Raw genomic sequence first — 57450 nt, 5'->3', positions numbered from 1 at the left:
GGGTGAAACGCCCTACACCGCGCTGGCGCAGTTGCAAGCCCGCCACGTCGAGTTGTCCGCTCAGCTGGCGCAGGCACAAGCGCACGAGAGGCAGTTCAAAGAGTACCTCGCCCACGAACCGCTGTTGTACAGCCTGTTCGGCTGGCTGCCGCCGGTGGCCAACAAACGCCTGCGCCTGGCCAAACTGCAGCTCGACCAGAATGCCCCGGCAGTGCAAAACGCCGGCAGCGTCAGCGACATCGAACAGCTGCTCAACCTCGCCGTCGCTCAGGCCGCCCAGGCGGTGCAAGACCTCGATGCTCAAGTGCAACGCGCGCAGTTATTGGTCAAGACCGAGCAGCAACGCACCGCCGAATGGGACAGGAGCCTCGCGCCATTGCCGCGGCCAGCCAACACGCCCGCCGAGGCAGTGCGGCTGAGCGACTGCGACGCCTGGGCCGACACCTCGCTGCGCTTCGAGGTGTTTTTGCTGACCACCCATTACTGGGAAGGCCGCTGGCTGCTGGAGGTGGGCGACACGCTCAAGGAGATCCTCGACAGCCGCAAAAAGAATGGCCGCAAAGCGCTCGCCAAAAACTGGCACCGCTGGATGAAACTGACCCCCTGCGTGGTCGCGACCTTCTTCATGTTGCCCAAGGAAATGGCCTGCACTGGCAAGGACTACGCCAAAGGCTACGCCCTCAACTTCATTGATCTGTTGATCGTCGACGAAGCCGGCCAGGTCCTCCCCGAAGTCGCCGCACCAGCTTTCGCCCTCGCCAAGCAAGCCCTGGTGATCGGCGATACCTTGCAGATCGAACCCATCTGGTCGATCCCCGAGGCCGTGGACATCGGCAACCTGATCGGCGCCGACGTGCTGACACGCGACCACGACATCGACGATGCCTACGAAGCCTTCCGCGCCAGTGGCCGCAGCGCCGCCAACGGCAGCGTCATGGCCATCGCCCAGAGCGCCAGCCGCTACCACTACGACCCGGACATGGCCCGCGGCATGTTTCTCTATGAACACCGGCGCTGCTACAACACGATCATCGAGTACTGCAACGCCCTCTGCTACAAGGGCAAACTCATCCCCAGCCGCCCCGACCAGCCCAAGCCAGGCTTGCCGCCGCTGGGCTACCTGCACGTCGATGGCCGCTGCGAACCGGGCAATGGCGGCAGCCGCCACAACCTGCTCGAAGCCGCCACCATCGCCGCCTGGATTCAAGCCAACGCCGCCGACCTGCTGGCGCGCTACGACGGCAAGCTGAAACTGTGGGAAATCCTCGGCATCATCACCCCCTTCGGCGCGCAAACCCAAGCCATCAGCCAAGCCTGCGACGCCCTGGGCCTGAAGACCGGCAAGGGCGAAGGCGAAATCACCGTCGGCACCGTGCACTCGTTCCAGGGCGCCGAGCGACCCGTGGTGATCTTTTCGGCGGTGTACTCCAAACACGCCGACGGCGGCTTTATCGACCGCCGCGACAGCATGCTCAACGTCGCCGTTTCCCGCGCCAAGGACAGCTTTCTGGTGTTTGGCGACATGGACCTCTTCGGCCAAGTGCCGGCCAACAAACCCCGCGGGTTGCTCGCGGAGTTTTTGCTGCGCGATCCGGCGAGCGAGTTGACCTTCGACTATCAACCCCGCCAGGACCTGCACACCGCACGGACCGGCCTTGAGCACCTGCACCAAGCCCACGAGCACGACCGCTTCCTGGCCGCGACCCTGCAAACCGCTCGCCAGCAAGTGCAGATCGTCACGCCTTGGGTGAAATTGCACTGGATGGAAAAGAGCGGCGCCATGGCCGAAATGGCCGCCAGCGTGGCGCGGGGGGTGCAGGTGGTGGTGTATACGGATTTTGGTTTCAACACCGATGTATCCCGCGACAAACCGCAGGGCGATCCGGCCAAGGTTGCCGAGTTCAGAGTGGCGATCGAGGCGTTGCGGGCGCTGAATGTGCAGGCGTTGGTGGTGAATAAAGTGCACAGCAAGATCGTCATGGCGGATGACGAATTGCTGTGTATCGGGTCGTTCAATTGGCTGAGCGCTTCGCGGTCGCACAAGTGGATGAACCACGAGACATCGATGGTCTATCGCGGGCCGGATGTGACAGGGGAGTTGGTGACGCATCGGGCGAGTTTGGCGGCGCGGGTGATGACGCGTCGGTGACTCCACGCTGGAGCGCCACTTTTTAAACACCAGAGATAGCCTCTGTGGGTGCGGGCGCTGCCCGCGAAGGCGATCTAAACACAGTGACCAGCCATTTAGCGAGGGGGCATGCCCCCGATTGGCCAGCCCAGCCACGCGAGCCGCATCAGATCGCCGCGCCAACTGTGCAAGCATCTCCACCATCAAGGCGTCGGCAACGCCGCCTCATATCGCTTGAACGCCTCGGGCCGCATCACTTCAATCGTTGCATCCCCCAGCTTGAGGATTTTCATTTGCTTGGGTTGATACAGTGCCACCCGATTATCAGACGTCACAATCATGAAGCCGACACCCAGAATTTTGTCCTTGTCGATGACTGCCTTGCAGTACACATGATCTGCGTTTTCGACCCCGCATCCACCTTCATAAAGTTTGTGCTCTCGCTCGAATGAAATCTCGGCGCCGAAGTTTCCGACCTTTGCCGGCAGAGCGATAAGGGGATAAAGGGCCAAGGGAAAACTGGCTACCATACCTGTTATAGCAGCGCTCAACACAGTGACGCCGAAGAGCAGTTGCGCCCATTTTGATTTAAGTCTGCGATTGACGGCATCGTCTATTTTGGATGATCGACCCATCCATATCAGGCCAATTATTTCTGCAGAAAATAGAAAAACGCAGAAAAATACCAGCGGCATGATGTACGAATGGGTGATGAACGTTTTCCAGTTCGCGGCGACTTCCAATACCGCCTGGTAGGCATAAATAAACAGCTGCCGTGGTTCGCTTTCAAACAACCCCGGTGGTACGTCATACAGACTCAACAGGTGCTGGTGATAAGCCAGGCCAACGACGTACGGCGCGTAGTAGCCGAGAAAGCTCATCACCGGAACCAGGATCAAGGCGATTCGAGCGAGTGAAAACAGGGACGTTTGTTTAGTGGGCGAGGGTGTTTCTGGCGCAGCTTCCATGCGAGTGTGGTCCTGAAGGGGGAGCGGGCGATTTTCGGTGAGACGTAGCGCCAGCACAACCCTATCCGATGGGTATGATAGGTAAAGCTTTCATGCAGAGCGAGATACCAGGATCACATTCATGAACGCTCAGGCAACGTATTGCTGATATCCAGCGGTGGTTCGTTTTTGAGCAGCTTCGCACGCCAGGCAGTTATGTCGCTGTCATCCACGTCGAGACGTTTGAGCCATTGGTCTGCTGACCACCCCACCAGTCTCAATTCGCCTGTATGGGTATTGCCATGCAGCGACCCGACTGTGTCGTATCGAATCGATTTGAGCGCGTGATTGGTCAATACATACGCAGCGGGTTTCGGGTCTTCAGCGTCCCCGGCGACATAGGGGTAGGCACCAGATTGAATGATCAGGCCTTCGCCGTAGGCGTAAAATGCAAAATGGCTTGGGGGTAGTTGAGCGCGTATTGCATCCGGCCCTCCGACCAGCTCCAGGCGTTCATTGTCCAGGAGTGTGAGCCAGCTGATTGTTTTGATCTTAGGGTATCGGAAGGTCGCCCGGTTTGCTAACAGGTACGCGACTCCAGCATCTAACCCAGGCATCTGTGCCGCCATGAACGCTTCAGTAGGCTGGTTGTTATCTTCTTCTGTAGCGGACAGGTTGAAAGCATGGCCGGCGTATCCCTGCTCTGGATTCAGCTGGCGAGCGAATCCATAGAATAGCTTCAAAAAACTCAAAGGGTTTTTTTCGTGAAACAGGATAGGTACCGAGAATTCCAAGACACTCAAGTTCCGACCCATTTTTGCCTGCCATCCGCGTTTACCCATAATATTAAACAGCCACGGGCTGGCATCTTTGGATTGTTTCCCGCTAGTGAAATAGAAGCTCAATAAATCGTTTTCCTTCATGGGCAGCATCAACTCGCGCAAGCTGGGTGCCTCAGCATACGAAACTATGGGCTTACCTTCCGGCGGTTCTTCCCGTAATAGCCAAGTCAGATCAGGTTCGGCTAGTGCCCTGAAATCATCAAAGCATTTGCACAAAGCCTCACGTACCAGCACCAGCCTTCAGTCGCGCCCAGTAGCCACGAGGTGGGGTGGGGATCTGTAGCCGCTTGCAGAGTTTCTTTAGGCCAGCGTCAGACAGCTGGTAGCGCGGTGCAACAATCGTCACCGCTTCGATCCAAACGTCGTTTAGCAGTTTGGCTCGATCGTACTTTTCTAACATGACGACTGTCCTCTCAGCACGTCGAATCTTAGTTCGAATGATATCCTAGGTGCGCGACTATAAACTCGTACTCATGGTCAACCCTCAACTAGGCAGGTGTTGGTTCTGTGCTTTCACGCAGCTGGACTACAGCAGCGACAGCGTGGTGGAAGAGTTTATCAGTCGGTAGCCCATTGCCTTGTAACCCGCCTTGCGTTTCTCCCACATCCTCAGCAGGGCGACGTTACCCTCATCCACGAAGTCTATAATCTGCACGTCGGACTTGGCGGTGTGCACGCGGTGCAAACGTCCGGCGTACTGCTGGAGGATACCGCGCCATTAAATGGGCATGGCCAGCACCAGGGTATCCAATGCCGGATGGTCAAAACCTTCGCCTATGAGTGTCCCGGTGGCCAGGAGGACCCGAGGTGCATCTTCGGCCAAAGACTCCAATTTACTGATCAGCAACGCCCGCTGTTTCTTGGGTATGCGGCCGTGGAGCGTATAAAGATTGGCGACGTGCTCACGGAGCGCGACGTCTATCACCTCGACGTGCTCGGTGCGCTGAGTCAGTACTAGGATTTTTCTTCCTTGCTGATAAGCCTTTACCACGGCAGAGACGATGGTTGCCGTGCGCTGGGGGGGCTTCGGCCAAACGTCTGAATACTTCCTGAATGCCCGAGCCTTCAGGGACGATGACGGGGCCGGACAGTATGCGAGGGCTCACGGACAAATAATGAGGGGCGCTGGCTATGCGCGCGGCGGTATGGCGGATAGGTCCGCACTGCATGAAAATGATGGGCTGCTGCCCATCGCGGCGGATCGGGGTCGCCGTCAGCCCGAGCACGTAACGCGCGGGCGAACTGCGCAACAGGGCCTCGAAAGACACCGCCGAGAGGTGATGGCATTCGTCAATGATGATCTGGTCGTAATTTTTCACAAGGTCACTGATCTCGCCTTTGCGCGACAGCGATTGCATGACAGCTATATCGATCTGGCCGGTGAGCTTGGGCTTGCCGCCGCCCAAGGTGCCGACGACTTCTTTGCCGACGCCGAGGAACGCCTGCAAGCGTTCTTGCCACTGCCGGAGCAGCTCGGTCCTGTGCACAAGCACCAAGGTATTCACACGCCGCCTGGTAATGAGCGCTGCGGCACTCACGGTTTTACCGAAGGCCGTTGGCGCGAAGAGGATACCGGTGTCATGTGCTTGCATGGCGGTAACGGCCGTTTCCTGGTCAGGACGCATAGTGCCGAGGAAACTGACATCCAACGGATGGCCCGCGAAACGCTCGTCTTCCACCAGTGGCGAGATCTTATACTCCGCCAGCAGCGCCTGCACGGCGTCCCAGCAACCACGTGGCAAGGCGATATGTTGGGGAAAATTCTGCGCGCAGCCAATGACTCTGGGTTTGTTCTACACTGACAGGCGTAGGGCCTGCGCTTTATAAAACTCGGGATTCTGAAACGCCGCGAGGCGGATCAACTGGTTGACCAAGGGTTGAGGCAGCTGGGCCTTTTCAAAGTAGATCAGGTTCGCCGGGTGATGCTGAGTTTGGCAGGCATCGGGCCGTTGGGCTTCTGTGGTCGAGGCGAGGGGACTTTCCATGGCTGGGCACCTTCGTCTTCATCGACGTAGGCAACGGCGACCGGGTCGCGGTTGCCCGTGGCCTGAGTAATGACGGGGTGGATGCGCTCGGGGTTCATGCGTTGGAGTGTGGCGAGGAACTCCCACTGATCGGCATAGGGCACCATAGCGTCATCGACAAAGACGCTGTGATGCTGTGCCCTGGAGCGTTTTTGCAGCGGTAACGCGATCAAGTTGCCGAAACCGCCTTTGGGCAGGGTGTCCTGGTTCGGAAACAACCTGTCGTAGGAACTGAGCGATAATTGCCGCGTGCGTTCACAGGCATGACTGATGATGGCGGCCCCGAGACGGGTTGCATCGCTGGCCAGTACCTTGTCCTCGAAGAAGATCTATGCATGCGCGCCGTTGCCTGAGCGTGAGACCTCCAAGGCGACGGGCACACCGAGGGCCTTGCAGGACTCCACGAATGCGCGGGCGTCATCGCGCCATTCGGCCTCGTCGAAATCGGCGGCCAGAAAGTAGCAAGTATCATCCTTGAGCAACGGATAGACACCGACCACTGCCGCGCCTGCCTGATGGCGAAAGATGACGTCGTCGGTCACCTCCAGCAGTTGGCGCTGGTGGCAGTCGCCGCATTTGATCCGTGGTTTCTCGCAGATCTCCGGACGCCACTCGTTCGCGCAGGCAGGTGCATAGCCGGACTTGCCGCTTTTGCCTTCCCAGCGCAGCGGGTAGATGTCGGTACGCCCTCTGAAAAAGCTACGAAAGAGGGCGAGCTTGCTACGGGTGTCCAGGGCGGATGACGTATCAACGTGCGCCATGGGAATACGGGCAGGTTCGACAGGCGGTTGCCAGTCGATGCCGTGCGCATCGAGTAAGGCAATTAAGCGCGCGTTCTCCGCCTGGAGTGTCGCCAGCAGCTGGGAGTCGGTCACCGCATCGAGCCTCGGTGTTGGGGAATGGCCTGTGGGGTTAGGCTATCAGTCGGCGGGGGGGCGGGATCAAACCGTAGGGCCGGTGGCCGCGCCACGCCGCGAGTCGTCCGGCGTTTAATCGATACCGTGTTATGCGCAGCACGTTCGACTTCGTCTGCCCCGCGCATGCCGGCCCACCTGGGAAGGTGCTCAGCTACCTGCGGATCTCGCGTCAGCGCAGCCTTACCTTACGCGTCGGAGGCTGAGTACTACGCCTCTGTAGGTCAAAGTGTTGATATCCAGGTGTTGACAGTCGTCAGCTACTCACGTAGCGTACAGACCATATCAATAGTTTACCCAACAGGGCAATGCCATGGTCGACGCTATCCACGCCGCACTGAGCCAACTCACCACCGAGGGTGATCTGATCCACGGCACCGAGGCCTTGGTCGAGAGTATCAAAAATCATACCCACCTATCCTACAAAAAAATCGGTGAGAAGGCCAAAGTCACCGAGCAGGGTGTGCGCCGCTGGCGCGAAAACAACTCGGGCCAGGCCTCGCGGGTCCAAGCTTTGGTGGACTTTGCCCAGACCCTCATCACGGCCCCGGTGGGGGCTGTAGTCCTACCCGCTGGTAACGCCGCCGATGCCTTGCGCGCCGTGACCCCACTGGCAGTCCAAACCTGCGTCAAAGAGGGATTGGAGGCCCTGTTGGGCATCGGCCTCAATACGTGCACTATCGTAAAGCTTGAAACCTCCAATGGTAAAGTCACCATTGAGTTGGCACTGGAATAAGCGCAGTCGCTCACGGCACGGTGTCCCCGGCCCACGCTCACGCGAGGACGAACCCGTGCTGCCCCCTCAAGACCCTTCAAGGAACACACCATGGCCCGTACATTGCTGGATGTCCAACTCGCCCGACTGCTGTACCCGCTGCTGATTGAACTAGTCACCGCCCGACAGATCATGACCTATGGCCAACTGATCGAGCATGCCCAAACCCGTTACCCGGATGATCAGCGGGTGGCCAACCTGATTCCGGTGCGAATGGGTCGAATTCTCTGGGTGATCTACGATTTCGTGGCGGAGCTCGACCTGCCGCGTTTGACCCTGATCATCGTCAGCGCTGGGGATCAGTACCCCGGCAGTGCCATGTGGCAACACGATTGCGCGGCTGAACAACAACGCTGCTTTGCTTTCGACTGGTCTACCGTCGATCAGGCCTTTGACTTGTACGGCCAGCACAGCGAAAAAGCGGTCACGCCCCTTCGGCGCGTAGCCCGTGAGCAGGCGAAACAGCTGATGGCCGCCCACTACCACGACCCGGCCAATATTTATCCGAGCGGTATTCGCGCCCTGCGCGAAACCATTATCGAAAACATCATGAACGGCCTCTCGGTGGAGGATGCGTTTCAAATCGAAGCGCAATTGCTGACACCCATGACGCCTGCGTGAAGCCCAGGTGCTTACCGTCTTGCTAGCAGCCCCAAGGCTTTTTCACTCCACAACAAACAAATTCGCAATGAACCCTCTGCACTGGAATAGCTTCACTCTCACCCGACTGGGCCGTATTGTTTTGCGCAAGGTCATGAAAAATCTGCGCTCCGTTGACGGCGCGACCTTGCAGTTCGGTGAAATGGGCCAGGGCATAGCGCTGTTCGGCTCAACGCTACCAGGTGTTCATATGTGTGGCATCGCGACTGAATCGTTAGGCATCGTTATTTTTTAGGCATGGCCGCGAAATTTTTTCCGAGAGAGCGTAGATGTTCCTAATCATTTATCCGTTACGAGTAATCGGGGTTGTTGCAGTCGCGTACTGTATATGTGTTATAGGACTTCATTTTCTGTTCAGTGAATGCTGCCCTGAATACGCGCCCGAATTGTTCGGTATGGTGCTACGTGGCGGGGCACTTCTCAATTTTGTATTACTAGTGTTTGTTTACTGGGGCTGGGGGAGGCTCTGGGCATCGTTTCATGCCCTGAATAGCTGGTTGTTCCCTGACCTCAATGGTGAATGGGACATGACGATACACTACCGCAACAATTGTCTAAGTGGCGAGGTTCGTACCACCGCCGTGATCAAGCAGAGTTGGCTGAGCATGAGCATGAGCATGGAGGTGTTGTCGCACGACTCGGATTCACAGACGCTGGCTATAGTACCCAAGAAGGATCCTGAATCAGGGCGTGCTCAGATCTTCTATTTCTATCGTGTGATACCCAAGAAGACCGGTGTCGGGCGAGGGAGCCTTATGAAGGGTCTGCCAATTTGGGGTTCTCCGTAGTAGGTCCTTCTTAGTTGGCTGGAAACTATTACACAAGCGTCTCTACTGATGGATACTTCAAGTTGGCAAGGCCGGTTCGGAATAGTGAATCGCAGTAGGTTGTTGGGGGTGAAAAACGAAAAGATGAGGCCTTCGATTGAGCTGTCACGTCGTTCAAGCCGGGCTGGCGTCTCAGATGGGGCTGGTCGCGGGCGCTCAGTCGCCGGTCGGCCGGAAATACTTCCCTCAGCTGGTTGATGCCAGATTCGGACACAAGGCTTACTGCTCTGGTGCGCTTTTGCGGAGACGTGGAGACGTCAGTTTGGTTGGCGGCTCACAAACTCTCCTGCATTTCGTTCTGAGTTTGGCATCTCAACGCCCCAGGGGTAAGGGTTTTCAGTCAGCGCTCGTTGATACTGATAGACCACCAGTTCTGGCATGTTTCTTCCTGCATAGCTCGTCCCTAATCGCATTGAAAGTACGCTTGGTGCTGCAAGCACTAAGTGGATCTTCCGAATCCCTGTCGCTTGAAGTCTGGCTAGTGTCTGCATGAAGTCCTGCATGATTTGCTGAATGGACGCGTCGCTGACCACTAGACCAGGGAAGGCACCATCAATCTGCATTTTCACTATAGGTATTCCAGGAAATGCTGTTTTTAGCTCACTAACATCCACTGGATAAGAGATTGATACGGCAAGAACCGCTTCGGTTTTTGTGGCTGGCGTGTAGTCCACTGTTTGTATGGGTGGTACGTCAGTTCCAGAAGACGGAGGAACCCACTTTAGGGTCTTGCGATTCCAGTCAAGCCAGTGAATTTCGCTTTCTGCGGCAAGCAAGTTCCCTGCAAGGAATAGAAGCGGTACTGGTGCCAGCCCCCCTGCATACAAAATCAAATCATCACGATCACAGCCATCTTTCAGCTGCTTAAGCCGTTGAGGGATGAGGTTAACGGCGCTAACGGCCTCTCTTCGCAGACGCTCAGTTCCATCTACCATTTGGCGCACATCAATGAAAATCGGCTCACGCCGTCCCAGAACCCTACTGGGAATAGCATTTTGCATCGGAGCATCGAGTGTTTGATTGAGACCTCTTAGCTCTATCGCTACTACGCGCTTGCGACGTTGATCATGAAATAGTAACCAAGCGAAATACAAACCGACCAACACCAGAACAGCACCTAGAGCTAAGCAGGTTGCATTTATCCACCACTCCGCGTCAGTAGTGCTTACCTCGCCTATCACATACTCATCATCAGAATTTTTTTTACTAAAGACCAGCTTTATGGCCAAAGTAGGGCCACCCAGCATTAGCGCAATTCCTCCGCTGATAAGTACTCCTGCGGGGCTTCGTCGAACGTAAGTCTCTATTATGTTTAACAGGCGTTCCTGCGTAGCGGATAGTGTCATGGTTCAAAATGCCCAAGGAAATTCAGAGATTTTCTAGGTCGCGCGTACCAACAACCTATGGTACTTGTCCCAACGATGAGATAGAGCAGGCCTCCAGAGTAAAACGTACCGTTCTTGAGCGCTTTATCGCAATCGTTTAAATCAACACCTGAAGGGGTTGGTTGGGGTTCTGGATGGGTATGCCAGAGTCCAAGTTGAGTGCCTCGACCGCCGTTCTCTTTATTCCATTGCTCGGCCTCGTGTTGATGTCTGGCACTACGGAAGAAGCTGGTTCTGGAACGCTTATCTCCACGGCCAGGCACTGTGAGTGACTCGGCTAATAACCCGTCTGTATTTAAATCGATAAAGCCGAGTATTAGACCACCGGCCTCATTGGAGAAAGTTTCACGCTGAGTCCAGCTAGTAAGCATATCGATCACCTGAGGAGAGAGAGAGCCGCATGCCCCGTCCTCAGTCTTCCAAATAACATGGCCGGTACTCAGACGCCGCAGCATGGGCACCTCGGTTGAGCAAACACTGACGAATCTAAGTCCGCAGCAATACGTCCTGCTCGCAAAGCATGGTAGGTATCAGAGGGCTGGATACTTTCTGCTTTCGCCAATGTCCCTTCACCTGCCCAGCGAGAGTAGACGGGAGTATTAGCCAGCACGCGCTCTGCGGCCATAAGAGCGGTACGCGTAGCGTCTATAGAGGAGTAGGGGGTAAAGGCACCGCAGCCTGTTAGCTGCCGCGTGATTCTCTGGTCAGGCGCTATAAGGGCCGTTCGCAAACCAGCCAATGGCTGCTGTGTGTCGGGATCGATATAGAGACAATCGAGACAGCCTCGGACACCAGGGCGCATCGCTATTGCGTGGCCGCCTAGGCCGCCCGCTTCAACGCTGGTTGAGACGATCAAGGATGGCCATCCCTCTTGGAAAGCCCGTCTTACTATCGACCTTTCAAGCACTGAATTGCCTGTTGCCAGCACGATGGCATCTGCTGTCGCAAGGGCACCCTTTGCCAACAATGGCTGTACGTGCATAGCTTTTGATTCAACATCGATGCCTGGCATCCGCTCTCTGAACAATTGAGCCAGCTCATCTACTTTGGGCTTAGATATCGATTGCTTGCCTAGAATATGCCTGCCCAGATTATCGGCACTAAACGTTTCACCATCGACCAAGGTAAGTTTCTCGATCCCCGAGAGTGCTAGGTGCTCGGCAACCCTTGAGCCAACGGAACCGCACCCAACCACAATCGCGTGCCGCGGTAACGGCTCTCCACCGGTACGTTGAATCAAATAGTCGCGGTCTTGACGCTGTAAAAAATAGATGGCCCCTTTTTTTGATGGGCGCACCCCCCAGTACAGCAAGAACAATGCGTATCCATACTCATTAGGTACACGAAGTAGCAGGCCCCTGTATTTTGCTGAAGTTGCTATATCCCGTTGGGAGGTTGATAGGCGTTCAATGAATGAATTCCACCAGACAACGCCCCATTCGCTTCGAAGATCAGGCAGCTGATGAATTGATAGGTCTACAAGGCCGAGGCGCTGCTGTTGGCAATTGGTTAGTTGAGTGTCGCCCTGATTGATCCGGCGAACTACTGGATAGACAAGGTTCATCTTACCTTTCTTCACCTGCTCGACTTCTGCGTAGAGCGCTTTCGAGGTATCCAAAGGTTCATCAATAGCGACTGCTTTTGCTCCGCAATTTCGGAGATAGCCCTCTAACTCGTCAGCAAAAAGTTCTTTACGGGCTATTTCGGGCATCGAGTGGTTTTGTGCCAGCATTCGCACTGCTTTATGCAGTAACCAGTCGAGGACACCTAGAATATCCTCTGGGTTATACTCCAACCCCTCTCTGTCACTAATGCAGACATCACCGCTCAGGCTGATGTGCGGCCATCCCCAGATAGGGGTCTTAACTCGCCAGTAGATTGCTGGGAGTTCGTGGATATTCCATCCGTAAGTCTGGATCCGCAATGGCCACTCCATGCCCTCACCAATGAAGGAAAAATCCCACGTTGGTAGAACATTCTTGCATTCGAACGAAATGATTTTCGCACCAAGGTCTCGCAACACATGCTCGACCTTGTTAACGAATATCATTTGGTCATCAGTCACGCCGACCGCCCGGAAGTGCTGACCCCGGCCGACGCGAGTTTAGTAGTGTCGGATTTTTCAGGTACCGGGAAGTCGTCACCGAACTGTTTTTGTAGTGTTTTACACGCCTCGTGCGTATCAGGTTGGGCTTCAGCCTCGGCAAGGGCATCACGCAATGTTTCAAGACGCCCTTTGAGGTCTCTCATTTGGACATCAGACATGCGTTCGAATAGATCCGAATATGGAGCTACAGGCAGATAAACGTACAGGCGTGACCCTGCCCATCTACCAAGCATGGCATTTACAAAGTCATGCATGGCCGTTAGATCACGCGGCTTTCCGTCAGTGGCGTCGTAACGGGCTACGAACCAGTTGTAGGCAGCTACGGTCAGTCCAATACTTGGCGTATTTTTATGGCCAACCTTCAGGTCGCGCCAACGTTTGAGTGCTCGGACACAACGACGGAATTGATCACGGTCATTGCCGCTGAAACGGTTTGTGATGGTGTCGGTTAGTTCACGAGCCTCTGAAGGTTTCCAAATACGCTCTTCACGAGGCGTACTATCCCGGCCCCAAGCCAATTGGGTTTGATCCGCTGCATTGCTGCTGTATACGGCCATATCAATGTGGTGAGTTGCCTCGTCGCCCCTGTGGTAAGTCGCGGTTACGCAGGGGCTGCGGATATCTACAGTACGGTTATGTCGCTCTAGCGCATCACGCACGTATTTTTTGAGTTTCAAAGGGTCGGGATAATCTTCCGGAGAGCATTCGAACAGAATTCCGATGTCCATGTCCGGATTGCCGTCGTTAGGATGGGCGCCCGTATTTAGCGCATAGCTACCTTGCGTGAAGTGGATGTAAGCCGGTGCATCCTTACTGATGTTTTTCTTAAGGTCCGCCAGCAGGGTGTCACGGCGATCCCGTAACTCTTGGCTACTGTCATAGCCGAACAAAATTTCTTTATGAAAGTTTTCAAACTGTATTTGAGCATTGGCCATACGAATCAATCCCTAGGGTGGGTGACAATGGAGTTTTATTCAATGCATCTCAAAAGCGGTGGCGTGAGCGGTGTAATGCAGGATGAGCAAAATTTATAATTACTCATCTCGTATCGTGCGTGCTACGTACGCTAGGAAACCTTGGAATCCATAAATCTTGTAAAAAGGGCCACCTAGTGGCAGCCCTTTTGGCAGCGCTAACTTCACGCTTAGTGAGAAAGTTTCACGATCTAGTGGTTTTGAGCGGCGGGGCTGTGTTTTTTTTGGCCACCCTGCCCACCAGTTTCATACACGGTCACCCTGCGTTGAAGAAATTGTCTGGTTGAAGCATTCAGTTGAGCAGTGTTTATAAGTAACCCCTGCCTTCCATTTCTCACGTGGCAGAGGCCTCATCTTGGCGCGCCATTTCATTTTTTAATGAGACGGTTTCAGCTTTCGATGCGACTCCACGCTCCTTACCATTAATCCCAGCTCAACGCCCCACCCGTCTGATACTCAATCACCCGAGTCTCAAAGAAGTTCTTCTCCTTCTTCAAGTCCATAATCTCGCTCATCCACGGGAACGGGTTCACAGTCCCTGGATACTCTTCCTTCAAGCCAATCTGCGACAACCGACGGTTAGCGATAAACTTGAGGTAATCCTCCATCATCGCCGCATTCATCCCCAACACCCCACGAGGCATGGTGTCGCGCGCGTATTCGATCTCCAGTTGAGTCCCTTGCAGGATCATCTGGGTCGCTTCTTCCTTCAACTCGGCATCCCACAAGTGCGGGTTTTCGATCTTGATCTGGTTGATCACGTCGATACCGAAGTTCAGGTGCATCGACTCGTCACGCAGGATGTACTGGAACTGCTCGGCAACGCCGGTCATCTTGTTGCGGCGGCCCATCGACAGAATCTGGGTGAAGCCGCAGTAGAAGAAGATCCCTTCCAGCACGCAGTAGTAGGCGATCAGGTTGCGCAGCAGTTCTTTGTCGGTATCAACGGTGCCGGTTTCGAACTTCGGATCGGAGATCGCACGGGTGTACTTCAGACCCCAGGCGGCCTTTTTGGCGACCGATGGGATCTCGTGGTACATGTTGAAGATTTCGCCTTCGTCCATGCCCAGCGATTCGATGCAGTACTGGTAGGCGTGGGTGTGGATCGCCTCTTCGAAGGCCTGGCGCAGGATGTACTGGCGGCACTCGGGGTTGGTGATCAGGCGGTACACGGCCAGTACCAGGTTGTTGGCAACCAGGGAGTCGGCGGTGGAGAAGAAGCCCAGGTTGCGCATGACGATGCGGCGTTCGTCGTCGGTCAGGCCGACCGGGTCGCGCCACACGGCGATGTCGGCGGTCATGTTGACCTCTTGCGGCATCCAGTGGTTAGCGCAGCCGTCGAGGTACTTTTGCCAGGCCCAGTCGTACTTGAAGGGGACGAGTTGGTTGAGGTCGGCGCGGCAGTTGATCATGCGTTTTTCGTCGACGGCGACGCGGGCGGAGGCGCCTTCGAGTTCGGCGAGGCCTTCGGCGACGTCGAGTTTGTCGAGGGCGGCCTTGGCCTTGATGATCGCGGCAGAGTCGCTAGCGGTGACGGCGCGGGCTTCCTGGGCGGCTGCACCGCCGGCGCTGTCGAGCTTGTCCATGGCGGCTTCGCTGGCGTGGCCGGCGTTTGCGCCTTTGGCGGGTTCTGCTGCGTCTTCTTTGTCGAATTCGTCCCAGCTCAGCATGAGGTTCTCCTGCTTGAGGGCCATATGGGGGGTGGCCGGTGTTGCTTGAATGTAGGGTGTTTGTTGCGGTGCAGCGTATGTGCGCGCAAGAAACTGGATTCTTTTACTGGGCCTTTGGGGCCTCTTGGGGCGGTGCTCGGGCCTACGGTTGGGTAGGTTTTGAGGGCCTCTTCGCGGGCAAGCCTTGCTCCTACAGGGGCAAGGCGTGGCTCTGCGGATGTTGCGTCAATCCCCGTGCCGGGCACGGGGAAGGGGTGTTACTGGCAAGCCTCGCAATCCGGCTCATCAATCGCGCAGGCTTTCGGCACTGGCGCTGGGCCGGCGGCCTGGATCGGGCTGGTATCGCTACCGCTCGATACGGCGTTGAGCTTGTTGGTGCTGATGGTCGACTTCTCGGTGCTGGTTGCGGCCAGGGCACGGAGGTAGTAGGTGGTTTTCAGGCCACGGTACCAGGCCATGCGGTAGGTCACGTCGAGCTTCTTGCCCGAGGCGCCGGCGATGTAAAGGTTCAGCGACTGGGCCTGGTCGATCCATTTCTGGCGGCGGCTGGCGGCGTCGACGATCCACTTGGTGTCTACTTCGAACGCGGTCGCGTAGAGGTCTTTGAGCTCTTGCGGGATGCGTTCGATCTGTTGCACCGAGCCGTCGTAGTACTTGAGGTCGTTGATCATGACCGAGTCCCACAGGCCGCGGGCCTTGAGGTCGCGGACCAGGTACGGGTTGATCACGGTGAATTCGCCCGACAGGTTCGATTTCACATAGAGGTTCTGGTAGGTCGGTTCGATCGACTGCGATACGCCGGTGATGTTGGCGATGGTGGCGGTCGGTGCGATGGCCATGATGTTGGAGTTACGGATGCCTTTTTGCACACGGGCGCGGACCGGGGCCCAGTCCAGCGACTCGTTGAGGTCGACGTCGATGTACTTCTGGCCGCGTTGCTCGATCAGGATCTGTTGCGAATCCAGCGGCAGGATGCCTTTGGACCACAGCGAACCCTGGAACGTCTCGTAGGCGCCGCGCTCGTCGGCCAGGTCGCAGGAGGCCTGGATGGCGTAGTAGCTGACCGCTTCCATGGACTTGTCGGCGAACTCGACCGCCGCGTCCGAACCGTATGGGATGTGCTGCAGGTACAGGGCGTCCTGGAAGCCCATGATGCCGAGGCCGACAGGGCGGTGCTTGAAGTTGGAGTTCTTCGCCTGCGGCACCGAGTAGTAGTTGATGTCGATCACGTTGTCGAGCATGCGCACGGCGGTGTTGACGGTGCGCTCGAGCTTGGCGGTGTCCAGCTTGCCGTCGACGATGTGGTTCGGCAGGTTGATCGAGCCCAGGTTGCAGACGGCGATTTCATCCTTGTTGGTGTTCAAGGTGATCTCGGTGCACAGGTTGGAGCTGTGGACCACGCCGACGTGCTGCTGCGGCGAGCGCAGGTTGCATGGGTCTTTGAAGGTCAACCATGGGTGGCCGGTTTCGAACAGCATCGACAGCATTTTGCGCCACAGGTCTTTGGCCTGGATGGTCTTGAACACCTTGATCTTGTTGTACTCGGTCAGGGCTTCGTAATACTCGTAGCGCTCTTCGAAGGCCTTGCCGGTCAGGTCGTGCAGATCAGGCACTTCGTTCGGCGAGAACAGGGTCCACTTGCCGTCGTCGAAGACGCGCTTCATGAACAGGTCAGGGATCCAGTTGGCGGTGTTCATGTCGTGGGTACGACGGCGATCGTCACCGGTGTTTTTACGCAGCTCGATGAATTCTTCGATGTCCAGGTGCCAGGTTTCCAGGTAGGCGCAGACGGCACCTTTGCGCTTGCCACCCTGGTTGACGGCGACGGCGGTGTCGTTCACGACCTTGAGGAACGGGACCACGCCCTGGGACTTGCCGTTGGTGCCTTTGATGTACGAACCCAGCGCACGGACTGGCGTCCAGTCGTTGCCCAGGCCGCCGGCGAATTTGGACAGCATGGCGTTGTCGTGGATGGCGCCGTAGATGCCCGACAGGTCGTCCGGGACGGTGGTCAGGTAGCAGCTCGACAGCTGTGGACGCAGGGTGCCGGCGTTGAACAGGGTCGGGGTCGAGGACATGTAGTCGAAGGACGACAACAGGTTGTAGAACTCGATGGCACGGTCTTCTTTTTGCTTCTCTTCGATCGCCAGGCCCATGGCCACGCGCATGAAGAAGATCTGCGGCAGTTCGAAACGCACGCCATCCTTGTGGATGAAGTAGCGGTCGTAGAGGGTCTGCAGGCCCAGGTAGGTGAACTGCTGGTCGCGCTCGTGGTTGATGGCGCGGCCGAGTTTTTCGAGGTCGAAGGTGGCCAGGATCGGGTTGAGCAGTTCGAACTGGATGCCTTTGGCGATGTACGACGGCAGCGCCTTGGCGTACAGATCGACCATTTCGTGGTGGGTGGCGCTCTCGGCCACTTCCAGGAAGCTCAGGCCTTCGGCACGCAGGGTGTCCATCAGCAGGCGGGCGGTGACGAACGAGTAGTTCGGCTCGCGCTCGACCAGGGTCCGGGCGGTCATCACCAGGGCGGTGTTGACGTCCTTGAGGTTGACGCCGTCGTAGAGGTTTTTCAGGGTTTCTTTCTGGATCAGGCTGCCATCGACTTCGGCCAGGCCTTCGCAGGCTTCGGTGATGATGGTGTTCAGGCGGCCCATGTCCAGCGGCGCGAAGCTGCCGTCGGCCTTGGTGATGCGGATGCTTGGGTGGGCTTCGACTGGCGCGTCGCCAGGGGCGCGGGTGGCTCGCTCCTTGGAGCGGTCGTTGCGGTAGATCACGTAGTCGCGGGCGACTTTCTGCTCGCCGGCACGCATCAGAGCCAGTTCGACCTGGTCCTGGATTTCTTCGATGTGGATGGTGCCGCCCGAGGGCATGCGACGCTTGAAGGTGGCGGTGACTTGTTCGGTCAGGCGCGCGACGGTGTCGTGGATGCGCGACGAGGCGGCAGCGGTGCCGCCTTCAACTGCGAGGAACGCTTTGGTGATGGCGACGGTAATCTTGTCGTCGGTGTAGGCGACGACCGTACCGTTACGCTTGATCACGCGCAGTTGGCCTGGGGCGGTGGCGGACAGATTCTGCTCCGAGTCTGTGGCCTGAGGCGCCTTGGCCTGCGGGTTCTCGCGAGTTGTGTCGGTTTGCATAGGGTGGTTTCTCCACGATCTCTAATTTGGTTAGGCACTGCTGTACTGCTGGCGTTGCGTCCTGAATCACAGCACCGACAAACGGGGTGGGCGACTGCAGGGCGGCGCGCGCGTGGGGCCGTAGACTGCGGTAACGCGTACACCCCGGTAGGCCGGGTAAAGCGACTTCGGGACACTGCAGGAATAGGCTTGGCTGGCAAGCCGCTCCCTGGCCGAAGTGGTCTGGCGGCGGGATAGTGCTCCGCTGCCGGCTGCCATGTACCGGGGTACAAAGCAAGGAAATGTCTCTCGAAAAGCTGCTAAAAAAGCGCTGATTGGCGCTTGAGTTTCGGCTTTGAGTTGTGCTTGGTATTTTCGCTAAAACCCAACATGTAGTGTTTTTCGGCGCTGGGGATACAAGATAAAGCGGTATGGGGGGTAATGCAACCAGTCGTGTCTGTGGATAACGTGTGGGTAAAGTGTGTGTGCCGGGTGGGTGAAACGCTGTAGCCCTTGACCTATCTGGTGTAGGACGTTTCGCCAGCTTTGTAGGACGGGGGAAATGCAATCTGCAAAATTTTCCGCTTGCTTTTTCGGCTCCTCGACGCTCGCTGACGATGGGTAGAATAGCCCGCGCATTATTGCAAATCAGGTGCAAATTTCAGACCGTGAGCAGGGTCTGAGTCTTCACATTCGAGTCTGGAGTCAGGTATGGCGTGGCGTAGCGGGCCTTACGCGGGGTTGATCGAGACGTGGCTGGCCGACGATGACCCGCGCTTGGCGGTGTCGTTGCCGGAACTCATGCAGCCAGAGGTGATGGATCAGCTGTTATTGCGCATTTATGGCGCACAGTTGTTGGCCGACGAGCTGCCGGTGCTGGTGTCGCAGTGGTCGCGCTTCTACTTTATGCAGTGGCTGCCGGCGTTGCTGGTGACGCAGTTGGGCTATGGCTGGTTTCTGCCGCTGGAATTGCGCGCGGTGGGGCTGGTGCTGGATGAGCGCGGGCAGCCGACGGCGATGAAGATGCTCGAAGCCGGTGAGCCAGGGGAGAAGGGTGCTTCGCTGGAGCCGTGGATTGCGGTGAACATGCGCCCGTTGGTGGAGTTTCTGGCGAATTACGGTGGGGTCTCGCCGCAGGTGCTGTGGGGCAATGCCGGGGATATTTTCGAGCGGACCGTGCGCAGGCTTGAGGCGTTGGGCATGACCGGGTTGGAGCCGGCGCTGGGGATCCTGCAGACACGCAAGCTGGCGGATGGGCGCGCTAATCCGCTGTATGCGCCGGTCAAGTACGTGGGGGATGGGCGGCGGGTGTTGCGCAGTTGTTGTCTGGCGTATCGGGTGGTGGGGCCATGTGAGGATTGCCCGGTAGGGTAGGTGTCTGTGACGGCCTCTTCGCGGGCAGGCCCTCCCACAGGCATACGGCGCTGGGACTGTTCAAACTGTGGGAGCCGGGCTTGCCCGCGAAGAGGCCAGTCCTGCCAGTCCAAAGATCAGATGTGCACCAAGGTAAGCATGCGCCCCTCGCTAACGTTGAACTGCCCTGTGAACTCCACCCCCGTGTGAAATTCCTCCGACAGATCCGTCAGCAAACGCAGGCGCACCTGACCGGTTGCGGTCCAGTCGAGCACTTCGGCATGTTCGAAGTAGAAGCGTTTCAACACCAGCGGATAAAGCGCCTTGAACAGGCTCTCCTTTATAGAGAACGTCAAGGTGATGAGCTGTGCTCGCTGATCGGCAGGGAGCTGCGCCAGGCGTTGCAGTTCGGCGGGGATGAGGATTTCGCCGGCCAGGCGTTCGGCGCGGTTCGCCTCCAATAATGTCTCGGCATCCAGGCCCACTCCGCGCCAGGCGTTGTTCGGCGCGACGATGGCCGCGGCCCAGCCATCGCTGTGGGTGATTGAGCCGGTGATGTGCGCCGGCCAGATCGGCGCGCGGTCTTCGCCCAGGTGGGGGGCGATGCTCGCGGCTTGCACGCCCAGTTCGGCGTTGACCTGTTGCAGCGCGGTGCGGGCGCACAGGCGGCCCGCCAGGTATTCGGCCTGGCGTTTGGCCACCGAGCGCTGGATCGAGGCCGGGGCGTCGATGGCGCTGACGGTGAAGTCCGTAGGGCTCAGCTCGGTGGGTTTGAAGCGGGTGCTGAAGAGTACGGCACCGGGCATGGCGCCGGGGAACGGCCAATGGCGTGTGGGGGCGGTGCAGCAGGCGGGGAGGGAGGTGTTCATAGGCGGGCATATTGCCGTGGAGTGAGAGGGGATTCCATGGTTTTGTGCGCGTTGTGCTGGCCTCTTCGCCGCCGACAAACGGTTCAGCTGAGGTTCAGTGGGGGTTCAGGGGAGGTTCAGGACCGGCTAGGTATGCTTCATCCCACACACAAAACGCACCACTGGAGATAACTAAAATGGAAAATTTCAGCAAGCTGCTCATCGCTGCCGGCATCCTCGGCATCAGCTCCCTGGCCCAAGCCTCCGATAGCAACTTTGTCGGCCTGAGCTACGGCAAGACCAGCGATAACATCAGCAAATCCAGCGCTCTGAATAGCAATCTGGGTCGCCCTGACGCCGACGCGGTGATCGCTCGCGAAGGCACCTGGGGCATTCGCGCCGGCCAGCAGAACGACGCCGGCCGCTACTATGCGACTTATGACTACACCTCCGGCAGCCACGATGGTATCAAGCTGCGCCAGCAAAACCTGCTGGGCAGCTACGACGTGTTCATGCCGGTAGCCCAGCAGACCAAACTCTTCGGTGGTGTTTCCGGTGGTATCACTCGCCTGACCCAGAAGTCCGCAGGCTTCAGCCGTAATAGCGATACCGGCTATGCTGTCGGCTTCCAGGGCGGTGTGCTGCAACAGGTCGCGCAAAATACTCAGTTGGAGGCAGGCTATCGCTATCTGCGTAGCAACGCGGGCACCGAGATGTCCATCAACGGCAGCAAACAGGGTTCCTTGAGCCTGAAAAGTGCTGGCCAGTTGTATGTGTCGGCCAACTACGGGTTCTAACCCCGCGCCGTCCGTATAGCGAGGGGGCTCGCCCCCGATAGCTGAGTGTCAGGTATATCTTGGGTACTGACACACCGCCATCGGGGGCAAGCCTCCTCGCTACAGGTTTTTTGCAGTATCCGATCCGGAGTGCTTGATGAAACTGCTGGTGGTTGAAGACGAGGCGCTATTGCGCCATCACCTGTTTACTCGCCTGACCGACAGCGGTCACGTGATCGAAGCTGTCGCCAACGCCGAAGAGGCGTTGTATCAGGTCGGCCAGTTCAACCATGACCTGGCCATCATCGACCTGGGCCTGCCGGGGATGGGCGGCCTGGAGCTGATCCGCGAATTGCGCACTCTGGGCAAGAGTTTCCCCATCCTCATCCTCACCGCGCGGGGAAACTGGCAGGACAAGGTCGAAGGCCTGGCTGCCGGTGCCGACGACTACGTGGTCAAGCCGTTCCAGTTCGAAGAACTCGAAGCCCGGCTCAACGCCCTGCTGCGCCGCTCCAGCGGGTTTACCCAGTCGACCATCATCGCCGGGCCCCTGACCCTGGACATCAATCGCAAGCAGGCGCAGCTGGACGCAGAGCCCCTCGCACTGACGGCTTACGAGTACCGCATCCTCGAATACCTCATGCGCCATCACCAGCAGGTGGTGTCCAAGGATCGCCTGATGGAGCAGCTCTATCCGGATGACGACGAGCGTGATCCGAACGTCATCGAGGTGCTGGTCGGGCGCTTGCGGCGCAAGTTGGAGGCAGCCAACGGCTTCAAGCCGATCGACACGGTGCGTGGCCTGGGCTACCTGTTCACCGAGCGCTGCCGATGATTCGATCGTTGCGGGTACGCTTGATTCTGGCGGGCGGGACGTTGTCGCTGTTATTCATGATCGGTTTGTTGCCAGCGTTGCAGAGCGCCTTCAGCCTGGCTCTGCGCGAGGCCATCGAACAGCGCCTGGCCTCGGACGTGACCACGTTGATCTCCGCCGCTCAGGTCGAAGGCAATCAGCTGCGCATGCCCAAGCTGTTGCCCGACGAGGAGTTCAACCTGCCAGACAGCCGCTTGCTCGGCTTTATCTATGACCGCAACAGCAATCTGGTATGGCAGTCACGCGCCACGCACGAGAGCGACATTCATTACACCCCGCGCTATGACGGCCTGGGCACGGTGTTCACCCATATCCATGAAGTCGACGGCGTCGAGTACTTCGTTTATGACGTCGAGGTCAAGCTGCTGGCCGGCAAGGACGCAGCCTACAGTTTCGTCGCGGTGCAGCCGGTCGAGGACTACAAGCGCACCATCCATGGCCTGCGTGAGCGCTTGCTGTTGGGCTTTGGCGCCGCGCTGGTGGTGCTGCTGCTGTTGCTCTGGGGCGGCCTGACCTGGGGCTTTCGTTCGTTGCGGCTATTAAGCGTGGAGTTGAACGAGATCGAATCCGGCGCCCGCGAAAGCCTCAGCGAAGAGCACCCACGGGAATTGCTCCGCCTCACTGGTTCCCTCAACCGGCTGCTCAGCAGCGAGCGCGAGCATCGCCAGCGTTATCGCGACTCCCTGGGCGACCTGGCCCACAGCCTGAAGACGCCGCTTGCGGTTTTGCAGGGCGTCAGTGAAGTGATCGCCCAGCGCCCGCAGGATCTGGAGCAGGCCCGCGTGCTGCAAGCGCAGATCGAGCGCATGAGCCAGCAGATCAGCTATCAACTGCAACGCGCCAGCTTGCGCAAAAGCGGCCTGGTACGTCATCGCGAGGCGTTATGGCCGGTGGTCGACAGCCTGGCCAGCACGCTGGACAAGGTCTACCGCGACAAACGCGTACGGGTGACCATGGAAATCGCCACCGACGCCTTGGTACCGATGGAGCGCAACGCACTGTTGGAGATGCTCGGCAACCTCATGGAGAACGCCTATCGTCTATGCTTGAGTCAGGTACGAGTCAGTTTGCGCGACAGCAGCCAAGGGCTGGATTTGTGCATCGAAGATGATGGCCCAGGGGTCCCCCCCGACCAGCGTGCGCGGATTCTGCAGCGGGGCGAACGCCTCGATCGGCAGAACCCGGGGCAGGGGATTGGTCTGGCAGTGGTCAAGGACATCATCGAGAGCTACGACGCGCAACTCAAGCTGGAGGACTCCAGTTTGGGAGGGGCGGCGTTCAGGGTGCGTTTCAGACCAGTCTGATTGACAAGGTTGGCGGATTTCCGCCTGCCTGCGCCGTCTCAGGCCATCTGATGGCGGATTCTCGCCAGATTTACAGGTTCATCACGGCTCGTTGCCTATTCGCCAGCCCCGTCACCACGCCTTGTGAAGCAAAACCGAGGATGTGGCACGGGGTTTGCGATGAAGCCAGCAGGACTGCCATCGTGCAGCCGCCTAAAACAAATCCCTCCGCTAACAGGAGGGTTCGTGGTGTTGTGTCGTGAGCGTCCGAGGAAGGATGCCGGACGACGCGCTTGAGGAACCTGCTATGACGACTCGTCAGCCGCTCTACAAATCGCTCTATTTCCAGGTGGTCGTCGCGATCATCATCGGTGTCCTGCTCGGCCATTTCTACCCAGATACTGCCAAGGCCATGAAGCCGCTGGGTGATGGCTTCATCAAACTGATCAAAATGGTCATCGCGCCAATCATTTTCTGCACCGTGGTGAGCGGTATCGCCGGTATGCAGAGCATGAAGTCGGTCGGCAAGACCGGCGGTTACGCGCTGCTGTATTTCGAAGTGGTCTCGACCATCGCGCTGATCTTCGGCCTGATCGTGGTCAACGTGGTGCAGCCGGGCGCCGGCATGCACATCGACCCTGCCACCCTTGATGCCTCCAAGGTCGCGACCTATGTCAGTCAGGGTGCGGACCAGAGCGTCGTCGGCTTTATCCTGAACATTATTCCATCGACCATCTTCAGCGCCTTCGCCACCGGTGATGTGCTGCAGGTGCTGATGTTCTCGATCATCTTCGGTTTCGCCCTGCATCGCCTGGGTGCCTACGGCAAGCCGCTGCTGGACCTGATCGATCGCTTCGCTCATGCGATGTTCAACATCATCAACATGATCATGAAGCTCGCGCCGCTGGGTGCCTTCGGTGCCATGGCGTTCACCATTGGTGCTTATGGCGTCAGCTCGCTGGTGCAGTTGGGTCAGTTGATGATCTGCTTCTACATCACCTGCGTGGCTTTCGTGCTGATCGTGCTGGGCGCCATTGCCCGCGCTCATGGTTTCAGCGTGTTGCGCGTGATCCGCTACATCCGTGAAGAACTGCTGATCGTACTGGGTACCTCGTCCTCCGAGTCGGCGCTGCCGCGCATGCTGCTGAAGATGGAACGCCTGGGTGCGAAGAAGTCGGTCGTTGGCCTGGTCATCCCGACCGGTTACTCGTTCAACCTGGACGGTACCGCGATCTACCTGACCATGGCTGCTGTGTTCATCGCGCAGGCGACTGACACCACCATGGACATCACTCATCAGGTCACCCTGCTGCTGGTGCTGTTGCTGTCGTCCAAAGGCGCTGCCGGCGTGACGGGCAGCGGTTTCATCGTGCTGGCAGCGACCCTGTCGGCTGTCGGTCATCTGCCGGTGGCGGGCCTGGCGCTGATCCTGGGTATCGACCGCTTCATGTCCGAAGCCCGCGCGCTGACCAACCTGGTCGGTAACGCTGTCGCCACCCTGGTTGTTGCCAAGTGGGTCGGCGAGCTGGACGAGAAAGTCATGCACGAAGAGCTGGCCTCGGGCGGTTCGCCGCTGCTCGAAACCCGCGTCGAAGACGACCTGGGTGTGGCTGAAGGTCAACCGGTGATCACTGAGCACCGCTAAGCGTTAGCCGCAATAGCAAAAAGCCCATCTTCGGATGGGCTTTTTTCGTTGTGGGGCGGTTTCCCCTTCGCCGCCGAACGAGCACGCTCCACATCGATAGCGTACCCACTGAGGGAGCAGGCTTTGCCCGCGAAGAGGCGGGCTATTCGACGCGCGTCTCGCCAGTGAACACCAGCATGTTGCGGCAACGCCGGCACAGGTAGCGCCGCCCTTGGCGCACCAGGCCATGGCGTTGCGCCGAGAAAGGGAAATCGCTGTCAACGCAAGGACAGCGATAGATATAACGGGTCACCCGCCGGCGCTTGACCTCATAATTGTGGCAGCGATGGGGCGGCAATTCGTACACGCCGCGCATGATCAGCTGCCACTCTTCGCCATGGGGCTGAATGCTGTCGCCGAAAATCTGATGGGCGACCAGGTGCGCGACTTCGTGGGGGACGGTCTGTTTGAGGAAGTCTTCGGTGTTTTCACTCATCAACTGCGGATTGAAGCGCAGCATGTTTTCGTGAAGGTGAGCGACGCCTGCCTTCTGACCGCGCAGCTTGAGGCTGACCACGGGGCGTTTGAATGAGCGCTTGAAGAAGGATTCGGCTTGTTGAAAACAGGATTCGACGCGGGTATCGAGCAGTTCGGACATTCGTGAGGACACTCCAGATGGGGCGATTATGCCCCAAGCCAGAGTCGTTGCCGAGCCGCTCGTCGTCTGGTTTTCGATCCTGATGGATGGGGTGCGTGTCCGCCCACGAAGAAGCCGGTCATCTCACCTCGTCACTCAAGGGCATACACCGGCCCCACACCCAGCCCCCAGATGATCACGCTCAGAGCGATGATCGCCACCAGCACGATCAACCCCACCGCCAGCACTGAGCTGGAGAACAGAAACCCCTCGTCCTCGTTCAGCCCCATGAAGGTCGGCAGCCCGACATACAGCAAGTACACGGTGTAGGCCACAGCGGCGAGCCCTGCCAGCATGCCCAGCCATAAATGCGGATAGAGCGCCGCCACACCGCCGATGAACAGCGGCGTCGCGGTGTGGGTAGCAAAGGCAACGCTGCGGGCCATGGTAGGCATCTTGTCGTAGGTGCGGGCCATCCAGTGGATGAAAGTACCCATCACCGCGACGCCACCGAGCATCGCCGCGTAGGACATCAACGCCATCCAGGCCGCCGCATGCTGAGTGAGCACGACTGGCGCGCGGTTACCGATTACCCAGCCCACTTGAGTAGTACCGATAAAGGCAGCAACAGCAGGGATGGCCGCCAATAACAACGTGTGAGTGAGGTACAGATGGCGGATCGACTCGTCTTCGCTGCGAATCTGCCGCCATTCCTGGTCGGGGTGGGTGAACAGCCCGACAACGTGGTGCATCATTGCCGATCCTCCGTGTGCGGTCTTGCGACCTGTCCTTGCAGTGTAGATCACTCTTCGCAGGCGCTCACGAACAGACAGGACGCCTGCACCGCGCCCGCATTTATGCGTAAAATAGCCGCCTTTTCGTCATACCTCGCGGATCTGCTAGCGCTATGGGCACCCTTTCGGTCAGTCAGAACAAATTGCAAAAACGTCTTCGCCGGCTGGCCGGTGAGGCCGTCGCCGACTTCAACATGATCGAAGACGGCGACAAGGTCATGGTCTGCCTGTCCGGCGGCAAAGACAGCTACACCATGCTCGACGTGCTCATGCACCTGAAGAAGGTGGCGCCGATCAAGTTCGATATCGTCGCGGTCAACATGGACCAGAAGCAGCCCGGCTTCCCCGAGCACGTGTTGCCGGCCTACCTCAAGGAGCTGGGTGTCGAGTATCACATCGTCGAGAAGGACACCTACTCGGTGGTCAAGGAGTTGATCCCGGAGGGCAAGACCACCTGCTCGCTGTGCTCACGCCTGCGCCGCGGCACGCTGTACACCTTCGCCGACGAGATCGGCGCGACCAAGATGGCCTTGGGGCATCACCGCGACGACATCGTCGAGACGTTCTTCCTCAACATGTTCTTCAACGGCAGCATCAAGGCCATGCCGCCCAAGCTGCGCGCCGACGATGGTCGCAACGTCGTGATCCGTCCGCTGGCCTATTGCATCGAGAAGGACATCCAGGCGTATTCGGACTTCAAGCAATTCCCGATCATCCCCTGCAACCTCTGCGGCTCACAGGAAAACCTGCAGCGTCAGGTGGTCAAGGAGATGCTGCAGGACTGGGAACGCAAGACGCCAGGACGTGTAGACAGTATTTTCCGCGGCCTGCAGAACGTGGTGCCATCGCAACTGGCGGACCGCAATCTGTTCGACTTCACCAACCTGAAGATTGACGAGACGGCGGCCTCGCGGTTTGTGAACGTGGTGAATTTGTAGGTGATCCTGCGGGCCTCTTCGCGACCCGTCTTTGCGCTCACAGGTGTACGCCCGTGGGCGCAAGGCTTGCTCGCGAAGAGGCCATCCGCTACGCCAAAAAGCCCTATCGCTGCTGCTCGATAAATGCCACCACCCGCTTGCCCAGGGCATCCGCCAGCGGCAAGTCAGGGTTGCGGTACGAAGCCACCTGGGCCTTCATGTCCATCGGCACGATGCGCAGCACGTGGTTCATCCCGCCGATCAGCGCCATTTCGGCCTTGGGCTGGGCGGCGTGCAGTGCTTCGGCATCCTTGACACCCACCTGAATATCGTTGCGTCCCTGCACGATCAGCACCGGCATGCGCAAGGCGGCGTAGGCTTTGGCCGGGTCCTGGCGGAACAGGCTGATCAGGTATGGCTGCACGCTGGGGCGGAACACCACCTGCAGCGGTTTGGGCACATCGGTGTCCAGATGCCCGGCCTTGAGGCTGGCGATGATCTGCTCGCTACGCGGCAACAAGCTCGGCGCCACGCGCGCCTGCAATTGCTCGCGCAGTACCTGATCCACCGGCCGGCCGCTGCCCGCCACCGAGATCATCGCCTTCGCGCCCGCCTCGGGAGCGGCCAGGCCACCGACCAACGAGCCTTCGCTGTGGCCGAGGATAATCAGCGTGCTGAAGCGCGGATCCTGCTTGAGCTGCTTGCCCCAGGCCACCGCATCGGCCACATAGGACTCGACATTGAGCATGCGTTCATCGGGCGCCAGCGGCAGCCCTGAGGCCACGCCGCGTTTGTCGTAGCGCACGCTGGCGATATTGTTGGCCGCCAGCAACAGCGCCAGCCGGCGCAAGTAATCGTTATGGCCGCCGTCGGGGTTGTTGCCGTCGCGGTCGGTCGGCCCGGAACCTGGAATGATCAGCACCACTGGCACTGGCTGCCTGGATTGCGGGAGCAACAGGCTGCCGTGCAACTGACCGCCTGGGACGTCAAGGTCGATGGGCCGCTGCAAGACGACGGGGCTGGCGGCTTGCGCCAGTGAACTGCAGAACACCACAAGCAGGGCCAGGGCCCGAAACATCGGAAATTGCCGTAACATCATCAAGCCAGTATCGGTAAAGGTTCCGGTTGGACTCTACCCCGCTCGCAACGTTCGCGTGATGAAACCTCTTGTCACCAAAACCCGTTGTTGCTCGATGCCCACCCTGCGGGGGCGTGCGCCGTCAGGCCAGCCTGCGTATACTGGCGCATCGTTTCTCAGGTTGATTCGCGGAGCCTTACGCATGTCCGGCAATACCTTCGGCAAGCTGTTCACTGTCACCACCGCCGGCGAGAGCCATGGCCCGGCCCTGGTCGCCATTGTCGACGGTTGCCCACCGGGCCTCGAACTGTCGCTGGACGACCTGCAGCGCGACCTCGATCGCCGCAAGCCAGGCACCAGCCGCCACACCACCCAGCGCCAGGAAGCCGACGAAGTCGAAATCCTCTCTGGCGTATTCGAGGGCCGCACCACGGGCACCTCCATCGGCCTGCTGATCCGCAACACCGATCAGAAGTCCAAGGACTACTCGGCCATCAAGGACCTGTTCCGCCCAGCCCACGCCGATTACACCTATCACCACAAGTACGGGGTGCGCGATTACCGTGGCGGCGGCCGCAGCTCGGCGCGCGAGACCGCCATGCGTGTCGCGGCCGGTGCCATCGCGAAAAAATACCTGGCCGGTCTGGGGATTCGGGTGCGCGGCTACATGAGCCAGCTGGGCCCGATCGAAATTCCCTTCAAGACCTGGGATTCGGTCGAGCAGAATGCGTTTTTCTGCCCCGATCCGGACAAGGTCCCGGCGCTGGAGGCCTATATGGACCAACTGCGCCGCGACCAGGATTCCGTGGGAGCGAAGATCACCGTCGTGGCCGATGGCGTGATGCCGGGCCTGGGCGAGCCGATTTTTGATCGTCTGGACGCTGACCTGGCGCACGCGCTGATGAGTATCAACGCGGTCAAAGGGGTAGAGATCGGTGCCGGCTTCGACAGCATCGCCCAGCGTGGCACCGAGCACCGCGACGAGCTGACCCCGCAGGGCTTTCTGAGCAACAATGCCGGCGGCATCCTCGGCGGGATTTCGTCGGGTCAGCCGATCATTGCGCACCTGGCGCTCAAGCCGACCTCGAGCATCACGACCTCGGGGCAGTCGATCGACGTCAATGGCGCCGCCGTGGACATGATCACCAAAGGCCGCCATGACCCGTGCGTCGGCATCCGTGCCACGCCCATTGCCGAGGCCATGATGGCCATCGTGCTGCTCGATCATCTGCTGCGCCACCGCGGCCAAAACGCCGATGTGCGGGTGACCACGCCAGTGCTCGGTCAGTCGTGAGGGCGGCGTGACCGCCCAGGCGCCAATTCCGTACTGGCGCCTGTCGACCTTCTATCTGTTCTACTTCGCTTTGCTTGGCGCCACTGCGCCGTTCCTGGCGCAGTACTTCGATCATCTGGGTTTCAGCAGCGCGCGCATCGGCGAGCTGGTGGCCATCCCCATGCTGACCCGCTGCGTAGCGCCCAACCTGTGGGGCTGGTTGGCAGATCGCACCGGCCGACGCTTGACCATCGTACGCTTTGGCGCCATGTGCGCGCTGCTCAGCTTCAGCCTGATCTTTTTCGACAAGAGTTACGCCGCGCTGGCGCTGGTCATGGCCATGCATGCGTTCTTCTGGCACGCCGTGCTGCCGCAATTCGAAACCATCGTCCTGGCCCATTTGCGCAGCGAGCCACAGCGTTACAGCCAGATCCGCCTGTGGGGCTCGATCGGGTTCATCCTCACGGTTGTGTTGTTCGGACGTCTGTTCGGCTGGTTCGGCCTCGACATTTATCCCTATGCGGTAGTGGTGATCCTTTCAGGCATTCTGCTGGCCAGCTTCTGGATACCCGTGGCCCAGCCCATCAGTGCGGGCAAATCGCTGCTGGCTGGCGGCTTCGTCGCGCAATTGCGCCAGCCAGGGGTCATGGCTTTTTACACTTGCGTCGGGCTGATGCAACTGAGCCATGGGCCTTACTACACCTTTCTTACCTTGCACCTGGCTTCGCTCGGCTACAGCAGTGCGCTCATCGGTGTGCTCTGGGCCGTGGGCGTGGTGGCCGAAGTGCTGATGTTCATGCTCATGAGCCGGATATTGGCGCGGTACTCGGTGCGCCGGGTGTTGGCGGTCAGCTTCGCCCTGGCGGCATTGCGCTGGTGCTTGCTGGGCAGTTTTGCCGATCATCTGTGGATATTGCTGATTGCTCAGGTGATGCACGCCGCTACGTTCGGCAGCTTTCATGCAGCGGCCATTCACTTCGTGCAAAGTAGCTTTGCTGCACGACAGCAAGGGCAAGGCCAGGCGCTGTACGCGGCGCTGTCCGGCATCGGCGGTGCGTTGGGCGCGCTGTACGCGGGCTATACCTGGAACAGCCTGGGGCCAGCCGTCACTTTTGCGATTGCCAGCGCGGCGGCGTTGGCAGCTACCCTGTTGATACTGATCACCCTGAAAGAGGAACACGCCTGAACCCCAGGCGTCCAACTTCAGGTTTTTCCATATTGAACAAATTGTGCTGAACGCGCGATCACCCACTGATCGCCGACCCTCAAGGAGTGGCCCGATGAGCAGTTTGACCGTTTACCACGTTGATAGCCCTGATGTCCCCAACAAGGTCCTGACCCACGCCGAGGACATCACCAGCACCCTCAAGGCACATAACGTGCGCTTCGAACGCTGGACGGCCAGCACTTCGATTCGTCCTGGTGCGAGCGAAGAAGATGTCCTCGGTGCTTATCAGCAGCGCATCGACGAGTTGAAAAGCGAAGGCGGCTATATGACGGTCGACGTGATCAGCCTGGACAGCGACCACCCGCGCAAAACCGAGCTGCGGGAAAAGTACCTGCGCGAATACCGGCATGGCGAAGATGAAGTCAGATTTTTCGTTGCGGGGAGGGTGTTGTTCTACCTGCATATCGACGATTACGTGTATGCGGTGCTGTGTGAAAAGGATGACCTGATCGCTATACCGGCGGGTACCCGCCACTGGTTCGATCTGGGCGAGAACCCATACATCGTGGCGATTCGGTTGTACAACAATGCGGGCGATGCGCCGGCTAACTTCACAGGCGATCCGATTGCCGAGCGTTTTCCGCGTCTGGAAGACGCCATCTGATCAAGCGCTGGAAACGACTGTGGGAGCGGGCCCTGCCCGCGAAGCCTTGGCAAGCTTCGCGGGCAGCGCCCGCTCCCACAGGAGTATTACCGTATTGATCAAGCCGAATGATAAGTCGGCAGGGCGAAGCGATTCTGGCTCTGCAGCATGTTGATCGCTGGCAGGTCACTGGCCTCGGCAGCCAGGTCGCGGCGGATCGCACTGATCACCCAGGACAGCTGTTCCGGTGTGTTCAGTTGGGCGTAAGAGATCGAACGACGGATCTGTTTGCCGGCCTGATCGCGCAGGGTCAGGAGCACGGCGCCGTCTGGACGCGGTTGAGCAGTAACTTCGTACTCGGAAAACAGCGAAGTGAATTTCTCTTGGATAAAGTTCATGTCAGCTCCTCAGGTCTTGCGTAGGCAGGCTTTGCAAGTAAGGAGTGCAGTGACTGTGCCAGTTTTGGCTAAATAAAAATTCCCTTTAAAATCAATGATTTGAAAATATCAGGATTTTTTTGTTTCGTGCAATTTGCAAGATCGTCGCAGGAGGGGGATGCAAATTGAGCGGGTCGGGGATAACGCGGGAAGGGAATTTGTACGCACGTACACAATCTATGACCATGATTCGCCGATAAATTCCCTTGCCACCTACCGATAGCCGCAGTCTGTTGACCAACGGCGCAATCCTGCACAGACTCGCCCCACTTATTTTTTGACCAGGAGCCGCACCGCATGTCCGACCAACCCCAAGGCCCGCAGATGACCCCCGACGAAGCCGCCGAGTTTGCCGCGCAGGTGTTCGATGTGGCGCGCCAGGGCGATGCCCAGATGCTTGCTCGTCTGTTGGAAAAAGGCCTGCCAGTCAACCTGCGCAACCACAAAGGCGATACCTTGCTGATGCTGGCCAGCTATTACTGCCACGTCGATGCGGTCAAGGTGCTGCTCGAGCACGGCGCCGATCCGGAGATCCGTAATGACAATGGTCAAAGCCCGGTGGCTGGCGCAGCGTTCAAGGGCGACCTGGGCGTGGTGCAGGCGTTGATCGAGCATGGCGCCGATATCGAAGGCGCCTCCGCAGATGGCCGTACGGCGCTGATGATGGCGGCCATGTTCAATCGGGTAGAAATCGTCGATTATCTGCTGGGCAAAGGCGCCAACCCCAGCGCCCAGGACGCCAAGGGCGTGACCGCGCTGGGCGCCGCGCAAGCCATGGGCGCGGCCGAAACCACCGCACAGCTGCAAAAACTCCTGGGCTGAAACTGCTGGAATGTACTCCTTATGGGAGCGGGCTCTGCCCGCGAATTCTGTTAAAAGCTTCGCGGGCAGAGCCCGCTCCCACAAGGTTGGATAGTGTATTCTTCGCGACCCTTTTTCGATCCCCGCGCAGGTCACCGTCATGAAAGCCACTCTCGTTGAACTCATCGGCAAAATCAGCTCGGGGTGCATGACGGCGCCGGACATCGAACGCATCGCCGACGAAGCCGCAGCGGCCTATGCCGATCCGACGGGCTTTCTGGCCGCCAACCCGGACATCAACTACGACGACACCTTTCCTATCCCGCTGGGTGAGTGGATTGTCGTCGGCAGCCTGCCCGACACCGTGCTGTTTCAGGCCGACACCTACGCCGACCTGTTCGCGCAGATCGTCGCCTCGTTCGGCCCGGCAGTGGCCTTCAACCTCAAGGCCAAGCAGTTGGCCAAGACCGAAGCGCTCACCGCGCTCAATCGCATCCAGCTGCAGATGAGCGCCATGGCCAAGGAAGACGGTGGCTACGTGCTGATGAACTTCAGCCAGTTGCTCGACGACGAACTGCAAGTGGTGCTGGTCTATGGCAACGACGTGCCGCGGGTGCTCGAGTTGTGCAGCACCGCGGGCATTGCCGCTGCGCCGGCCCTGGAAGCGCTGAAGGTAGCGGTCCATCAATAACCCCGCCTTGCCACCGGTGTGTGGCGCAGTACGGAACCTCTGCCCCCCGCCAATGCTCATACCCATAGCGACTCTTCCCTCAAGGAGCATCACATGGGTTCTACCTTCAATGGCTTGATCGGCCTGATCATTCTTGCTCTGGATATCTGGGCGATCCTTAACGTGATCAAAAGCGGTGCCGAAATCGGTGCCAAGGTGCTGTGGATCCTGTTGATCATTCTGTTGCCGGTTCTCGGCTTGATCATCTGGGCCATTGCCGGGCCGCGTGGCAACGTGCGGGTCTAGCCCGCAGCGGGGGAATTCACCATGGATTCCCTCAGGTTTCATCCGCAACGTTCGACCCTTCCTCTTCCTCCACGTAGAATGCGCGCCGTTACAGGGCGCATTCGTCGTGCTGCTTAATGTGTTGCAGAGTGTAAGCAAGTATTCCGGTGCGTACGCGTGCCATTCGCGGGCGGAGTCCGCTCCCACAGGGGTTAAGTGCCTCTCCAGGGGCGGGCTCTGCGCGCGAAGCGCTTGATCCTGCCAACGCAATTTTGACAGCCCGTTGCCGACAATCCGCGCCCTACACATCCAATCGAAATCCAAGGGATCATCACACGCTATGGCCAACCCGGACGCCTCCAGCCCACCGCTAGCCAAGCCTCGGCTGCCGCAACCCACCGTCAGGTCACACATCGCCTATATGCTCCTCAGCGGCCTGGCCATCATGGTCATGCTCAGCCTGCTGCGTCTGGCGCTGCTCGCTTACAACCGCGAGATGATTCTCACCACGCCCGCTTCGACCTTCCTCGAAGCTTTTGGCAATGGCGTGCGCTTCGACTTGCGCCTTACCGCTTACATCCTCGTGCCGGTAACGTTGGGCCTGCTGTTCCAACGGCTGATGGCAATGCGTTGCATCTGGCGCCTGTGGCTGACGGTCACGTCCAGCATTGCCCTGTTCCTCGGGCTGATGGACATGGACTTCTACCGTGAATTTCACCAACGTCTCAACGGCCTGGTGTTCCAGTACGTCAAGGAAGACCCGAAAACCGTACTGAGCATGATCTGGTACGGCTATCCGGTGGTCCGCTACCTGTTGGCCTGGGCCTTGGTGACCTGGCTGCTGAGCCTGGTGTTCAAGGGTATCGATCGCTTGACCCGGCCACATACCCCACGCGTACCTGCCAAGTGGTTCCTGCGCCTGGGCGTGCTGGTGATCTGCGCGGCCGTGCTGGTGCTGTCCGCCCGCGGCACGCTGCGCCAAGGTCCGCCGCTGCGTTGGGGTGATGCCTACACCACCGATTCCAACTTCGCCAACCAGTTGGGCCTCAACTCCACGTTGAGCCTGATCGAAGCCGCCAAAAGCGAATTCTCCGAGCAGCGCAGCAACATCTGGAAGTCGACCATGCCCCCTGATGTAGCTCGGGACGTAGTGCGCAAGATGCTGCTGACGCCGAACGACACCCTGGTCGAGCCTGATCTGGCACCGGTGCGCCGTGATAACACGCCGCCGGCCGAGAACACCCTGCCGATCAAGAACGTCGTGGTCATCCTCATGGAAAGCTTCGCCGGTCACTCGGTGGGCGCGCTGGGGGCGGATACCAACATCACGCCGAACTTCGACAAGCTGGCGAAGGAGGGCGTGCTGTTCGACCACTTCTTCTCCAACGGCACCCATACCCACCAGGGCATGTTCGCCACCATGGGCTGCTTCCCCAACCTGCCGGGCTTCGAATACCTGATGCAGACGCCAGAGGGGTCGCACAAATTGTCGGGCCTCCCGGCTCAGCTGAGTGCGCGCAAGTACGACGACGTGTATGTCTATAACGGCGATTTCGCCTGGGACAACCAGTCGGGTTTCTTCGGCAACCAGGGCATGACCACCTTCATCGGCCGCAACGACTTCGTCAATCCGGTGTTCTCCGACCCGACCTGGGGCGTGTCCGACCAGGACATGTTCGATCGCGGCAACGAGGAGCTGGCAGCTCGGGGCGACAAGGGGCGGCCGTTCTACGCGCTGCTGCAAAGCCTGTCCAACCACGTGCCGTACGCCTTGCCGAAAAAACTGCCGGTCGAGCCGGTCACCGGCCAGGGCAGCCTCGATTTGCACCTGACCGCCATGCGCTACGCCGACTGGTCGCTGGGGCAGTTCTTCGAAAAGGCCCGCAAGTCGCCGTACTTCAACCAGACGCTGTTCGTCATCGTCGGTGACCACGGGTTTGCCAACAACAACCAGGTCACCGAAATGGACCTGGGGCGCTTCAACGTACCGTTGCTGCTGATCGGCCCGGGCATCCAGCAGAAGTTCGGTGCGGTCAACCACACCGTGGGTACTCAGGTCGATATCGTGCCGACCATCATGGGCCGTCTCGGTGGGACCAGCCGCACCCAGTGCTGGGGGCGCGACTTGCTCAACCTGCCGGCGGGCGATCCTGGTTTCGGCATGATCAAGCCCTCGGGCGGTGAGCTGGAAGTGGCCCTGGTCACCGGCAACCGCATCTTCATCGAGCCGGCCGAGAAGGACATGCCGCCCAAGCTGTATCACTATCAGCTGGGCCGTCAGTTCAGCGCCGAGGCGATCCCGGATGGCGACCCTGATGCCGCCGACAAGGCCGACCTGCGCCAGCGCCTGGATGCCTTTATCCAGACCGCCACCCAAGCGCTGATCGATAACCGTGCCGGTGCCGAAAAGGCCGCCAAGGACAACTGATCCAGCGCAACCCCTTGTGGGAGCGGGCGCTGCCCGTGAAGCTTTCAAAGGCTTCGCGGGCCGTGCCCGCTCCCACAGTTGTTTTGCGCATCGCAATCGCGCTGAACGATTGCCAACCCCATCCGGTCTACTGCTCCACAAGCACGTATCACACAGCTTCTTGTGCCATCAGCTGAGGAGATACCAATGAAAGAGTGGGTGATCAACTTCATCGATCAAACCGGCATGCCCACCAGCATTACGGTGAGCAAGGATCAGGAGCCCAGCAGGGAAGATGCTGCGGTGCTGATTCGTGCGCAATTGTTCCCGGTGATCGACAAAGCCAACCTCAACGATTTCGAAGGGCGGGTCGACAAGCCCACCGAACGTTCGCTCGAGGAACATGGCGGGGTGAAGATCATTTCCATCACAGCGGCTGCCTGAAAGACCCACTGGTACACCGTTGCCCTTCGCGTTACTCTGCAACTCAGGCCCTGGCGAATGTCCTGTTCGCTACGGTCTGTCTGTTCGCTACATGCTGTTCCCAGGTGACCGTTTGCGTTGCGCTGTCCAACCCGCTTATCAAGAAGGGAGGTCCTGGAACACTGAAAGTCTATCCATCAATCTGAGGAGGACGATCCATGAGCACAGCCTATCAAGAAGACATCAGCATCTCCGTACTGCGCCGCATGAAGGAAGGCGGCTTCGATTTCGCCCGTATCCATCCCATCGAGTTCTACGCGGTCTTCCCCGACGAAGACCGTGCGCGGGTGGCTGCCGGCAAGTTCCAGGGCGAGTCGCTCAACGCGCAGGTCTGCGAGCGTGACGACGGCGGCTGGGGATTGGAGCTGAGCAAGGTGATGTACGCGACTTATGGTGGGATCGGTGAGTTCGAACAAGAACTCGAAACCTTGATAGAGCCACTGGGGGGCGAGGTGGAAGGCTGGGGAGTCAAGCACGAAATCAAGCGGCAGCACGCTTGACTCAGGCAGGTCCTCGAAAAGGGGCGGGTGGCGACACTCGCCCCTTTTGGCAACACCCGACGCCTTCGGCGTCAAAAAATACAGCGACGCATCTGGCAGTTCTGCTAAGTGCGTTCACCTGCAAGGATTGCCGGTCACACGCAGTAAAACAGTCATCCTTATGCCAATGAATTCTCTACCGGCTAAGCTGGTCATAATCGATGGGCTGCATCGTGATGAAGCGTTGGCGATTCCATTGGAGCGTTTGCCGCACAGCTTTGGTGCGAGGCATTTGGCGCTTGGCTCCAAAGGGTTGATTTTCAAGCGTTTATGCCGATGGCACGGGCCTTGCGATGGTTCTTGTGTCCGGGTGACAAGGAGTACGGCATGAGCCGCACCAATTATGATGAGATGTACGATGCCGACGGCAATGTCCGCCCGCATTATCGCGAGTTCGCACGCTGGCTTGCCGACACGCCTGACGACCTTCTGGCCCAACGGCGGCGTGAAGCCGACCTGCTGTTCCATCGCGCCGGTATCACCTTCACCCTATACGGGGACGAGCAGGGTACCGAACGGCTGATTCCTTTCGACACCATCCCGCGCAGCATTCCTGCCAGCGAGTGGCGAGTGGTGGAAAAAGGCTGTATTCAGCGGGTCAAGGCGTTGAACATGTTCCTTGCCGACCTGTACCACGATCAGCGCATCATCAAGGCAGGTGTCGTGCCGGCCGAACAGGTACTGGCCAACGAGCAGTACCAATTGGCGATGCAGGGCCTCAACCTGCACCGTGACATTTATTCGCATATCTCCGGGGTCGACCTGGTTCGCGATGGTGACGGCACTTACTACGTGCTGGAAGACAACCTGCGCACGCCGAGCGGCGTCAGCTACATGCTCGAAGACCGCAAGATGATGATGCGCCTGTTCCCCGAGCTGTTCTCCGCGCAGCGCATCGCTCCCATCGATCATTACCCCAACTTGCTGCTCGATACCCTCAAGAGCTCCAGCCAGCTGGATAATCCCAGCGTGGTGGTGATGACCCCTGGGCGCTTCAATAGCGCGTTTTTCGAGCATGCGTTCCTGGCGCGGGAGATGGGTGTCGAGCTGGTAGAGGGTGCGGACCTGTTCGTGCGTGACGATCGGGTATTCATGCGCACGACCTCCGGGCCCAAACCGGTGGACGTGATCTACCGCCGGCTCGACGACGCTTTCCTCGATCCGCTGGCGTTCAATCCGGATTCGGCGCTGGGCGTGCCTGGCCTGCTGTCGGCCTATCGCTCAGGCAACGTGGTGTTGGCCAACGCCATCGGTACCGGGGTAGCGGACGACAAATCCATCTACCCGTATGTCACCGACATGATTCGTTTCTATCTGGACGAAGAAGCCATCCTCAAGAACGTGCCCACCTGGCAGTGCCGCAAGCCCGACGAGCTGTCTCACGTACTGGCCCACTTGCCGGAATTGGTGGTCAAGGAAACTCAAGGATCGGGCGGCTACGGCATGCTCGTGGGCCCGGCGGCCAGTGCTGCCGAGATCGAATCCTTCCGTGCCCGCCTGAAGGCCAAGCCCCACGCCTATATCGCTCAACCGACGTTGTCCCTGTCGACCTGTCCGACCTTTGTCGAGAACGGCATCGCTCCACGTCACATCGATCTTCGCCCGTTCGTGCTGTCCGGTCGTGAAACCCGCGTGGTCCCTGGCGGCCTGACCCGAGTGGCGCTGCGTGAAGGCTCCCTGGTGGTCAACTCCTCCCAGGGCGGCGGAACCAAGGACACCTGGGTGGTTGAAGATTAAGGAAGCCTGCCAATGCTAAGTAGAACCGCCTCGGATTTGTACTGGATGTCGCGTTACCTGGAGCGTGCCGAAAACCTCGCACGCATGCTCGACGTCAGCTATTCGCTGTCGCTGATGCCGCAGGATGGTCGTGAAGGCCTCGACGAGATGGCCATGCCGTTGCTGATTACCGGCACGCTGGATGATTACCTGGAGCGTCACGGCAAGCTGCACGCCGAGCGTCTGTTGTTCTTTTTTGCCCTCGACGCCACCAATCCCGCCAGCATCTACAGCTGCCTGGGCGCGGCGCGTGCCAGTGCCCATGCCGTGCGCGGGCGGATCACCGCCGACATGTGGGAGAACATCAACTCCACGTGGCTGGAAATTCGCGGAATCGCTGAGCAAGGCCTGAGCCGCTATGGCATGAGTCGCTTCTGCGAGTGGTTGAAAGAGCGTTCGCACCTGTTTCGCGGTGCCACCTACGGCACCCTGATGCGCAATGATGCCTTCCGCTTCATTCGCTTGGGCACCTTTATCGAACGCGCCGATAACACCTTGCGTTTGCTCGATGCCAGATACGAAATGCTCGGTGATGAAGCCGACGCCGTCAGCGACAGTTCCGCCCGCGGGTACTACCAATGGAGTGCCCTGCTGCGGTCTCTGTCGTCGTTCGAGGCGTACACCGAGATCTACCGCGATGCGCCCTCGGCGCGCAACGTTGCGCAGATGCTGCTGTTGCGTGCCGATGTACCGCGTTCGCTGCGTGCCTGCACTGAAGAGATCGACCAGACCCTGTCGCAACTGCCAGGCACCAATGGTCGGCCGGCTCAGCGCTTGGCTGCAGAGCTCGATGCCCGCCTGCGCTATACCGGGATCAGCGAGATCCTCGAAGAAGGCCTGCATGAGTGGTTGAACGAATCCATCCCGCTGATGGCTCAGCTGGGCAACGAAATTCACAGCTCTTACCTGGAGGCTCTATGAGGCTTTCGATCAGTCACGAAACCGCTTACCACTATGACGACGAAGTGCGTGCCAGCATCCAGTATCTGCGCCTGACGCCCCACGACAGCGATCGCCAGCATGTCCTCAGCTGGGAGTTGGACCTGCCTCGCCAGGTGCGCGCGCAGATCGACCCGTTCGGCAATATCTTCCATGTACTGACCTTGGACGAGCCCCACGAGAGCATCGTCATCAAGGCCCGCGGTCAGGTCGATATCGATGAGAAGAGCGAGTCGGAACATGAAAGCCAGTCTGCGTTTCCGTTCTTGCGGATGACCCGCCTGACGGAGCCGGATGCCGCCTTGCGCGAGTTCGCGGCCCAGCAATGCAACCAACGCCGGGATCGCAATGCGCTGATCGATTTGATGCATGGCCTCAACCAGCACATCGCCTATACCCCTGGGGTGACCAAGGTCGACACCAGCGCCGCCGAGGCCTTCGAGGCCAAAGCCGGCGTCTGTCAGGACCACACCCACGCGTTCCTGGCCTGCGCCCGCAGCTTGCACGTGCCCGCGCGCTACGTGTCGGGTTATCTGTTCAGCGAGAACAGCGAGCACCTGGCCAGCCATGCTTGGGCTGAAGCCTGGATCGACGATGCGTGGTACAGCTTCGATGTGACCAATGGGCTCTCCCGGCCCGAGCGCCACCTCAAGCTGGCCGTGGGCCTGGACTACCTGGATGCCTGCCCGGTTCGCGGCATGCGTCGTGGCGGTGGCTTCGAGCAGATGCATGCCAAGGCCGTGTCGATGCCGAGGATTCAGGTGCAGCGCCAGTAGATTGGAGGGCAAATAGCATCGCGGGCAACGGCTGCTCCCACAGGACAGGGTCTAATGTGGGAGCGGGTGTTGCCCGCGACGCTGTTTCAACCAATCAACCTGGTCAGATTGGGAATGATCAGCAGCAACGTCGTTGCTACCACGATGAGTCCGGCCTGACGAATTTTGGGATGTCTGAACATGGCTCGGTGCCTTTGTTGTTATTGCGATGTGCCGACTGCTTGCCGCGTAGCCCGGGCAACGGCCAGAACTGCGAAATCGATCGTCGACCTCCGGCTCCGGCAAAACCCGGCAGCGGAGGTACAGGGTTAACAGTAGAAGCCACGCGGACTATGACTTAGAACCATTTTGTATGAACGACTTGAATTCTAATCTTTCATGGGAATAAGCCCACTGGCGCACGCGTCACCAGCCGCCAGCTAGAGGCGTTGGAGGCGAGTAGTAACGATTCAGCATGGGATTGCCGTTCGTCAGAGGTGATTTTTTCGCGCTCCCCTTGCCTTGAGGCAATCTTTCAAGGCAAGGTTTGGCCAATGCCTTCACCTTCTTCCCAGTGTCGAGAATTTTTATGTCGTTACGCATCTGCATTCTGGAAACGGACTTTCTGCGTCCGGAGCTGGTCGATCAATACCAGGGCTACGGCCAGATGTTCGAGCGCTTGTTCGCACAGCAGCCGATCCCTTCCGAGTTCGTCCGCTATAACGTCGTAGACGAGCATTACCCGGGTGATGACGAAAAATTCGATGCCTATCTCGTCACTGGCAGCAAGGCCGACTCATTCGGTACCGACCCCTGGATTCAAACCCTCAAGACGTACCTGCTGGATCGCTATCAGCGTGGCGACAAGTTGCTCGGCATCTGCTTTGGTCATCAACTGCTGGCGCTGCTGCTCGGTGGCAAGGCCGAGCGCGCCACTCAAGGGTGGGGTGTCGGCATTCATGATTACCAGGTCGCTGCCCATGCACCCTGGATGAGCCCGCCAGTGGATGACCTGACCATGCTGATCAGCCATCAGGACCAGGTCACCCAATTGCCACCGGAGGCGGTGGTAGTGGCCTCCAGCGAGTTCTGCCCCTTCGCGGCGTATCAGCTCAACGATCAGGTGCTGTGCTTCCAGGGTCATCCGGAGTTCATTCACGACTACTCTCGGGCGTTGTTGGACTTGCGCCAGCAGCACCTCGGCGAGGCCATCTACAGCGCCGGTATCGCCAGCCTCGACCGCCCGCACCATGGCACCACGGTGGCGGAGTGGATGATGCGCTTCGTCGCGCACCAGGCTTGAGGGGGGCGTCGCTCATGCGGTCTTGGTGAAGAGTCAGTGACGCTTCAAAGCCAGCCCGAGCGGCGGAAGCTGACATACAGCGTGGTACACACCGTAGCGATCGTCCCCAACACGACAAAATATCCATAGCGCCATTCCAGCTCCGGCATGTTATGGAAGTTCATACCGTAGATCCCCGCCACGGCTGTCGGGAACGCCAGGATTGCGGCCCAGGCGGCGAACTTGCGCTGGGTGATGCTCTGGCGCGACGACTCCAGCAGCAAACCGATCTCGATGGTCTGGCTGGCGATCTCGCGCATGGTGGTCAGGTCTTCCATCTGCCGATTGACATGAATCTGCACGTCACGAAAGTACGGCCGCATGTTCTTGTCGATGAACGGAAAATCCAGGCGCTGCAGCTCTTCGCTGATTTCCACCATCGGCGCCAGATAGCGGCGCAGTCGTAACAGGTCGCCGCGCAGGCTGTGAATATGCTGGATGTCGGACTCGTGCAGCGCGCCGCCGAGCACATTGGCCTCCAGGCGTTCGATATCGGCATGGATGGATTCGGTCACCGGCTGGTAGCTCTCGGTGACGAAGTCGAGCAAGGCGTAGAGCACAAAATCCTCACCGTGTTCGAGCAACAGCGGCCGCGCCTCGCAGCGCTGGCGCACCTGCGCATAGGAACGCGAATGGCCGTTGCGCGCGGTAATCACATAGCCGCGGCCGGCAAAGATATGGGTCTCGATGAACTCCAGCTTGCCGTCCTGGCGCACGGGCGAGTAGGTGACGATGAACAAGGCGTCGCCGAAGGTTTCGAGCTTGGGCCGGCTGTGTTTTTCTGAGGCGTCTTCGATGGCCAGTTCATGCAGGTGAAACTGGCATTGCAGGTTGGCCAGTTCCTGTGCATCGGGCTGTTCAAGGCCGATCCAGACGAAATGCTTGGGCTTGCTGGCCCATTGGCTGCCTTCTTCGAGGCTGATATCCGCGACTTTCTTGCCGGCGGTGTACACCGCAGCTGCAACGACTCGACCCATGTGTTTGGCTCTTTGGCAGTAAAAAAGACAACCGCTGCGCCTCCCCTGTCCCCAGGGGCCTTGCCCCCCGAAAGACGTGTCAGTTCGAGTGGATGGCTCGGCTGTACTCTTTTTCGGGGCCAGCGCCCTGTCTACATTGGTGTCACAGCGACCGTGCGACCCAGTATGCTGCGCCTGGGTTTATCGTCATGAGACAACGCTTGTGCTGAATTATCTATGGTTTTTTCTGGCCGCCGTGTTCGAGATCGCCGGTTGCTATGCGTTTTACATGTGGTTGCGCCTCGGCAAGAGCGCCCTCTGGGTACTCCCGGCGTTGCTCAGCCTGACATGTTTCGCGCTGTTGCTGACCCGCGTCGAGGCCGGCTACGCCGGGCGCGCCTATGCGGCCTATGGCGGGATCTACATCGTCACTTCGCTGGCCTGGCTGGCGTTGGTCGAGGGCGTACGGCCGACGGCCAGCGACGGCTGGGGGGCGTTATTGTGCGTGATCGGCGCCACAGTGATTTTGCTGGGCCCACGCTTGAGCCAAGGCTGAATTTAGCGAGTGACACTACAGGCTGTAGGACCCTTCTGACGGGCGTTTCCGTCGTCCTTGTAGGAGTCGCCTGATTCGCTTGTACCCGGTTGAAAACCACCCTGAGCCCCTGCAATCTGGGGCTCTTATTGGTTTCGACGGTGGGCAGGGACATGCTGGTACTGACACGAAAAACAAGCGAACGCATTCACTTGGGTGATGACATCTGGATCGAGGTGTTGGAAATTCGCGGCGGCACCGTGCGCCTGGGCGTCATGGCACCCAAGGACGTCGAGGTCTATCGCGACGAGATCTATCAGCGGATCCGCAAGGGCAGGGCGATCAGAGAGGGGCTCAATCAAACAACTCCTTCGGAATGTCGTGTTTGAGCATCAGTTGGCATTGCTGACTGTCAAGGTCGAAGACGATAAAGGCCTGGGCCTTGGTCAGCGCCTGACGCACTCGTAGGACACGGGTCTGCAGCGGCGTATCGTCGCCGTTGTCGGTGCCGTCACGTGTGACGAAATCTTCGATCAGACCGGTGAGGGTATCGGGCGCCAGTTGATCGTAGGGGATAAGCATGGTGGACGGTCTCGCAGGGTAAAGGGTGCATGCTACCGCAGAACCACCGTGGGAGCGGGCTCAGCCCGCGAAGAAGTGCATACGGTGTGACTGATGGCCTCTTCGCGAGCAGAGCTCGCTCCCACACGATTCCACTGTGCCCCGTTATTTGCCCACCAACGACTCGACCGTCGGCACCCGGGTATCACTCTCCATCTGTGCATCGTGCTCGATCTGGTGGCTGAATTTCTCCAGTGAAGCATTGCCCGGTTTGGCATCGCTGGCGAACACCGGCGGGCTCAACACATAGGCCACCAGCAGCCGGCTCAGGGCGTTGAGGCTGTCGATGTGGGTACGTTCGTAGCCATGGGTGGCGTCGCAACCGAAGGCCAGCAGCGCCGTGCGGCTGTCATGTCCGGCGGTGATCGCCGAATGGGCATCGCTGAAGTAGTAGCGAAACAGGTCGCGGCGCACTGGCAGTTCGTGCTCGCTCGCCAGTTTGAGCAAGTGCCGGGACAGGTGATAGTCGTACGGTCCGCCCGAGTCCTGCATGGCCACACTCACCGCATGCTCGCTGGACTGCTGTCCGGGGGCTACTGGTGCGATATCGATACCGACGAATTCGCTGACATCCCACGGCAATGCAGCCGCCGCGCCGGAGCCGATCTCTTCGGTGATGGTGAACAGTGGATGGCAGTCGATGGGCGGTTGCACACCACTTTCCACGATGGCCTTGAGCGACGCCAGCAGGGCAGCTACGCCGGCCTTGTCATCCAGATGGCGGGCGCTGATATGGCCGCTCTCGGTGAACTCGGGCAGGGGATCGAAGGCCACGAAGTCGCCGATGTTGACGCCCAGCGATTCGCAATCCGCCTTGGTCGCGCAATAGGCGTCGAGGCGCAGCTCGACATGGTCCCAGCTAATCGGCATCTGATCCACGGCGGTGTTGAACGCGTGCCCCGATGCCATTAGCGGCAACACGCTGCCGCGGATCACGCCGGTGTCGGTAAACACACTCACGCGGCTGCCTTCGGCAAAGCGACTGGACCAGCAGCCGACCGGCGCCAGCGACAGCCGACCGTTGTCCTGGAACGCCCGCACGCTAGCGCCGATGGTGTCCAGATGCGCCGATACGGCGCGGTCGGGGGAGTCCTTGCGGCCCTTGATCGTGGCGCGAATGGTGCCTCGGCGAGTCAGCTCGTACGGAATGCCAAGCTCCTCGAGGCGCTCGGCCACGTAGCGCACAATGGTGTCGGTAAAGCCAGTGGGGCTGGGAATGGCGAGCATTTCCAGCAGGACTTTCTGCAGATAATGAATATCCGGTTCGGGAATTTTGTCAGTCATGGAAACTCCTGATTTGGATAGAGAGGTGGATAGCTTTTGTGGGAACGAGCTCTGCCCGCGGAGGCTTTCAGGCCTGACCCAGTCAAAAGCTTCGCGGGCAGCGCCCGCTTCCACAGGAAATGTGTGCACAGAGGGCGCGCAGGGTGAAGCTCAACGCGGCCCACTGTGAGGAAACAGCAGATCGACGAAACGCTCGGCGGTCGGCTGTGGTTCGTGGTTGGCCAGGCCCACGCGTTCGTTGGCCTCGATGAACACATACTCGGGTTGATCGGCGGCCGGCACCAGCAGGTCCAGGCCCACCACCGGAATGTCCAGCGCCCGGGCAGCGCGCACAGCGGCGTCTACCAGCGTCGGATGCAAGATGTCAGTGACATCTTCCAGATGGCCGCCGGTGTGCAGATTGGCGGCTCGCCGCACCGGCAGCACCTCACCGCTCGGCAGCACCGACTCGTAGTCGTAACCCGCAGCCTGCACCGTGCGCAGTGTCTCGTGATCCACCGGAATCCGGCTCTCGCCTCCGGTGGCTGCCTGGCGGCGCCGGCTCTGGGCCTCGATCAGGAAGCCCACGGTGTTCTGGCCATCGCCCACCACCTGAGCCGGGCGGCGTATGGCCGCCGCCACCATTTCGAAGCCGATCACCACGATGCGCAGGTCCAGGCCTTCGTGGAAGCTTTCGAGGAGCACCCGGCTGTCGTACTGCCGCGCGGCCTCGACCGCCTCCTGGACTTCTTCCAGGTTCGACAAATCCACAGCCACACCCAAGCCCTGCTCACCGTCCAGCGGTTTGACGACGATGCGCCCGTGCTCGTCGAGGAAGTCCTGGTTGTCGTCCGCGCTACCCGCCAGTTGCTGCGCGGGCAGTTTCAGGCCGGCCGCCTTGAGCGTCTTGTGGGTCAGGCTTTTGTCCTGACACAGGACCACGCTGATGGAGCTGGTCAGGTCGCTCAACGACTCGCGGCAGCGCACCCGGCGACCGCCATGGCTGAGGGTGAACATACCGGCTTCGGCGTCGTCGACCTGCACATCGATGCCGCGGCGAAACGCTTCGTCGATGATGATGCGTGCATAAGGGTTGAACTCGCCTTGCGGTCCCGGGCCAAGGAAGAGTTTCTGGTTGATGCCGTTCTTGCGTTTGATGGCGAAGGTCGGCAGGTTGCGAAAACCCAGCTTGTCGTAGAGATTCTTGGCCAAGCGGTTATCGTGCAGCACCGACAGGTCAAGGTACGCAAGGCCGCGGCTCATGAAGTGCTCCACCAGGTGGCGCACCAGCACTTCGCCTACACCGGGGCGAGTGCAACGCGGATCGACCGCCAGGCACCAGAGGCTGCTGCCGTGCTCGGGATCGTCGAAGGCCGTGCGATGGTTGAGGCCCATGACGCTGCCGATCACCTGGCCACTGTCCTCGTCCTCGGCCAACCAGTACACCGGCCCGCCTTGGTGGCGCGGGGTCAGCAGCGTCGGGTCGATCGGCAGCATGCGGCGCTTGAGGTACAGCGCATTGATCGCCTGCCAGTCGCCCTCGGTGTGGGCGCGGCGAATCCGAAAGCCACGAAACACCCGCTGGGCAGGACGATAATCGCTGAACCACAGGCGCAGGGTGTCCGAGGGATCGAGAAACAACTGTTGTGGTGAATGGGCCAGCACGTTCTGCGGCGCCGCCACATAAAGGGCAATGTCGCGCTCGCCCGGTTGCTCGTTGAGCAGCTCTTGCGCCAACGCGTCCGGGGTCGGGTAGGTATGACCGATCAGCAGCCGGCCCCACCCGCAGTGCAATTGCCGCGGTTGTGCCTGCTCGCTGCCGTCCTCGGCCAAGCGTGCCTGGAGGCGCTCGTAGGACGGTGATTGGCCGCGCAGCCAGCGCTGGCTGTAAGCGGTCGCTGAAGCTTTCATCGATCAGATTCCTTGTTCGCTGAGCCACAGATTGAGGGCCGCCAGTTGCCACAGTTTCGAGCCGCGCAGCGGCGTCAGCTGGCCTTGGGGGTCAGTGAGCAGGCGATCGAGCATGGACGGGTTGAACAGGCCGCGGTCCTGGCTCGGGTCCAGCAGCAGCTCGCGCACCCAGTTCAGGGTGTCGCCTTGCAGGTGCTTGAGGCCAGGGACGGGGAAGTAACCTTTTTTGCGGTCGATGACCTCGCTGGGGATGACCCGGCGCGCGGCTTCCTTGAGCACTTGCTTGCCGCCATCAGGCAGCTTGAACCGCCCCGGCACGCGCGCCGAGAGCTCTACCAGGCGGTAATCAAGGAATGGCGTGCGCGCTTCCAGGCCCCAGGCCATGGTCATGTTGTCGACGCGCTTGACCGGGTCGTCGACCAGCATGATGGTGCTGTCCAGGCGCAGGGCCTTGTCGACTGCTGCGTCGGCGCCAGGTTGGGCGAAATGCTCGCGAACAAAGTCGCCCGCCGCGTCATTGGCGGTCATCCACTTGGGCATGACCGTGTCCGCGTAATCGGCATAACTGCGATCGAAAAACGCATCGCGATAGGCGCCGTAGGGATCGGCCGCACCGTCCACTTGCGGATACCAGTGATAGCCAGCGAACAGCTCGTCGGCACCTTGGCCGCTCTGCACCACCTTGCAGTGCTTGGCCACTTCCCGCGACAGCAGGTAGAAGGCGATACAGTCGTGGCTGACCATCGGCTCGCTCATGGCGCGAAACGCCGCGGGCAGTTGCTCGATGATCTCGCGTTCGTCGATGCGCAGTTGGTGGTGCTGCGTGTTGTAGTGTTTGGCGATCAGGTCCGAGTACTGAAACTCGTCGCCACGCTCGCCACCGGCATCCTGAAAGCCGATGGAAAACGTCGACAGGTTCTCGACCCCGACTTCGCGCAGCAGGCCCACGAGCATGCTCGAGTCGACGCCCCCGGACAGCAGCACGCCGACATCCACCGCGGCACGCTGGCGAATGGCGACCGCCTCGCGGGTGCTGTCGAGGACGCGGTCGACCCAGTCTTCCAAGCCCAGGTTCTGCTCATCCGGGTTGGGACCGTAGGGCAGGGTCCACCAGGTCTGTTGCTCGGTGCGGCCATCGGCGTCGATGCGCATCCAGGTCGCGGGCGGCAGTTTTTCGATGTTGGCCAGCAGGGTGCGCGGAGCCGGCACTACCGCGTGAAAATTGAGGTAGTGATTGAGGGCGACGGGGTCGAGCACCGGGTTGATGTCGCCGCCTTTGAGCAGCGCTGGCAACGCCGAGGCGAAACGCAGGCGGCTGCCGGTGCGCGACAGGTACAGCGGCTTGACGCCGAGGCGGTCGCGGGCCAGAAACAGCCGGCGGCTGTCGCGCTCCCAGATGGCAAAAGCGAACATGCCGTTGAGCTTGGGCAAAAGGTCGGCGCCCCAGGCGTGATAGCCCTTGAGCAACACCTCGGTATCGCCGCCGGAAAAGAAGCTGTAGCCCAGCGCTTCGAGCTCGCTGCGCAGTTCCGGGAAGTTGTAGATGGCGCCATTGAAAGCCAGCGACAGGCCTAGATGGTTGTCGACCATCGGCTGCGCGGAGCCATCGGACAGGTCCATGATTTTCAGTCGACGATGACCCAGGGCAATCGGCCCTTGGCTGTGGAACCCCCATGCATCCGGGCCGCGCGGGGCCAGATGATGGGTGATTCGTTCAACCGCCGCGAGGTCCGGGGGTTGTTGATCAAAGCGTAACTCTCCAGCTAATCCGCACATAAGTCCTTACCGGTTGTTCCGTTGGGGAGAGGCCTGCGCTCGTGGTTGAGGCGGCATCAGGTGCGTTGTGCACCCTATGAGATGACCGGTGCAGGATGGCTGAGTTTTAGATCATTAAGTTATAAGGACGGGCGGCGTGCTTTGCTGCGGGATGAGCGCTGCGCAGGAAGTCAATAGCCGGTAGACATCCAGTTATATACTGTTTGGGTTGGCCAGTATGAAATTAATGAATTCTTACATTTTAGACTGTAATCCGATTTACATTACGTAACTAAGGAAAGTATGTTGGGGGATAGCGGAATTTTTATCCTGAATGCAGTTCATGTTGGTGATGTTGTTGTCCGCTGACCTCTCTGCGTATCATAAATGGGTAAGCATATTATCTGTGCGCTATAACCAACTGAAAAATAAGGATTTAAAATCTATAGGCTGTGATTTTCTGGCGCTTTGGCGATCGTAACATTTTGTATTGATTCGGTTTTATTTTCTATCTATGCGTGAAGGCTCATGTTTTTTATTTATGTCTTGAGCGATTTTGGATGCTTATAATTACTCACGCTTTGCAGTAGACGCGGATCGGGTAATTTGCTTGGCATGGCCATTTTATTCAAAGGAGCTGATTTAATGCCGCACTGGAGTGAAGCAAGACGCAAGGCGTTGGTAGACCAGGCGCAGCGTCTCGAGCCGATGTTCGAGAATCTGTCTACCACTGTACGTGATCTGGGCTTTGATTCTTGGCGATTCACGGTCCTTGATCCCAATCCTTTGAGACCGCCGTTGTTGATGAAGACGACGCTGGATGATTCATTCGGTGATCGATACGTCGAGCAGCGGCTCTATGTTGAGGATCCTTGCTATCAACACGGGCGGGTATCGCTGCAACCCTTGCACTGGCAACCCGCTTTGTTCAACCAAACACCTGTGTTGTGGCAAATGATGCGCGATGTCGGTGTGAACCATGGGATGAGTCAGGCCTGCCATCACACCAATGGATGGGCGGCCGTGTTGTGCGTTGGACGCTCGCGCCCTGAGCTCGGGGTCGATGAGTTTCAGGATAAAGCGAGCACCCTGCTGTCGTTGACCAGCCATCTGGCAGTCGCCACTGTCGAGCCGGTGGCCAACGATGGGACGATTGGCTTGCCCATTCGCTATACGGACAAGTTGCTGACCAAGCGCGAAATCACCGTACTGGAACAGACCGCCACAGGGCATACCGCAGCGCAGATTGCGGCGGACATGTCGCTGGCCGAGCGCACCGTGCAGTTTCATATTTCCAGTGCGATCACCAAGCTACAGGTGCCTAACAAGACAGCGTTGGTCGCCCAAGCGATCTTGCGGGGGTATATCGATTGGCCTTTGCCAGACCTGGATCGATAGTCGGGCCTGACTCGATCAATAGCCGGTCATTTCCAGATAGCCAACGCCCTGCTGGCTGCCGCTGAAATGCACGGGGCCTTCCCAGTAACCGGTACTGAGTGCCATCCAGGCGTTCGGGTTGAGGGCTTCGATATCGATCTGCAACTGCTTGCTCGGGATGCTCAACGTCCAGCGGGTCGGCACGCTGTGGCCTTGCACCTGAGTGTGGGTCTGCGGCGTCAGTTGCAAGGCATCGGCACCGAGCAACTGGTTGTGGCCATCGGGGTCGATCCAGTTGGCCGTCAGGTAGTGTTTGCCGTCGTTTTGCCGTAGGCGATAAAGCATCAATTGGCTGCCGTCCTGCAGATGCAGCGCCAGCCAGTCCCAGCCGGGCTGATCGTCAGCAAGGGGCTGGCTGCTCCATTCGCGGTCCAGCCAGGCAGTGCCGGTAACCTGATAGCGCTTGCCGTCCAGCTCGATGTCGCCACTGGCTTGAAAGAACGGCTGACTGTAGTAATACGAGGCTTGGCCTTGGGTGGATTTCTGGCTGTAACCCGCGTCGCCTTGCAGCACAGGTGCATGTTTGGTGCGCAATTGCAGGTGGTAGCTGAAGTCCTTGCCGGTGCCGTCCAAGGCCATGTGCGCCAGCGGGTCGGGGCTGTCCGGGGCCGTCAGGCTGCGCAGCGAGTTGTTGTCGATCCAGGCCGCGAAAGGCTGCAGGCTGACACCCGCCTGGCCGACGCCACCGCGGCCGACGTACTGCACCGAGCGTTGTTGATTGGCGCTGGTGAGGCCGATGTGACCCAGCCACAGATTGCTGTCGGCCCAGCCGGTGCCGCTGCTGTGGGCACGCAGAGCGTTGCGAAACAGCGTCCACTGGATGCCGAACGACTGGCCCTGGGCGTCCTTGAGATTGGCGGTCACGTACCACCATTCGATGCGAAAGTCCGGGTGCGCGGCGTGATCGCGCGGGAACACGAACGGCCGCCCGCGGCTGACCTGGGCGTAGTCCTGGCTGGGCTTGGCCAGGCCGGCGAAGCCGCTGTTCGGTGGTGTGCTGTTGTCGCAGGCGCTCAGCAGGCTGAATGCGCATAAAACGAGGCCGATCAGGGTCAGCTTGGCTTGCACAAATCTATCGCTCATCGGCAAATACTCGCAGCAAATCCGTAGGCTGGCTCTGGCGCAGTCGCCACAGCGGCCAGGCCGACGCCAGGGCTGTGGCCAGCGCCGCCAGCCCCAGCAAGCGCAGTATCTGCAGCGGGAATACCTGCAGCGGCAGGCGCCAGCCAAAAGCCTGGACGTTGATCACCGCCACCAGACACCAGGCCAGCAGCAAACCCAGCGGCACGGCGCACACCAGGGTGAGGGCCGCCAACAGCCAGGTCTGCCCCAGGTTGAGCAGCATCAGTTGGCGGCGGCCGACGCCCAGGGCCCACAGCGGCGCCAGTTGTCCGAGGCGGCTCTGGCTTTGCGTCAACAGGGCGATGAACAGCGCTACGCCCGCCACCCCGAGGGTCAAACTGTTGAGGGCCGCCGTGGCGGTGAAGGTGCGTTCGAACACCTGAGTGGCCCATTGCTTGAGCTGGGCCTGATCGACCAGCCGCCCGTCATCCAGCGTGAATGATTGCTGCAAGCGTGTCTTGAGGGCCGACACCTGGGCGGGATCGCTGCGCACATTGAGGCGCGCGATCGGTGCACTCGGCCAATGGCGATGCAGGCGATCGCCCGCCACCAGCAGATGGCCCTTGGGATTGCCGTAGTCGGCGTAGATGCCAACGATGGTCAGCGCCCAGGGCCCTTGGTCGGCGGGCAGCGTCAGGCGGTCGCCGAGCTTGACCTGCAGGTGTCGCGCCAGTTGCTCGCTGAGCATCAGGCTGTCGCTCGTGAACAGGCTGTCCCAGGCACCTTGGGTTTGCTCCAGCAAAGGCCAGTGCTGACGGTACAGGGGATCGTCGACTACACCGCTGATGCTGGCCGGCCAGCCTTGCAGGCGCAGCTCGACATCGCGTACCGGCAGGGTAGCGCGAACCTGTGGCTGGGTGTTCAGCCACTGGGCGATGGCGTCTGCCTGGCTGGCCGAATTGGGCCGTACATACAACTCGGCAGACAGGCGCTGGTCGAGCCATTGCAGGAAGGTCTGGCGAAAGCCCTCGGTCATGCTCGCCGCGCCGATATTGGCGGCGACCGCCAGCAACAGGGCCATCAGCGCCAGGCTCAGGACCGGCAATTGCTGCCGACAGTCCGCCAGAAACCACTGGCCCAGGGCCGAGCGCACGCCTCTCGCAGCGAGTGTCAACAAGCCACTGAGCAGCAATGGTAGGCCCAATGCAGCGGCCAGCAACAGCGCGCCCATCAAGATGAAACCGATTGCCAGGCTGTTGCCCCACAGCGCAGCGGCGCTCGCGATCAACGCCGCTGCGCCCGCCACCCAGGCCTGATGCCGCAGCCAGTTGCGGTGGGCGCGGTACCAGCTGTCGTTGCCTGCCAGGGCCAACAACGGCAGGCGCGCGGCCCGCCAAAGGCTGCTGGCACCGGCCAGCAAGGCGCCGCCCAGGCTCAGGCCCAGCCCGGCCAGCCACCAACTTGGGCTCAGGCTCAATTGCCCGGCGACTTCGGCGCCATAAAGGCCGCGCAGGCTGGCGGCCACATCGGGCAACAGCAGGCTTGCCAGCCCGTAACCACTGACGACGCCGGCGAGGCCGCCGAGCAAGGCCATGGCCAGCAGTTCCAGGGTCAGGGTGAGGATTAGCGTACGGGCACCGACACCGCAGGCGCGCAGAGTGCGCAGCAGGCTGCGGCGCTGCTCCAGGGCCAGGCCGATGGCGGCGTGGACGATAAACAGGCCGACGGCAAAGGCCAGCAGCCCGAGGGCATCGAGGTTGAGGTGGAAGCTGGCGGTCAAGCGCTGCAGATCACTGTCTGCCGTGTGTTGCACGATGTGCAGGCGTTCGGTCCAGGGCCCAGGCAGGGCTTGATCGAAGCCGCCGGGCAACACCAGCGCGCTGATCTGTTGATCGGCTTGCAGCACGCGTTGCGCCGCGCCGATGTCCAGAATCAGCAGGCCGGGGGCCATGCGCGGCTGGATCTGCAGGGGTGGCAAGGGCTCGCCATTGCTCAGTTGCGGTCGCTCGCCCTCGTGCCAGTGCTGCTCGCGCAGGGTGCTGAGGGCAATCCAGGTGCGCCCTGGGCTGGCGATGAAGTCGCCGATGTCGGCGGCTTGCAGGGCTTGCCCGGCCACGGCGGTGTCCTGGGGCAGGGTGATCGGTTCCAGACCCAGGACCTGCAGGCGCCGCGGTTCATTGCTGCTGGTGCCGGCGTCGCGCAGTTGCACGCGGCCTTCGAGCAATGGCGACACGGGCCAGCCCTGGCGGCGCAGGTCGACGAACGCTTGCTGCTCGAAGCGCCCGCCGTTGCGCGCTTCGATGCGCGTGGCGGCCTGGCTGCCCAGCGTTTGACTGGCCAGCGCATAGCTTTCGCGGGCCTGACTGTTGAGCGCCTGCACGCCGGTGAGCAAGGCGGTGGCCAGCCACAGCCCGGTGAGTACGCTGAGCAGCTGAACCGGATGCTTGCGCCAGTGGCTGAGCAGGGCGACCAGGGCCCAGCGCATTACCATGTCGGATCTGCCACACGCCCGGCGCGCAACACCACGCGGCGCTGCAAGCGGGCAGCGATCAGCGGGCTGTGAGTGACCATCAGCAGCGTGCAGCCGGTGCTGCGTTGCAGTTCGAGCAGCAGGTCGAGGACTTCGGCAGCGGTCGCTTCGTCAAGGTTACCGGTGGGTTCGTCCGCCAGCAGCAAGGCCGGGCGCGATGCCAGCGCTCGGCCCAGCGCTACCCGTTGTTGCTGGCCACCGGAGAGTTGCTCGGGATAACGCTGGAGCAAATCGCTCAGGCCCAGGCGCCGGACCAGTTCGGCCTGCCACTGGGTGTCGTGGCGCCCGGCCAGGCGCGCCTGGAACGCCAGATTATCGGCCACCGACAGGCTGCCGATCAGGTTGAACTGCTGGAAGATCAGACCGATGTGGGTACGTCGCCAGTCGGCCAGTTGTGCTTCGCTGAGGCGATGCAGGGCGTGGCCGTCGATGTCCAGGCTGCCCCGATCAACCCGATCAAGCCCGGCCAAAAGGTGCAACAGGGTGCTTTTGCCACTGCCCGATTCACCCATCAAGGCCAGGCTGGCGCCGCGCTCGACCTGCAGTTCCACGCCTTGCAGCACCGGTAGAGGACCTTGTGGGGTGGGATAGCTTTTGTGCAGGTCGTGGACGTTCAGCATCTGCTCAGGCTCGAAGGGATGGCTGTTCTTTGTAGCACACACCGCCTCGCTACAAACGGCGCGCGTAGCCGGATCATTTTTTACCGCGAATCAACTGACGCAAGGCGAAGCGATTCGGGTGGCAGGCTTCGGCGATGGCGCGCGGCACCGGCAGGGGTTCGCCTTCCAGCCACGCGGCGATCAGTTCACCCGACAACGGCGCGGTGATCAGCCCCCGCGATCCATGGCCGCTGTTGATGTACAAACCATCGAGCCAAGGGCAGGGCAGGTCGGGGACCTGGCGAGCGTCGCGGGCCAGTGCCGCGTAAGTGCTGGCGAACGCCTCGGCATCGGCCAGCGGCCCGACGATGGGCAGGTAGTCCGTGCTGGTACAGCGGAAAGCGGCACGGCCCTGGAGTTGTGCCGCAGGGATGTCGGCGCTGTGCAAGGCGGCGCTCAGCGCGGTGGAAATTTCACTCAACAGCGCCAGGTTGCCTTGATGTTCGGCGGCCGTGGGTGTGAGGTCGTCGTTGGTGAAGTCGAAGCTGGCGCCCAGGGTGTGCTCGCCCAGGCGCGCCGGGGCCACGTAGCCTTCAGCGCACACCACGGTACTCAGCAAGCGGCTCGCGGCGGTGGCCGGCAGACAGGTGATCTGGCCGCGGATACGCTTGAGCGGCAAGCCCGCTGCCGGGGCGAAGGCCTTGACCTCGGCGGCACCGGCCAGCACCACCACCGGGGCCGTGGCGACGCATCGATCGGCGTCCCAGGCTTGCCATTGGCCGCTGTCGGGGCAGCGTTGCAGGGTGACGATTTGCCGATGGGGCACCAGGGTGATGTTGGCGTGGCGAGCCTGCCATTGGCACAGCGCAGGAGGATGCACCCAGCCGCCCTCAGGGAAAAACAGCCCGCCCGAAGGCAGCGAGGTGCCCGCGCGGGCTTCGGCCGTTGGCTGATCCAGTAACTGCAGCAGGTCCCTCGGGAAGGCCTCGGCCAGTTGCTGCTGGCGGGCGGCCTCCTTGGCATCGAAGGCCAGTTGCAGCACACCGCAGCCATCCCAGTCGACGCCGCGCTGCAGCTGCTCGAGCAACCGCCGCGTGTAGCCGAAGCCAGCGACGATCAGTTGCGACAGGGCGGTGCCATGGGCCGACAGCTTGAGGTAAAGCACGCCCTGGGGGTTGCCCGAGGCTTCCTCGGCGACGCCGGCGTGGCGCTCCAGCAAGGTGACCTGCCAGCCACGAGTGGCCAGGCTGGCGGCTGTGGCGCACCCGGCCAGGCCGGCGCCGATGACCACGGCGTGCTTGGCGCTGGGCCTGGGCGGCCGCGCGTACCAAGGCTTGCATTGCTCCCTATGGGAGTGGGCTCTACCTGCGGCGCTTTCGGCGTCGCCGCGTGGCGGCGCCATTCCCGGGTCGACGTTGCCAGTCGAGTGCGGCTCCTGGCCCCCTTCTGGGCAGAGCCCGGTTGCACAGGGTTCGGTGGGGTGCTCTGGCCCCACAAACACGCCCCGCAATACCTCCCATTTATGCCCGATACCAGGCACCCGCTTCATCTTGAAGCCTGCCGCCTTGAGGCTGCGTCGCACCCAGCCGGTACTGGTGAAAGTGCCCAGCGTCGCCTGTGGCGCCGATAGTCTGGCCAGCTGCGCGAACAGCTCTGGGCTCCACATTTCAGGATTGCGCGCCGGCGCGAAGCCATCGAGGAACCAGGCATCTACGGCAGCGTCGAGTAACGTCAATTGCTCGATGGCATCGCCGATCAACAGCGTGAGGGTCACCCGGCCGGCACTGAATACCAAGCGCTGGAAGCCCGGATGGATGGCCACGTACTGTTGCAGCAGCGGTTGCGCCTGCGCCGTCAGTTGCGGCCACAACGCCAGGGCGCGTTGCAGATCGGCGGCGGTCAGGGGGTATTTCTCGACACTGACGAAATGCAGCCGGGCGGTGCTTGCGGCGCATTCCTCGAACAGCTGCCAGGCGCACAGGAAATTCAGCCCGGTGCCGAAGCCGGTTTCGCCGATCACCAGCCGCTCACCGGGGGCCAGTTGACGGAATCGTTCGCCCAGGCGGTTCTGTTCGATAAATACGTGGCGCGTTTCATCCAGGCCCGAGGCGAGGGAAAAGTACACGTCGTCGAAGGCTCTGGAGCGTGGGCGACCTTCATCGTCCCAGTCCAGATCGGCGTGGGCAACAGCGGCGTGAGGCAAGGAGGGCGCAGGGGGCCGATCGGCTGGCATGACAGCAGGGTTCCATGAAGACTTGCGGTGCAAAGCACACCGGACGCAACATTTTGCCAGATACCGGGGTCCAGATGCCCGCGAGTGTTGTTCATTCAAACTACAGGAGCAGGGAATGTTCGAATCCGCCGAGATCGGCCACGCCATCGACGACGACACCTATGAAAAACAGCTGCCGGCCCTGCGCGAGGCGTTGCTCGACGTCCAGTACGAGCTCAAGCAGCAGTCGCGCTTCCCGGTCATCATCCTGATCAACGGCATCGAAGGCGCCGGCAAGGGCGAGACGGTCAAGCTGCTCAACGAGTGGATGGACCCGCGGCTGATCGAGGTACGCACCTTCGACAAGCAGACCGACGAGGAGCTGGCCCGCCCGCCGGCCTGGCGTTATTGGCGGCAGTTGCCGGCCAAGGGCCGCATGGGCGTGTTTTTCGGCAACTGGTACAGCCAGATGATTCAGGGGCGGGTGCATGGCGACTT

At 60.1% G+C, this 57450-nt stretch carries 48 protein-coding genes and 4 pseudogenes (2 of these 52 running past the window's edge); 28 read left to right on the top strand and 24 right to left on the bottom strand.

Annotated features, from left to right (window positions below; genetic code table 11):
• Positions 1 to 2149: the 3' portion of an AAA domain-containing protein gene (locus REH34_RS07540; protein ID WP_311971270.1), read on the top strand. The gene continues 1346 nt to the left of window position 1, outside the view; the window shows 2149 of its 3495 coding nt (coding positions 1347–3495); its start codon lies beyond the left edge, outside the window; the stop codon is at positions 2147 to 2149.
• Between the two features lie 182 nt (positions 2150 to 2331).
• Here REH34_RS07540 and REH34_RS07535 read toward each other — a convergent pair whose 3' ends face one another.
• From REH34_RS07535 to REH34_RS07525, 3 genes and pseudogenes are all read right to left on the bottom strand, one after another.
• A complete protein-coding gene (locus REH34_RS07535) occupies positions 2332 to 3096 on the bottom strand; it encodes a hypothetical protein (RefSeq protein ID WP_311971269.1) in 765 nt (254 codons plus the stop codon).
• Between the two features lie 119 nt (positions 3097 to 3215).
• Positions 3216 to 4148 (bottom strand): annotated as a pseudogene (locus REH34_RS07530) (type VI immunity family protein); the annotation flags it as partial.
• A gap of 295 nt (positions 4149 to 4443) precedes the next feature.
• A pseudogene (locus REH34_RS07525) lies at positions 4444 to 6816 on the bottom strand (TOTE conflict system archaeo-eukaryotic primase domain-containing protein).
• A gap of 352 nt (positions 6817 to 7168) precedes the next feature.
• Between REH34_RS07525 and REH34_RS07520 the strand changes: the two are divergent.
• The 4 genes from REH34_RS07520 (at position 7169) to REH34_RS30150 (ending at position 9078) form a co-directional block, all read left to right on the top strand.
• Positions 7169 to 7591 (top strand): hypothetical protein, encoded by a 423-nt coding sequence (locus REH34_RS07520; RefSeq protein WP_311971268.1) that lies wholly within the window; start codon positions 7169 to 7171, stop codon positions 7589 to 7591.
• Positions 7592 to 7681: 90 nt separating this feature from the next.
• Positions 7682 to 8251, top strand: a complete 570-nt coding sequence (locus REH34_RS07515; RefSeq protein ID WP_311971267.1) for a hypothetical protein — start codon at positions 7682 to 7684, stop codon at positions 8249 to 8251.
• A 67-nt stretch (positions 8252 to 8318) separates the two neighbouring features.
• Positions 8319 to 8525 carry a hypothetical protein gene (locus REH34_RS07510; RefSeq protein WP_311971266.1) on the top strand — a complete coding sequence of 69 codons (207 nt, stop codon included), beginning with the start codon at positions 8319 to 8321 and terminating at the stop codon, positions 8523 to 8525.
• A gap of 34 nt (positions 8526 to 8559) precedes the next feature.
• On the top strand, positions 8560 to 9078 hold the full coding sequence (locus REH34_RS30150; RefSeq protein ID WP_409373261.1) for a hypothetical protein: 519 nt from the start codon (positions 8560 to 8562) through the stop codon (positions 9076 to 9078).
• A 296-nt stretch (positions 9079 to 9374) separates the two neighbouring features.
• Here the strand turns inward: REH34_RS30150 and REH34_RS07505 are convergent, their stop codons facing one another.
• The 6 genes from REH34_RS07505 to REH34_RS07480 all read right to left on the bottom strand — a co-directional run bounded on the left by REH34_RS07505 (position 9375) and on the right by REH34_RS07480 (position 18390).
• Entirely contained in the window at positions 9375 to 10463 is a 1089-nt protein-coding gene (locus REH34_RS07505) for an SAVED domain-containing protein (RefSeq protein WP_311971265.1), read from the bottom strand.
• A complete protein-coding gene (locus tag REH34_RS07500; RefSeq protein ID WP_311971264.1) occupies positions 10460 to 10957 on the bottom strand; it encodes a Mov34/MPN/PAD-1 family protein in 498 nt (165 codons plus the stop codon). The genes REH34_RS07505 and REH34_RS07500 overlap by 4 nt, the downstream gene beginning before the upstream one ends.
• On the bottom strand, positions 10942 to 12567 hold the full coding sequence (locus REH34_RS07495; protein ID WP_311971263.1) for a ThiF family adenylyltransferase: 1626 nt from the start codon (positions 12565 to 12567) through the stop codon (positions 10942 to 10944). Before REH34_RS07495 ends, REH34_RS07500 begins: the two co-directional genes overlap by 16 nt.
• Positions 12564 to 13544, bottom strand: a complete 981-nt coding sequence (locus REH34_RS07490) for a cyclic GMP-AMP synthase DncV-like nucleotidyltransferase (RefSeq protein WP_311971262.1) — start codon at positions 13542 to 13544, stop codon at positions 12564 to 12566. The genes REH34_RS07495 and REH34_RS07490 overlap by 4 nt, the downstream gene beginning before the upstream one ends.
• Positions 13545 to 14005: 461 nt before the next feature.
• On the bottom strand, positions 14006 to 15253 hold the full coding sequence (locus REH34_RS07485; protein ID WP_226505182.1) for a ribonucleotide-diphosphate reductase subunit beta: 1248 nt from the start codon (positions 15251 to 15253) through the stop codon (positions 14006 to 14008).
• A 257-nt stretch (positions 15254 to 15510) separates the two neighbouring features.
• Entirely contained in the window at positions 15511 to 18390 is a 2880-nt protein-coding gene (locus REH34_RS07480; protein WP_226505183.1) for a ribonucleoside-diphosphate reductase subunit alpha, read from the bottom strand.
• A 690-nt stretch (positions 18391 to 19080) separates the two neighbouring features.
• On the opposite strand from REH34_RS07480, the gene fhuF reads away from it, so the two are divergent.
• Positions 19081 to 19743, top strand: coding sequence for a siderophore-iron reductase FhuF (gene fhuF / locus REH34_RS07475; protein WP_311971261.1), 663 nt, complete (start codon positions 19081 to 19083; stop codon positions 19741 to 19743).
• Between the two features lie 116 nt (positions 19744 to 19859).
• Here fhuF and REH34_RS07470 read toward each other — a convergent pair whose 3' ends face one another.
• Positions 19860 to 20591, bottom strand: coding sequence for a 4'-phosphopantetheinyl transferase superfamily protein (locus tag REH34_RS07470; protein WP_311971260.1), 732 nt, complete (start codon positions 20589 to 20591; stop codon positions 19860 to 19862).
• Between the two features lie 176 nt (positions 20592 to 20767).
• Here REH34_RS07470 and REH34_RS07465 point away from each other — a divergent pair, with 176 nt between their 5' ends.
• The 4 genes from REH34_RS07465 (at position 20768) to REH34_RS07450 (ending at position 25148) form a co-directional block, all read left to right on the top strand.
• A complete protein-coding gene (locus REH34_RS07465) occupies positions 20768 to 21367 on the top strand; it encodes a hypothetical protein (protein ID WP_311971259.1) in 600 nt (199 codons plus the stop codon).
• 136 nt (positions 21368 to 21503) lie between these two features.
• Positions 21504 to 22181: a response regulator gene (locus REH34_RS07460; protein WP_311971258.1), complete on the top strand. Its 678-nt coding sequence runs from the start codon at positions 21504 to 21506 to the stop codon at positions 22179 to 22181.
• The gene (locus REH34_RS07455; protein ID WP_226505188.1) at positions 22178 to 23524 is read left to right on the top strand and encodes an ATP-binding protein; all 1347 of its coding nucleotides are present in this window, start codon (positions 22178 to 22180) and stop codon (positions 23522 to 23524) included. Before REH34_RS07460 ends, REH34_RS07455 begins: the two co-directional genes overlap by 4 nt.
• Before the next feature lie 286 nt (positions 23525 to 23810).
• A complete protein-coding gene (locus REH34_RS07450) occupies positions 23811 to 25148 on the top strand; it encodes a dicarboxylate/amino acid:cation symporter (RefSeq protein ID WP_311971257.1) in 1338 nt (445 codons plus the stop codon).
• Positions 25149 to 25290: 142 nt separating this feature from the next.
• Here REH34_RS07450 and REH34_RS07445 read toward each other — a convergent pair whose 3' ends face one another.
• Positions 25291 to 25785 (bottom strand): SprT family zinc-dependent metalloprotease, encoded by a 495-nt coding sequence (locus tag REH34_RS07445; RefSeq protein WP_226505190.1) that lies wholly within the window; start codon positions 25783 to 25785, stop codon positions 25291 to 25293.
• Positions 25786 to 25916: 131 nt separating this feature from the next.
• Positions 25917 to 26519 (bottom strand): Yip1 family protein, encoded by a 603-nt coding sequence (locus tag REH34_RS07440; RefSeq protein ID WP_311971256.1) that lies wholly within the window; start codon positions 26517 to 26519, stop codon positions 25917 to 25919.
• Between the two features lie 152 nt (positions 26520 to 26671).
• Between REH34_RS07440 and ttcA the strand changes: the two genes are divergently transcribed.
• The gene (gene ttcA / locus REH34_RS07435) at positions 26672 to 27496 is read left to right on the top strand and encodes a tRNA 2-thiocytidine(32) synthetase TtcA (protein WP_226505192.1); all 825 of its coding nucleotides are present in this window, start codon (positions 26672 to 26674) and stop codon (positions 27494 to 27496) included.
• Positions 27497 to 27599: 103 nt separating this feature from the next.
• Here the strand turns inward: ttcA and REH34_RS07430 are convergent, their stop codons facing one another.
• A complete protein-coding gene (locus tag REH34_RS07430; RefSeq protein WP_311971255.1) occupies positions 27600 to 28553 on the bottom strand; it encodes an alpha/beta fold hydrolase in 954 nt (317 codons plus the stop codon).
• A 202-nt stretch (positions 28554 to 28755) separates the two neighbouring features.
• On the opposite strand from REH34_RS07430, the gene aroC reads away from it, so the two are divergent.
• The 3 genes from aroC (at position 28756) to REH34_RS07415 (ending at position 31658) form a co-directional block, all read left to right on the top strand.
• On the top strand, positions 28756 to 29847 hold the full coding sequence (gene aroC, locus REH34_RS07425; protein ID WP_226505194.1) for a chorismate synthase: 1092 nt from the start codon (positions 28756 to 28758) through the stop codon (positions 29845 to 29847).
• Between the two features lie 7 nt (positions 29848 to 29854).
• Positions 29855 to 31012, top strand: a complete 1158-nt coding sequence (locus REH34_RS07420; protein WP_311971254.1) for an MFS transporter — start codon at positions 29855 to 29857, stop codon at positions 31010 to 31012.
• A 94-nt stretch (positions 31013 to 31106) separates the two neighbouring features.
• Entirely contained in the window at positions 31107 to 31658 is a 552-nt protein-coding gene (locus tag REH34_RS07415; protein WP_226505196.1) for an acireductone dioxygenase, read from the top strand.
• 98 nt (positions 31659 to 31756) lie between these two features.
• Here the strand turns inward: REH34_RS07415 and REH34_RS07410 are convergent, their stop codons facing one another.
• Positions 31757 to 32035 (bottom strand): DUF3509 domain-containing protein, encoded by a 279-nt coding sequence (locus tag REH34_RS07410; RefSeq protein ID WP_226505197.1) that lies wholly within the window; start codon positions 32033 to 32035, stop codon positions 31757 to 31759.
• A gap of 336 nt (positions 32036 to 32371) precedes the next feature.
• Between REH34_RS07410 and REH34_RS07405 the strand changes: the two genes are divergently transcribed.
• The 10 genes from REH34_RS07405 (at position 32372) to REH34_RS07360 (ending at position 42032) form a co-directional block, all read left to right on the top strand.
• Positions 32372 to 32896 carry an ankyrin repeat domain-containing protein gene (locus REH34_RS07405; protein WP_226505198.1) on the top strand — a complete coding sequence of 175 codons (525 nt, stop codon included), beginning with the start codon at positions 32372 to 32374 and terminating at the stop codon, positions 32894 to 32896.
• A gap of 139 nt (positions 32897 to 33035) precedes the next feature.
• A complete protein-coding gene (locus REH34_RS07400; RefSeq protein WP_311971253.1) occupies positions 33036 to 33566 on the top strand; it encodes a hypothetical protein in 531 nt (176 codons plus the stop codon).
• A gap of 93 nt (positions 33567 to 33659) precedes the next feature.
• Positions 33660 to 33851 (top strand): PLDc N-terminal domain-containing protein, encoded by a 192-nt coding sequence (locus tag REH34_RS07395; protein ID WP_311971252.1) that lies wholly within the window; start codon positions 33660 to 33662, stop codon positions 33849 to 33851.
• Between the two features lie 319 nt (positions 33852 to 34170).
• The gene (locus REH34_RS07390) at positions 34171 to 36258 is read left to right on the top strand and encodes an LTA synthase family protein (protein ID WP_311971251.1); all 2088 of its coding nucleotides are present in this window, start codon (positions 34171 to 34173) and stop codon (positions 36256 to 36258) included.
• A 186-nt stretch (positions 36259 to 36444) separates the two neighbouring features.
• Entirely contained in the window at positions 36445 to 36681 is a 237-nt protein-coding gene (locus REH34_RS07385; RefSeq protein ID WP_226505202.1) for a hypothetical protein, read from the top strand.
• A gap of 197 nt (positions 36682 to 36878) precedes the next feature.
• On the top strand, positions 36879 to 37220 hold the full coding sequence (locus tag REH34_RS07380; RefSeq protein WP_226505203.1) for a ribonuclease E inhibitor RraB: 342 nt from the start codon (positions 36879 to 36881) through the stop codon (positions 37218 to 37220).
• Positions 37221 to 37586: 366 nt separating this feature from the next.
• The gene (locus REH34_RS07375) at positions 37587 to 38996 is read left to right on the top strand and encodes a circularly permuted type 2 ATP-grasp protein (RefSeq protein WP_226505204.1); all 1410 of its coding nucleotides are present in this window, start codon (positions 37587 to 37589) and stop codon (positions 38994 to 38996) included.
• A 12-nt stretch (positions 38997 to 39008) separates the two neighbouring features.
• Positions 39009 to 39956, top strand: a complete 948-nt coding sequence (locus REH34_RS07370; RefSeq protein WP_226505205.1) for an alpha-E domain-containing protein — start codon at positions 39009 to 39011, stop codon at positions 39954 to 39956.
• A complete protein-coding gene (locus tag REH34_RS07365; RefSeq protein ID WP_311971250.1) occupies positions 39953 to 40750 on the top strand; it encodes a transglutaminase family protein in 798 nt (265 codons plus the stop codon). Before REH34_RS07370 ends, REH34_RS07365 begins: the two co-directional genes overlap by 4 nt.
• Positions 40751 to 41318: 568 nt before the next feature.
• Complete coding sequence (locus REH34_RS07360; RefSeq protein WP_311971249.1) at positions 41319 to 42032, top strand: amidotransferase; 714 nt, start codon at positions 41319 to 41321, stop codon at positions 42030 to 42032.
• Positions 42033 to 42076: 44 nt separating this feature from the next.
• Here the strand turns inward: REH34_RS07360 and REH34_RS07355 are convergent, their stop codons facing one another.
• Positions 42077 to 43048 (bottom strand): magnesium and cobalt transport protein CorA, encoded by a 972-nt coding sequence (locus tag REH34_RS07355; protein ID WP_226505208.1) that lies wholly within the window; start codon positions 43046 to 43048, stop codon positions 42077 to 42079.
• Between the two features lie 202 nt (positions 43049 to 43250).
• On the opposite strand from REH34_RS07355, the gene REH34_RS07350 reads away from it, so the two are divergent.
• A complete protein-coding gene (locus REH34_RS07350; protein ID WP_226505209.1) occupies positions 43251 to 43583 on the top strand; it encodes a YnfA family protein in 333 nt (110 codons plus the stop codon).
• 152 nt (positions 43584 to 43735) lie between these two features.
• Positions 43736 to 43951: a carbon storage regulator CsrA gene (gene csrA / locus REH34_RS07345; protein WP_311971248.1), complete on the top strand. Its 216-nt coding sequence runs from the start codon at positions 43736 to 43738 to the stop codon at positions 43949 to 43951.
• Here csrA and REH34_RS07340 read toward each other — a convergent pair.
• The 4 genes from REH34_RS07340 to REH34_RS07325 form a co-directional block, all read right to left on the bottom strand.
• Positions 43917 to 44144, bottom strand: coding sequence for a YheU family protein (locus REH34_RS07340; RefSeq protein WP_226505211.1), 228 nt, complete (start codon positions 44142 to 44144; stop codon positions 43917 to 43919). The two genes, csrA and REH34_RS07340, sit on opposite strands and share 35 nt — an antisense overlap.
• A 144-nt stretch (positions 44145 to 44288) precedes the next feature.
• Complete coding sequence (locus REH34_RS07335) at positions 44289 to 45467, bottom strand: osmoprotectant NAGGN system M42 family peptidase (protein ID WP_226505212.1); 1179 nt, start codon at positions 45465 to 45467, stop codon at positions 44289 to 44291.
• Positions 45468 to 45617: 150 nt separating this feature from the next.
• Entirely contained in the window at positions 45618 to 47357 is a 1740-nt protein-coding gene (ngg, locus tag REH34_RS07330) for an N-acetylglutaminylglutamine synthetase (RefSeq protein WP_226505213.1), read from the bottom strand.
• Positions 47358 to 47360: 3 nt separating this feature from the next.
• Positions 47361 to 49133, bottom strand: a complete 1773-nt coding sequence (locus REH34_RS07325; protein WP_311971247.1) for an N-acetylglutaminylglutamine amidotransferase — start codon at positions 49131 to 49133, stop codon at positions 47361 to 47363.
• Positions 49134 to 49727: 594 nt separating this feature from the next.
• On the opposite strand from REH34_RS07325, the gene REH34_RS07320 reads away from it, so the two are divergent.
• A complete protein-coding gene (locus tag REH34_RS07320) occupies positions 49728 to 50510 on the top strand; it encodes an autoinducer binding domain-containing protein (RefSeq protein WP_311971246.1) in 783 nt (260 codons plus the stop codon).
• A gap of 15 nt (positions 50511 to 50525) precedes the next feature.
• Here REH34_RS07320 and REH34_RS07315 read toward each other — a convergent pair whose 3' ends face one another.
• The 5 genes and pseudogenes from REH34_RS07315 to mnmD form a co-directional block, all read right to left on the bottom strand.
• The gene (locus tag REH34_RS07315) at positions 50526 to 51632 is read right to left on the bottom strand and encodes a lipocalin-like domain-containing protein (protein WP_311971245.1); all 1107 of its coding nucleotides are present in this window, start codon (positions 51630 to 51632) and stop codon (positions 50526 to 50528) included.
• Positions 51622 to 54102 (bottom strand): FtsX-like permease family protein, encoded by a 2481-nt coding sequence (locus REH34_RS07310; RefSeq protein WP_311971244.1) that lies wholly within the window; start codon positions 54100 to 54102, stop codon positions 51622 to 51624. The genes REH34_RS07315 and REH34_RS07310 overlap by 11 nt, the downstream gene beginning before the upstream one ends.
• A complete protein-coding gene (locus tag REH34_RS07305; protein WP_311971243.1) occupies positions 54096 to 54761 on the bottom strand; it encodes an ABC transporter ATP-binding protein in 666 nt (221 codons plus the stop codon). The genes REH34_RS07310 and REH34_RS07305 overlap by 7 nt, the downstream gene beginning before the upstream one ends.
• Before the next feature lie 73 nt (positions 54762 to 54834).
• Positions 54835 to 56085, bottom strand: a pseudogene (gene mnmC / locus REH34_RS07300) (bifunctional tRNA (5-methylaminomethyl-2-thiouridine)(34)-methyltransferase MnmD/FAD-dependent 5-carboxymethylaminomethyl-2-thiouridine(34) oxidoreductase MnmC); the annotation flags it as partial.
• Positions 56086 to 56229: 144 nt separating this feature from the next.
• Positions 56230 to 56973, bottom strand: a pseudogene (gene mnmD, locus REH34_RS07295) (tRNA (5-methylaminomethyl-2-thiouridine)(34)-methyltransferase MnmD); the annotation flags it as partial.
• A 115-nt stretch (positions 56974 to 57088) separates the two neighbouring features.
• Between mnmD and pap the strand changes: the two are divergent.
• Positions 57089 to 57450: the 5' end (the start) of a polyphosphate:AMP phosphotransferase gene (gene pap, locus REH34_RS07290; protein ID WP_311971242.1), read on the top strand. 1141 nt of this gene lie beyond the right edge of the window; only the first 362 of its 1503 coding nucleotides appear in the window; its start codon is at positions 57089 to 57091; the stop codon falls past the right edge of the window.

The sequence above is a fragment of the Pseudomonas baltica genome (assembly GCF_031880315.1).
Taxonomy (GTDB): domain Bacteria; phylum Pseudomonadota; class Gammaproteobacteria; order Pseudomonadales; family Pseudomonadaceae; genus Aquipseudomonas.
The sequence above is the reverse complement of the archived record's forward strand: the minus strand, read 5'-3'. Positions and strand labels throughout refer to the sequence as shown.

Coding starts and splice junctions, on each gene's coding strand:
- REH34_RS07445 (WP_226505190.1), bottom strand. CDS start 25,785: ATGTCCGAACTGCTCGATACCCGCGTCGAATCCTGTTTTCAACAAGCC.
- REH34_RS07415 (WP_226505196.1), top strand. CDS start 31,107: ATGAGCAGTTTGACCGTTTACCACGTTGATAGCCCTGATGTCCCCAAC.
- ngg (WP_226505213.1), bottom strand. CDS start 47,357: ATGAAAGCTTCAGCGACCGCTTACAGCCAGCGCTGGCTGCGCGGCCAA.
- REH34_RS07450 (WP_311971257.1), top strand. CDS start 23,811: ATGACGACTCGTCAGCCGCTCTACAAATCGCTCTATTTCCAGGTGGTC.
- REH34_RS07380 (WP_226505203.1), top strand. CDS start 36,879: ATGAGCACAGCCTATCAAGAAGACATCAGCATCTCCGTACTGCGCCGC.
- REH34_RS07520 (WP_311971268.1), top strand. CDS start 7,169: ATGGTCGACGCTATCCACGCCGCACTGAGCCAACTCACCACCGAGGGT.
- fhuF (WP_311971261.1), top strand. CDS start 19,081: ATGGCGTGGCGTAGCGGGCCTTACGCGGGGTTGATCGAGACGTGGCTG.
- csrA (WP_311971248.1), top strand. CDS start 43,736: ATGCTGGTACTGACACGAAAAACAAGCGAACGCATTCACTTGGGTGAT.
- REH34_RS07340 (WP_226505211.1), bottom strand. CDS start 44,144: ATGCTTATCCCCTACGATCAACTGGCGCCCGATACCCTCACCGGTCTG.
- REH34_RS07375 (WP_226505204.1), top strand. CDS start 37,587: ATGAGCCGCACCAATTATGATGAGATGTACGATGCCGACGGCAATGTC.
- REH34_RS07370 (WP_226505205.1), top strand. CDS start 39,009: ATGCTAAGTAGAACCGCCTCGGATTTGTACTGGATGTCGCGTTACCTG.
- REH34_RS07440 (WP_311971256.1), bottom strand. CDS start 26,519: ATGATGCACCACGTTGTCGGGCTGTTCACCCACCCCGACCAGGAATGG.
- REH34_RS07485 (WP_226505182.1), bottom strand. CDS start 15,253: ATGCTGAGCTGGGACGAATTCGACAAAGAAGACGCAGCAGAACCCGCC.
- REH34_RS07405 (WP_226505198.1), top strand. CDS start 32,372: ATGTCCGACCAACCCCAAGGCCCGCAGATGACCCCCGACGAAGCCGCC.
- aroC (WP_226505194.1), top strand. CDS start 28,756: ATGTCCGGCAATACCTTCGGCAAGCTGTTCACTGTCACCACCGCCGGC.
- REH34_RS07400 (WP_311971253.1), top strand. CDS start 33,036: ATGAAAGCCACTCTCGTTGAACTCATCGGCAAAATCAGCTCGGGGTGC.
- REH34_RS07355 (WP_226505208.1), bottom strand. CDS start 43,048: ATGGGTCGAGTCGTTGCAGCTGCGGTGTACACCGCCGGCAAGAAAGTC.
- REH34_RS07305 (WP_311971243.1), bottom strand. CDS start 54,761: ATGCTGAACGTCCACGACCTGCACAAAAGCTATCCCACCCCACAAGGT.
- REH34_RS07535 (WP_311971269.1), bottom strand. CDS start 3,096: ATGGAAGCTGCGCCAGAAACACCCTCGCCCACTAAACAAACGTCCCTG.
- REH34_RS07325 (WP_311971247.1), bottom strand. CDS start 49,133: ATGTGCGGATTAGCTGGAGAGTTACGCTTTGATCAACAACCCCCGGAC.
- REH34_RS07510 (WP_311971266.1), top strand. CDS start 8,319: ATGAACCCTCTGCACTGGAATAGCTTCACTCTCACCCGACTGGGCCGT.
- REH34_RS07395 (WP_311971252.1), top strand. CDS start 33,660: ATGGGTTCTACCTTCAATGGCTTGATCGGCCTGATCATTCTTGCTCTG.
- REH34_RS07310 (WP_311971244.1), bottom strand. CDS start 54,102: ATGGTAATGCGCTGGGCCCTGGTCGCCCTGCTCAGCCACTGGCGCAAG.
- REH34_RS07465 (WP_311971259.1), top strand. CDS start 20,768: ATGGAAAATTTCAGCAAGCTGCTCATCGCTGCCGGCATCCTCGGCATC.
- REH34_RS07505 (WP_311971265.1), bottom strand. CDS start 10,463: ATGACACTATCCGCTACGCAGGAACGCCTGTTAAACATAATAGAGACT.
- REH34_RS07385 (WP_226505202.1), top strand. CDS start 36,445: ATGAAAGAGTGGGTGATCAACTTCATCGATCAAACCGGCATGCCCACC.
- REH34_RS07515 (WP_311971267.1), top strand. CDS start 7,682: ATGGCCCGTACATTGCTGGATGTCCAACTCGCCCGACTGCTGTACCCG.
- REH34_RS07490 (WP_311971262.1), bottom strand. CDS start 13,544: ATGGCCAATGCTCAAATACAGTTTGAAAACTTTCATAAAGAAATTTTG.
- REH34_RS07335 (WP_226505212.1), bottom strand. CDS start 45,467: ATGACTGACAAAATTCCCGAACCGGATATTCATTATCTGCAGAAAGTC.
- REH34_RS07365 (WP_311971250.1), top strand. CDS start 39,953: ATGAGGCTTTCGATCAGTCACGAAACCGCTTACCACTATGACGACGAA.
- REH34_RS07430 (WP_311971255.1), bottom strand. CDS start 28,553: ATGTTTCGGGCCCTGGCCCTGCTTGTGGTGTTCTGCAGTTCACTGGCG.
- REH34_RS07470 (WP_311971260.1), bottom strand. CDS start 20,591: ATGAACACCTCCCTCCCCGCCTGCTGCACCGCCCCCACACGCCATTGG.
- REH34_RS07360 (WP_311971249.1), top strand. CDS start 41,319: ATGTCGTTACGCATCTGCATTCTGGAAACGGACTTTCTGCGTCCGGAG.
- REH34_RS07320 (WP_311971246.1), top strand. CDS start 49,728: ATGGCCATTTTATTCAAAGGAGCTGATTTAATGCCGCACTGGAGTGAA.
- REH34_RS07455 (WP_226505188.1), top strand. CDS start 22,178: ATGATTCGATCGTTGCGGGTACGCTTGATTCTGGCGGGCGGGACGTTG.
- REH34_RS07460 (WP_311971258.1), top strand. CDS start 21,504: ATGAAACTGCTGGTGGTTGAAGACGAGGCGCTATTGCGCCATCACCTG.
- REH34_RS07410 (WP_226505197.1), bottom strand. CDS start 32,035: ATGAACTTTATCCAAGAGAAATTCACTTCGCTGTTTTCCGAGTACGAA.
- REH34_RS07480 (WP_226505183.1), bottom strand. CDS start 18,390: ATGCAAACCGACACAACTCGCGAGAACCCGCAGGCCAAGGCGCCTCAG.
- REH34_RS30150 (WP_409373261.1), top strand. CDS start 8,560: ATGTTCCTAATCATTTATCCGTTACGAGTAATCGGGGTTGTTGCAGTC.
- REH34_RS07500 (WP_311971264.1), bottom strand. CDS start 10,957: ATGCTGCGGCGTCTGAGTACCGGCCATGTTATTTGGAAGACTGAGGAC.
- ttcA (WP_226505192.1), top strand. CDS start 26,672: ATGGGCACCCTTTCGGTCAGTCAGAACAAATTGCAAAAACGTCTTCGC.
- REH34_RS07390 (WP_311971251.1), top strand. CDS start 34,171: ATGGCCAACCCGGACGCCTCCAGCCCACCGCTAGCCAAGCCTCGGCTG.
- REH34_RS07315 (WP_311971245.1), bottom strand. CDS start 51,632: ATGAGCGATAGATTTGTGCAAGCCAAGCTGACCCTGATCGGCCTCGTT.